31 protein-coding genes and 3 pseudogenes are annotated in these 40775 nt (G+C 48.2%); 8 read left to right on the top strand and 26 right to left on the bottom strand.

The genetic code is table 11. The annotated features are described in order from the left end of the window. The 3 genes from traJ to DWZ47_RS26955 form a co-directional block, all read right to left on the bottom strand. On the bottom strand, positions 1-974 hold a 974-nt coding region (gene traJ, locus DWZ47_RS26965; protein WP_117515304.1), incomplete at its 3' end, for a conjugative transposon protein TraJ. A 3-nt stretch (positions 975-977) separates the two neighbouring features. Beyond that, entirely contained in the window at positions 978-1607 is a 630-nt protein-coding gene (locus DWZ47_RS26960; RefSeq protein ID WP_004308927.1) for a DUF4141 domain-containing protein, read from the bottom strand. Between the two features lie 30 nt (positions 1608-1637). Beyond that, the gene (locus tag DWZ47_RS26955) at positions 1638-2021 is read right to left on the bottom strand and encodes a DUF3876 domain-containing protein (protein ID WP_008645944.1); all 384 of its coding nucleotides are present in this window, start codon (positions 2019-2021) and stop codon (positions 1638-1640) included. On the opposite strand from DWZ47_RS26955, the gene DWZ47_RS30485 reads away from it, so the two are divergent. Then, positions 2009-2191 carry a hypothetical protein gene (locus DWZ47_RS30485; protein WP_158570399.1) on the top strand — a complete coding sequence of 61 codons (183 nt, stop codon included), beginning with the start codon at positions 2009-2011 and terminating at the stop codon, positions 2189-2191. The genes DWZ47_RS26955 and DWZ47_RS30485 overlap by 13 nt on opposite strands. Before the next feature lie 94 nt (positions 2192-2285). Here the strand turns inward: DWZ47_RS30485 and DWZ47_RS26945 are convergent, their stop codons facing one another. The 5 genes and pseudogenes from DWZ47_RS26945 to ltrA all read right to left on the bottom strand — a co-directional run bounded on the left by DWZ47_RS26945 (position 2286) and on the right by ltrA (position 9311). Further along, positions 2286-4109, bottom strand: a complete 1824-nt coding sequence (locus DWZ47_RS26945; protein WP_005680466.1) for a reverse transcriptase/maturase family protein — start codon at positions 4107-4109, stop codon at positions 2286-2288. Between the two features lie 580 nt (positions 4110-4689). Next, positions 4690-7077: pseudogene (locus DWZ47_RS26940) on the bottom strand (TraG family conjugative transposon ATPase); the annotation flags it as partial. Next, positions 7074-7406: a DUF4133 domain-containing protein gene (locus DWZ47_RS26935; protein WP_004315126.1), complete on the bottom strand. Its 333-nt coding sequence runs from the start codon at positions 7404-7406 to the stop codon at positions 7074-7076. The pseudogene DWZ47_RS26940 and the gene DWZ47_RS26935, both read right to left, overlap by 4 nt. A 10-nt stretch (positions 7407-7416) precedes the next feature. Continuing rightward, positions 7417-7659, bottom strand: coding sequence for a DUF4134 family protein (locus tag DWZ47_RS26930; RefSeq protein WP_007845737.1), 243 nt, complete (start codon positions 7657-7659; stop codon positions 7417-7419). Beyond that, complete coding sequence (gene ltrA, locus DWZ47_RS26925; RefSeq protein WP_004316241.1) at positions 7656-9311, bottom strand: group II intron reverse transcriptase/maturase; 1656 nt, start codon at positions 9309-9311, stop codon at positions 7656-7658. The genes DWZ47_RS26930 and ltrA overlap by 4 nt, the downstream gene beginning before the upstream one ends. Before the next feature lie 349 nt (positions 9312-9660). Here ltrA and DWZ47_RS26920 point away from each other — a divergent pair, with 349 nt between their 5' ends. Next, a complete protein-coding gene (locus DWZ47_RS26920) occupies positions 9661-9906 on the top strand; it encodes a hypothetical protein (protein ID WP_229119331.1) in 246 nt (81 codons plus the stop codon). A 41-nt stretch (positions 9907-9947) separates the two neighbouring features. Here DWZ47_RS26920 and DWZ47_RS26915 read toward each other — a convergent pair. The 5 genes and pseudogenes from DWZ47_RS26915 to DWZ47_RS26895 form a co-directional block, all read right to left on the bottom strand. Continuing rightward, positions 9948-10157: pseudogene (locus DWZ47_RS26915) on the bottom strand (DUF4134 family protein); the annotation flags it as partial. Between the two features lie 201 nt (positions 10158-10358). Further along, entirely contained in the window at positions 10359-11099 is a 741-nt protein-coding gene (locus DWZ47_RS26910) for a hypothetical protein (protein ID WP_032567520.1), read from the bottom strand. Next, positions 11096-11458, bottom strand: coding sequence for a DUF3408 domain-containing protein (locus DWZ47_RS26905; protein ID WP_008781208.1), 363 nt, complete (start codon positions 11456-11458; stop codon positions 11096-11098). Before DWZ47_RS26905 ends, DWZ47_RS26910 begins: the two co-directional genes overlap by 4 nt. Before the next feature lie 24 nt (positions 11459-11482). Then, a complete protein-coding gene (locus tag DWZ47_RS26900) occupies positions 11483-11932 on the bottom strand; it encodes a DUF3408 domain-containing protein (RefSeq protein WP_008646091.1) in 450 nt (149 codons plus the stop codon). A gap of 5 nt (positions 11933-11937) precedes the next feature. Then, positions 11938-12693 (bottom strand): ParA family protein, encoded by a 756-nt coding sequence (locus DWZ47_RS26895; RefSeq protein WP_008646093.1) that lies wholly within the window; start codon positions 12691-12693, stop codon positions 11938-11940. A 146-nt stretch (positions 12694-12839) separates the two neighbouring features. On the opposite strand from DWZ47_RS26895, the gene DWZ47_RS30765 reads away from it, so the two are divergent. The 4 genes from DWZ47_RS30765 (at position 12840) to mobC (ending at position 17073) form a co-directional block, all read left to right on the top strand. Next, positions 12840-13061, top strand: a complete 222-nt coding sequence (locus tag DWZ47_RS30765; RefSeq protein ID WP_049100626.1) for a hypothetical protein — start codon at positions 12840-12842, stop codon at positions 13059-13061. Positions 13062-13376: 315 nt separating this feature from the next. Beyond that, a complete protein-coding gene (gene mobA / locus DWZ47_RS26880) occupies positions 13377-13802 on the top strand; it encodes a conjugal transfer protein MobA (protein ID WP_005944180.1) in 426 nt (141 codons plus the stop codon). Next, on the top strand, positions 13781-15031 hold the full coding sequence (gene mobB / locus DWZ47_RS26875) for a conjugal transfer protein MobB (protein ID WP_008645598.1): 1251 nt from the start codon (positions 13781-13783) through the stop codon (positions 15029-15031). Before mobA ends, mobB begins: the two co-directional genes overlap by 22 nt. Positions 15032-15063: 32 nt before the next feature. Continuing rightward, positions 15064-17073 (top strand): conjugal transfer protein MobC, encoded by a 2010-nt coding sequence (gene mobC / locus DWZ47_RS26870; RefSeq protein WP_008645597.1) that lies wholly within the window; start codon positions 15064-15066, stop codon positions 17071-17073. Positions 17074-17186: 113 nt separating this feature from the next. On the opposite strand, the gene DWZ47_RS26865 is transcribed toward mobC, so the two are convergent. The 8 genes from DWZ47_RS26865 to erm(F) form a co-directional block, all read right to left on the bottom strand. Next, positions 17187-19181, bottom strand: coding sequence for an ATP-binding protein (locus tag DWZ47_RS26865; RefSeq protein WP_008645594.1), 1995 nt, complete (start codon positions 19179-19181; stop codon positions 17187-17189). Positions 19182-19183: 2 nt separating this feature from the next. Continuing rightward, positions 19184-20641, bottom strand: a complete 1458-nt coding sequence (locus DWZ47_RS26860) for an ATP-binding protein (protein WP_008645592.1) — start codon at positions 20639-20641, stop codon at positions 19184-19186. Between the two features lie 149 nt (positions 20642-20790). Next, entirely contained in the window at positions 20791-21408 is a 618-nt protein-coding gene (locus DWZ47_RS26855; protein WP_008645591.1) for an RteC domain-containing protein, read from the bottom strand. Between the two features lie 210 nt (positions 21409-21618). Next, the gene (locus tag DWZ47_RS26850; protein WP_008655868.1) at positions 21619-22032 is read right to left on the bottom strand and encodes a dihydrofolate reductase family protein; all 414 of its coding nucleotides are present in this window, start codon (positions 22030-22032) and stop codon (positions 21619-21621) included. 279 nt (positions 22033-22311) lie between these two features. Beyond that, positions 22312-23634 (bottom strand): sigma-54-dependent transcriptional regulator, encoded by a 1323-nt coding sequence (locus DWZ47_RS26845; RefSeq protein WP_008645588.1) that lies wholly within the window; start codon positions 23632-23634, stop codon positions 22312-22314. Further along, positions 23627-25945: an ATP-binding protein gene (locus DWZ47_RS26840; RefSeq protein ID WP_008645587.1), complete on the bottom strand. Its 2319-nt coding sequence runs from the start codon at positions 25943-25945 to the stop codon at positions 23627-23629. The genes DWZ47_RS26845 and DWZ47_RS26840 overlap by 8 nt, the downstream gene beginning before the upstream one ends. After that, complete coding sequence (gene tet, locus DWZ47_RS26835; protein WP_008645586.1) at positions 25945-27870, bottom strand: tetracycline resistance ribosomal protection protein; 1926 nt, start codon at positions 27868-27870, stop codon at positions 25945-25947. The genes DWZ47_RS26840 and tet overlap by 1 nt, the downstream gene beginning before the upstream one ends. A gap of 286 nt (positions 27871-28156) precedes the next feature. Continuing rightward, positions 28157-28957, bottom strand: a complete 801-nt coding sequence (gene erm(F) / locus DWZ47_RS26830; protein WP_004295323.1) for a 23S rRNA (adenine(2058)-N(6))-methyltransferase Erm(F) — start codon at positions 28955-28957, stop codon at positions 28157-28159. Positions 28958-28996: 39 nt separating this feature from the next. Between erm(F) and DWZ47_RS26825 the strand changes: the two genes are divergently transcribed. Next, positions 28997-29977, top strand: coding sequence for an IS982-like element IS1187 family transposase (locus DWZ47_RS26825; protein ID WP_032536584.1), 981 nt, complete (start codon positions 28997-28999; stop codon positions 29975-29977). Positions 29978-30451: 474 nt separating this feature from the next. Here the strand turns inward: DWZ47_RS26825 and DWZ47_RS26820 are convergent, their stop codons facing one another. Further along, positions 30452-31309: a GNAT family N-acetyltransferase gene (locus DWZ47_RS26820; protein WP_007366527.1), complete on the bottom strand. Its 858-nt coding sequence runs from the start codon at positions 31307-31309 to the stop codon at positions 30452-30454. A gap of 11 nt (positions 31310-31320) precedes the next feature. Beyond that, entirely contained in the window at positions 31321-31698 is a 378-nt protein-coding gene (locus tag DWZ47_RS26815) for a nuclear transport factor 2 family protein (RefSeq protein WP_007366528.1), read from the bottom strand. 118 nt (positions 31699-31816) lie between these two features. Here DWZ47_RS26815 and DWZ47_RS26810 point away from each other — a divergent pair. After that, a pseudogene (locus tag DWZ47_RS26810) lies at positions 31817-32095 on the top strand (DUF418 domain-containing protein); the annotation flags it as partial. Positions 32096-32281: 186 nt separating this feature from the next. On the opposite strand, the gene DWZ47_RS26805 reads toward DWZ47_RS26810, so the two are convergent. The 3 genes from DWZ47_RS26805 to DWZ47_RS26795 form a co-directional block, all read right to left on the bottom strand. Beyond that, the gene (locus DWZ47_RS26805; RefSeq protein WP_008655861.1) at positions 32282-38122 is read right to left on the bottom strand and encodes an N-6 DNA methylase; all 5841 of its coding nucleotides are present in this window, start codon (positions 38120-38122) and stop codon (positions 32282-32284) included. Continuing rightward, a complete protein-coding gene (locus DWZ47_RS26800; RefSeq protein WP_008645575.1) occupies positions 38112-38564 on the bottom strand; it encodes a DUF1896 domain-containing protein in 453 nt (150 codons plus the stop codon). The genes DWZ47_RS26805 and DWZ47_RS26800 overlap by 11 nt, the downstream gene beginning before the upstream one ends. Before the next feature lie 163 nt (positions 38565-38727). Next, positions 38728-40775, bottom strand: a 2048-nt coding sequence (locus DWZ47_RS26795) for a type IA DNA topoisomerase (protein ID WP_147330797.1), incomplete at its 5' end; no start/stop codon positions are given.

The following is a 40775-nucleotide window of genomic DNA, read 5'->3' as shown; positions in this document are numbered from 1 at the left end:
ACGTTTCCTGCGGCTGCACCCGCCACGCTGCCCGCCATGCTTCCGGCTCGTCCTGCCGTCTGGTTCACGTTGCGACCGTAGCTTCCCATGCCTCCGGCTTGGATAATCCAGCCTGCCACCGTCGGGATGGTGAAGTAACCGATGATGCCGATTATCATGAAGACGATATACACCCCGTCGCTCGAATCCAGCGAAAAGTTCGGGTCAGCCTGCATCCGTTCGATGTCGCTTTGCAGCATCAGCACTTGGATTTTCGCCAGTATGGTGCTGAACATATCCGACACGGGCAGCCACAGATAGACCTGTATGTAGCGGCATATCCATTGCGTGAGCGTGCTTTGGAAGCCGTCCCATACCGATATGGCGAAGGCTATCGGACCGAGTATCGCCAGCACCACGAGGAAGAACGTGCGGATGGTGTCTATCACGAGTGCGGCGGCTTGGAACATCAGTTCCAATATCTCGCGGAAGAAGTCGCGGATGCCCTTCTTCATGTTGTACATCCCGCGCTCGATATACATCCCCGCCATCGTCACCATGTCGCCGGGCGACCAGCCCAGTTCCTCCAACTGTTTGTCAAACTCCTCGTTCGACACGAGGTAGGCGGTTTCGGGATTACGCATCATCGCCTCGTATTCCAGTTTATCCTTCTGCTCACGGTATCGGTTCATGTCCAGCGTTTCCGCCTCCAGCATCTTTGCCGTACCCTGCACGACGGGCGACATGATGCTGTTTATCGTACCTAATACCACCGTCGGAAAGAACATGATGCACAAGCCTATCGCAAAGGGGCGGAGCATAGGGAACACGTCTATCGGTTCGGCTCTCGCCAGCGACTGCCACACCCGGTAGGCGACGTAGAACAGCGCGCCCAGCCCGGCAATGCCTTTCGCCACACCCGCCATGTCCCCGCATAGCGGCATCATCTGCTCATAGAGCGAGCGCAGAATCTGGTGAAGGTTGTCGAAATTCATAGGCTACCAGTATCTTTCGTTCATGTTCCCGTACAGCCCCATGATGCGGTCGAGGTCGTTCTTCTTCTTCGCACGCAGGTAGCTCACGCTGATGTTCTTGTTGGTGTAGTAGCTCACGAGGTTGCGGTAACGCTTCATCTTGGAGTAACAGCGTTCCACCACATCCATGCGCTCCTTGTCCGTCATGGAGAGCGTGGTGATGTTCACCACGTTCTTCAGTTCCGTCAGCACGTCGTTGGATTCCTCCAACAGCTTGGTGTAGCCAAAGGCGATGGCTCCCAGTTCCTCCACCGTGAAGTTGTCGTCACGCATCATCTTCTGGAAGCTGGTCACATAGGTGTCGGTGATGTCACCCACCATCAGGATGGTCTGCTGCACCTTCCGGGCGTCCTTTACCAGATTGTTCACGGATTTGAGCGCGTCGTAATACTTCTTGCCCTGCTCGTAAATCTTCACCGTCTCTTGAAAATTTTTTATCATATTCTGGGCGGTCGTGGAAGTGTGTACCACGTTCTTCGAGGTGTTCACGATGCTCTGCGCGATGTTGGACGGGTCTATCACCGCCCACTGTGCGCTTGCCCTGCCGACTGCAAACAGGCACAGGCAGATAATAAGTGTTATTCTTGTTCTCATGTTACTTTGGATTTTAGTGGATTTCATTATTTATTGCTTGCCTATCGGATGGTCCGGTTTCGGGTTCACGCGCACATAGTCCCCGTTGGGCGAGAAGGTCAGGATGTCCGTTGCTTCGTTGTAGGACACGTCGATACGGAAGCCGGTGTTCATGAACAGGTTGCCGTTCTCTTCCTGCAAGAGATAGGTTTCCGGCTTCAGTTTGCGGCGCAGCCCGCTACGCTTGAACACCGTCACCTTATAGGCTTCGCCCTCCTTGTAGATAAGCACGTCGGGCTTGCCCTCTACGCTTTCCCAGTTTCCGCAAAGCAGGTCACGGCGGTTGTCCGCTACATCGCAGGATTGCAACACCATGACCGCCAGCCCGATTAAACACTTGCTGACTTGCAGCATTTTCGTTCTTGATATACTCATACGCATTTTCTTTTTTAGTTGATGAATCTGTTTTTACTTATTGCCTATTCCTTGTTTCTCCGTCTTTCGGCAAGCTGCCGGATGGCGGCTTCAATGTCGCCGCCCAGCTGCTCCGCCAGACGGTACACCTCTACTTTTTCCGTTTCTTCGGTGGTGTACGCGTAGGCTAAGCACCCAGCGCCTTGTCATATTTCTATGGTAGGTTTCCGAGTACTCGCCTCCGAACCGGACTTACAAGTCTCCCTGTATCCGGCTCTCCACTAATTAATTCAGTCTGATTCTTCGGTCGGGATCTATTTTTGCATGACACTTTGAGCAGACAGCCAAAGTTTTTCGTCTTCGAGCTATCATTTTCTTTTCCCAGTCGGATTTACCTTTCAGGTCTTTAAGTTTGCGAACGTGATGCATTTCGAGTTTATCGGTAGCACCGCATAATTCGCAAACTTGGAGCTTCAGCCTTTCCATAAGGCTGTTACGTCCACCTGTTATGGAAACTGTCCGTGGAATAGTGTCACAGTAAATATTCCCTGCAACCTTTTTGCGTTTGAAACCATCATGATAAAATGATTGGTAAAGTGTCTTACCCTTGCTATTTTCATATGCCACTTGGAAAACCTTGTTCTTTTTATATTTCAGAAGTATTTTCTTTACAGATGATTTGTATTTGTTCGCAAATACCTTATACATGCTGTATGACATAATGTGATAGAAAGAATTGATGACATAGCTGTTATTGGCTATTGAGTAGTAATTATAGAACCCTCGGATTTCGGCATTGAACTGACTGACTATTTCCAAGTCATCCAAGTTCAGCATGTACGTTCTGACGATGGATTTCCAAACCTCTTTGCCATTGACGACCGCGATTCTTGCGGCTTTATAATCAAAGAGTTTCTTCCGCATCGTTTCAAAATTCAGGTACAATACAGGCTTGTGTCCGAATGCACGAACCGTTTTACCGTACTTATCCTTACGTAAATCGTTACACCTACGTATAAATACGTCATATCCGAGAAATTTCGCTGGTTTCTGCGCATTGGTTATCAGTGTCTTTTCGTCTGACAGTTCCAGTTTAAGAGCTTCATTCAAATAATTCTTAATATCCTCTTTTACTGTTTTGCAGTCTTCAAGATTACCGGTAATTCCAATCAGAAAGTCATCTGCGTATCTCACGTATTTTAACCGTTTGATACTGCTGTCCATTTCATTACGTGCCGGATAGTTGTTCCGTTCTTCTCGTAGCCGCTTAATTTCGGCGGTCATCTGTTTCCTTACCTTTACATCTTTCTCATTCTTTAGTTTCTTTGCCAGTCGGTATCTTCGCTGTTCGTAGAGCTTGTATCGAGCGTCGCCTTTTCTTGTTACCCCTTTATTGAACCGATTGATGTATTCCTTGATGTACTTGTCGAACTTGTCAAGGTAGATGTTAGCCAGTATTGGGCTGATAATCCCGCCTTGCGGAGTTCCACTGTACGTTCTATGAAATACCCAGTCTTCCACATATCCGGCATTCAGGAATTTTCTGATAAGCCGCAAAAATCTCTCGTCGGCGATACGTTCCCGAAGAATATTAATCAGTACGTCATGATTGATATTGTCGAAGAATCCTTTAATATCGCCTTCAATAAACCATTTCACGGCAGTGAATGTCTTTTGTATATCTATAAGAGCAGTATGACAACTTCGTTTGGGACGAAACCCATGTGAAGTATGTTCAAAACTACCTTCATAGATTGCTTCAAGTATCATTCTGACTACTTCCTGTACCAGCTTATCATCAAAAGAGGGTATGCCAAGCGGACGTTTTTTCCCGTTTTTCTTAGGTATGTACGTCCTTTTGGACGGATTAGGCTGATAAGTCTCATTTTTAAGACTGCCAATCAGTTGTTCAACTCGGTCAATACTCATTCCGTCAATGGTTTTACCATCGGCTCCTGCCGTCATGTTGCCTGTCTTGCTGTAAATATTCTGATAGGCTACATAAAACATTTCCTCGTTAAACAGCACTCTATACAGCCGCTCAAACTTATAGTTCAAGTTACCGCTGTGTTTACTCAGACTGTTCAACACATTTTCTGGATTTCTCATGTCTCTCACATCTTCCTTTAAATTGTTAAACTTAATTAGCTGCTCCCCTTCGCCATGTACAGGGCGTTACCCTGCTCAGACTACTATGGAAGCTCCGTTGCCATGCCGGATATTCAGGGGCAGACCCCATAGCCCTACAACTGGCTTTCCGGTTTAGGCAATCCCCGTTTAGAAATTTGACGACTATTTGGCTCGATAGATTGTCGGATACGACTTTCGTCCTTTACTACTTATGGTAGTTGCCTTGCGGTAAGTTTATGCTACTCCTGCTACGTGTCATCAGTGTAGTACCGCAACATAACGGTATAATTCCGAAGAATTATTCAACTGTCTTCCGTCATTGCCCAAGGATACGACTGCTCGGACTATCGTTCAACCAATGCAGGCTTTATCCTCATATCTATCATTTTAACTTGCCATTCGGTCGCAGCCTGACAGTTGGCTGACTTATGGCTTTACCAACGTGCTATGTTCCCTTGTGGGGTTTTCCCCTCCGGTTAGCGGTTGTTAATGGGCATTTTAAACACTTGCCCAGTCGCTTGCCAAAGCGACATTCGTCAAATTCCCTTTACGGGCGCACCAGATACTCTTCAGCACTAACTTCGGTGGCATAGACCGCCGACTGCGTGCCGCCCAGTCCTATCCACACTTCCTTGTAGAGCCTTGACGGGTTGTTCGCCATGTTGATGGAGAGTATCTGCGACTTCTCCTTCTCCGTCAGACCCAACAGGGACTGTATGGCATCAAACTTGTTCATGTACTTCCGCTGGTCGAGAAGGATTTTGCAATCGGAGTTGTTGATGATGCTTTCCTTGACCACGGGCGAGGAAATGATGTCGTCCACCTCCTGCGTCACCACGATTGCCTCCCCGTAATACTTGCGCACGGTCTTGTACATATAGCGCAGGTATTCAGCCATGTTCGCCGAAGACAACGCCTTCCAAGCCTCTTCCACAATCAGTTGTTTCCTTACGCCTTTCAGACGGCGCATCTTGTTGATGAAGGCTTCCATGATGATGATGGTCACGACCGGGAAAAGCTCGCGATTCTCCTTAATACTGTCAATCTCGAAGACGATGAACCGCTTGCCGAGCAGGTCGATGTTCTCCGTGGAGTTGAGCAGGAAGTCGTAGCGTCCGCCCCGGTAATACTGCCGCATGGTGGTGAGCATATTGTCGATGTTGAAGTCTGACTTCTCCACCTTTATCTCACGTTCCGCCAGTTCGCGGCGGTAGTCGTCGCGCATATACTCGTAGAAGGTGTTGAACGAGGGAACGATGCTCCGGTCAGCCCTGATACGCTCGATGTAGGCGTTCACCGCACTGCCCAGTTCGCCGCTTTCCGTCTTCGTCACTTTGTCATCCTCCGACTTCCAGAGCGTCAGCAGCAATGTCTTGATGCTGTCCTTCTTCTCCACGTCGAACACGTAATCATCGGTGTAGAACGGGTTGAACGAAATCGGTTTCTCCTCCGTGTAGGTGAAATACACGCCATCCGCCCCGTTTGTCTTGCGCCGGATCATCTCGCACAAGCCCTGATAGGAGTTTCCCGTGTCCACTAATACCACGTGCGTACCTTGCTCGTAGTATTGCCTCACGAGGTGGTTCATGAAAAACGACTTGCCACTGCCCGAAGGACCCAACACGAACTTGTTGCGGTTGGTCGTGATGCCCCGCTTCATCGGCAGGTCGCTGATGTCGAGGTGCAACGGTTTTCCCGTAAGCCTGTCCACCATCTTGATGCCGAAGGGCGAGAGCGAACTGCGGTAGTTGGTTTCCTCCGTGAAGAGGCACACCGCCTGCTCAATGAAGGTGTGGAAACTCTCTTCCGCCGGGAAGTCCGCCGCGTTGCCGGGCATCGCCGCCCAGTAGAGCGTCGGGCAGTCGATAGTGTTGTGGCGGGGGACGCACTCCATGCTGGCAAGCTGGCTGCCCACATCGTTCTTGATATGCTTCAGTTCCTCCGCGTCATCGCTCCACGCCATGACGTTGAAGTGCGCCCGTACCGAGGTCAGCCCGTAGGAATGGGCTTCGTTCAGGTACTGGTCTATCCACTCGCGGTTGATGCTGTTGCTCCGGCTGTATCGGGAGAGCGACTGCATATTCCTCGCGGACTTCTCGAATTTCTGCAAATTTTCCTCGCTGTTGTCGATAATCACATACTGGTTGTAGATGTGGTTACAGGAAAGCAGCAGCCCCACGGGGGAGGCGAAGGAGAGGCGGCAGTCCGAACGGTCGGTGGAGAGTTTCTCGTAGCGGATGTCGGTAGCCACCTTTCCGGGCATATCCTCCGCGTTGGAGAGGGTGTGCAGGCACAGGCGGTTGTCACCGATGCGCATTTCCCTTGCCGAGAGGTCGATGTCCTGCAAGGCCGTGTCGCCTTCGGGCATGAGCGAGAAGTAACGCTCTATCAGCCCAGCGGACTTCTCCGTCCCGACAAGCTCGTCGGTGGAGAGGCGGCGCAGCCTGACAAAGCCGCTGTCGTTCATGATGCGCTCGAACTGTTCGGCGGCTTCCATGAACTTCCCGGCGGTTTCCCTGTCCAGCTCCTTCGGGATGATATGTCCCCGGCACAGCGTACTGAAGTTGCTCTGCATCCGGTTACGTTCCTTCGTCGTCTTGGTCAGGTAGAGGTAGCAGGTGTGTTTCAGGTACGGACGCTCGTTGAAGTGTCGTTCAAAGGAGCGGCTCAAAAAGCTCATGTCATCCTTTTGCAGTTCCGGCTTGTAGCGTTCCTTGATGAACCAGTCCTGCTTATGCACGACGCAGAAGTCCGGCAGCACCTTGATAGCCTTGCACCAGCAGCCGTGTATTGCCTCGTACTCCGCGCCTGTCACGGTATAAAGCTCCGGCAGTTCCACCTCGAAAGCCACCGTGATGTCGGCGTCTTTGGAAATGATGCAGCCATGCTCCACCGACAGCAGCGGGAACTTGTTTTCCAGTGTTGTCATTTTGGATGTATTTCTCATGTCGTTTCTTCCTTTCGTTGCCGTTTGAATAATCGGGTGATCCGCCGCCGGTTGATAAGGTATCGGGGATGGCTCCTTGCCGCTCCCAATTTCATCAGCCCGTGTTCGCCGTACCGGGCGTTCAGCGCGAAGGTCTGCCATACGAGGACGGAAGACGATGCCGCGCCGAAGCCGATACATACCCACTGGTCGATGCCGACCATGTAGAGGATGACGAACAGGACGAAGAGAGCCAGCAGACCTCCGCAGAAGATGAAGAGGTACTGAGCCTTTAGACCCTTGAACTCAACCGGACGGCCGATACCCTTGTTTATCGGGTATTCAGCCATACATTGTTTATTAAAGGAAGAATGAGCGCAGGATAGTCGCAGCGACAATCAGGAAGATACAAGCCCCGAACCATGAGGCGGCTGTCTTGCTCGTGTCGGGGTCGCCGGACGAGTCGAGTAGGTCAGCCCCCTTACGGGAGCTTTCCCCTCTAAGAACCGTACGTGCGAGTTTCCCCGCATACGGCTCAAGCAACATGACCGTTACCGACTTTGTTATCGGTAGAGCCATCTCATTTTCGACTTTCATATTCATAATCTACTTTGCATTTTACGTTTACAACTGGTATGTACAAGAGTTCTTACCTTTCGTCCACTGACTATTTGTTCAGTGATACTCCAAGGTCTTTCCCTGTCAATACGCTCTCCACATACAGGACATACTTTATTCTGTCGTTTCCAAATGTTTATTAGAGATTGCCTGCCTTTCAGCGTTTGCTTCATTCGGTAGGTTTCTCTCCATTCGTAGTACGATTTATCTGATGGGTCATACGGATTGGCATAATGCCGAACCTTGACGAATTTCTCATGGTGGATGGTTGGTAGATAGGTCAGTTCGAGATAATCAATCTTATCTTTCTTGCCCATATCTGCCGCAAATCTCCACGAGTGCCCATTTAGTGTTCTGAAATACTTATCCTTTACCCATCCTTTACATTTCTGCGGATGTCTGCGTCTTGCCCATTGCCATATTTTCTTGAAGATTTCCCAATCCATTCGGTGGAATACATTCGCAGAAGTACCATATTTATAATAATTACCCCAACCTTTTATGATTGGATTCAGCATCATAATAAGTGACTTCTGTTTTACACACTTGTTGGCTTCTATCGTCTTGCGGATTTTTTCGCAAAACCTCTTTTGCGCATCTTTGGATGGAGTTGTCAGCAGCGTATTATTGCGGAACTTTCGGATATTGAAACCGAGAAAGTCAAATCCCTCATTTATATGTGTGATTTTTGTCTTTTCTTCTGATAGTGTCAGACCTCTTTCCGCAAGGAACTTACGTACTAATGGAAGTATAACCTGTTCTATCGTTTCCTTATCCTTTGCCGTTACAATGAAATCATCTGCATATCGTACAAGATGTATCTTAGGAACTATCTTTTTGTAGTTCACCTGATATTTCTTGACACTCTTTTCCAACAAATCTTGCAGTCCGTCAAGTGCCATGTTTGCAAGAGTTGGGGATATTATGCCACCTTGTGGGGTTCCCTCTTCCGTAGGAAAGAGTTCTCCATTGAACACATATCCGCATTCGAGCCATTTGCGTAGTATCTCCTTATCCATAGGGATATTGTTGATTAACCACGCATGGCTGATATGGTCGAAGCATCCTTTGATGTCCCCCTCAAGAATCCATTCGGGAGCGACCGAACGAGAAAGAACGATGTAGCATTGCTCGATGGCATCATGTGTACAGCGATGTCTGCGGAATCCGTAGGAATGGCTGTCGCCAGTGGTTTCCGCTATCGGGTCAAGTGCCATTAGGTACAATGCCTGCATCGCACGGTCTTTCATCGTTGGTATTCCGAGTGGGCGTAATTTCCCGTTCTTCTTTTTGATATTTACACGTTTTAAAGGTTGTGGCTTGTAGCCATGTCTTTTCAGAGTGAATATGGCTTTGGCTTTCGCCAATGGAGAAGACCATGTAATCTTGTCAACGCCGGAAGTAGATTTTCCTTTGTTAGTCGTAACTCGTTTTACCGCCAATGCTTTGGCGTAGAACGAGTGGGTAAGCATCCATTGCAGGGCTTTCACCTTGTTATTTCTGCCTTCCCTTTGAGCCTTTACAATACGTGCTTGCAGCTTTTGGACAAAACGCTCACATTTGTCCCAGTCGATTTTCGACCAGAGTTCGTGAATGTCTATGTCTTCGGGCGCACACGCCAATTTCTTTGCGTTCATTTGCTTTCCTTTCTTTAAAAGTTCTGTAAACTATCTTGTAAAGTGTCACCATAGGCGGAAGTCTGCCCACTTTCGTGTCGGATGATGTTACCTTTACCAACCCGTGATATTGGCTCAATCCGTATCCTCCCCATTACAGGGAGGCATTCGCTTTTTCCGCTATCCTATACCCACACCCCATGTAGGCTTGCCTTGCGGCTTGCTTACCAGCTCTGATGAACTGGAGAGATACGGGCTTACCGTGTTTTACATAAGTGATAAATAAGCGGGTTAGGTCCTGTCTATTCCACCGGCAGTGCTAATGTCCGTGTGCCCCCAAAGTTCAAGAGGACAGCCGACTGCTTACCTTTTGGTCCGAGCCTGTCAACAGCCTTTGGCTCGTTATACCTTACGATGTTTATCGGACAGTTCACTTTCGTTGACCATACCGCTAAGCCAAGCTCCTCGTGCTGAATGGTGTTATCAGCCGTTGATTTCCCCTCACGGTTCAATCTTCTCCTTTTGGAAAGGCTACCTTGTCGGGACAGCTCCGTACAAAAGGATTACTCCCAATGCACGTGTCCGTAGGCTACTCCAGACGGAACTGGAGGTGTAATCTTGATGTTACACAATCACTTACGCAACTTCACGTCGCACGAACTTGCCATAGACTTTCACGCCTCCGATAAGACCGACCACCGCGCCGATGGCGTAGATTAATTTCGTGCCGGGGTCGAAATACGAACTCACCATAGAGGTGGCTTCGTTAATACCTGCCAGACCGTTTCCTTGCGCAAATACGGAGGCGGTTGCGGCAATCATGAGTGCCGCAGAGATGATGAACTTTTGTCTGATGTTCTTGTTCATAAACAGTTCTTGTTTTGTGCCGTCCAAAGGGTGGATAGTCCTTTTTCGGGCGGTTGATACTTGATTACTTTACTTTGGTTTAGTGGTTGCCCGTTTGTTTCTACGGACTTGGGTGTGTCCGTTGCGGATTGGCTGTACCTTGTACCGCCGTGCGCATGGGTGTCGTCATTTTACGTTTTCATTTCCATTCTTTTTTAGCTGTTATACATAGTTTCGGAAGTCGAACTCCTCGATGTTGTCGGGAATCACGAACACCTTTTCCTTTTGTTGTGTCACGGTCATGTTCACCGTGTCCACGAAAACTGCCATCGCCTTTGCAAGCCTCTCGCTCATTGTATCATCGGTCAGGCGTTCCGTTATTCTTGTGAAAAGCTCTGTCCCGTCCAGTTCCGTCATGACCTTTCCGGCGTGTCGCATTTCCTCATCGGATGGTGATTCCTTCCGTATGGTGCGTACTGCCATGTCAATATCCTCGAAGCTGCTTCCCGAAGCCTGCTTTTTGTCTGGTTCTTCATCCTCCGGTTCATCTTCTCCGTACTCCAGTTCCGAGGGCGGGATGCTCGTGAAGGTTTCATCGAGTTTGTCCTCCGGTACTTGTGTCGGGCGTGAGACGGTTTCCGTGTTTCCGTCGTCAAAAGTAGCCTCTTCCTCCGACAGCTCAATGCCTTTATCCGAAGTGGCGGCTTCTTGCGCCAGTATGGCAGCGGTTGTCCGGGTCGATGCCATCTTGAAACGGCTCTTGCCAATGATGTCCGAGGTGTCTGCGTGAGGTATTTCCTTATCCTTTCCTTGCTCTGCCACTGTACTGTCCAATGATCGCCACAACCCGGCAATATGTCTGAAGAAACGGATGAGCTTCGTGTCCATGATGCGGTCATAAAACAGCAGGAACAGGAACCACACGTTGCAAGCAACCGATACGATTAAAAACGCCTTTGTCATAATCTTACTTTTTGGGCGTTTTCAATCTGTTCCATGTACTGCTGCCCGTATTGCCGGAAATGGTCGCGGAGGATGTTGTCCACGAACTTGCCGATGCTCAAACCGTTTCCCATCCGACTGGCAACGATAGCGACTTTCTCATGAATTTCTCGGCTGATGTATATACATTGCCGCGTTTTGATTTCCGATGCTTCCAAGAAAACAGAGAGCGGCTTGCCCCTGCCTTCATCCTTGCGGAAGTCGCTGCCGGTCTTTTCCTGACCGTATCCGTTTGCACACTTTGCTGCATTGGCAGCGGTTCTTTCACTCTTTCCTGTTTGCAGGCACTCAGCCTGACGGTTCTTCTTTGTTCTTTTCATACTTCTTTGTTGTTTTTGGGGTATTTATAAATTATAGGATTCCATGTGCCGTTTGAACGATTCGGCTATCTCGTCTTGGAACAGCGTGAAATGGTGTGTCAGCACGTTGTCAAGAAAAGCCGCGATAGTCACCTCGTTGCCACCGATTACATGAAGCATCTTCTGTATGCGGTCGTGGTACTCCTTGCGGATATAGACCTGCTTGCCGAGTCTTGCCGTGACGTTGGACCCGCATATGAATACGGTGTCATAATCCAATTTTTCCGGCTTGCTGTTCCTGCGCCTGCGTTCCGGCTCCTCTTTGGAGTGCGAGGCAGGTGGAGAAACGGCTTCCTGTATCGCTTCTTTCGGAGGTGGAGAAGTAGCGTTTCCGTCCGTGCTTCTCGCTTCCGGCGGAATGCTTGTATCGTCCAGTCGAAACGAGTTGATTACGGCTTCGCTGTCGATGTCCTCGATTCTTGTTTTCTTTGCCATGCCATTCAGTTTTTGATGATGCCGAGAATCTCATCGACGAGTTTGTCGAGGTTGCTGCCGCGTACCAGTATTTTGTCCGCCGGAAACGCCGTGGAGCGGAATACTGCCTTGCGTTCTGCCGCCGTCTCCTTGCGGAAACGCTTGCTGTCCGGCAGATGTGTTTCCAGAATGGACAGGGCGAACTCGGCACAGACCTTGTCGTATGCTTTGTAAAGTTCCGTCTTTTCGCGCCCGTCCACCATGTTCCACACGAGGTAAATCCCTTTGATACCGGACTTGCCCGTGCTTATCATCTGTTCGTTGATAACGGTGGCGAACTTAATGGAACTCTCCATCACCACACGGTCGGCGATGATGGGCGTGAAGATGTAGTCCATTTTGGAAATGGTCTGCACCACATCGGCATTGTTGATGGTTCCCGGCAAGTCGAAGAACACGAAATCAAGGTCGGGCTGCGCTGCCACCAGATTTTCGGCAGTCTTTACCGCATCTTCCGCACGGCTGCATCTGATGGTGTACGGGTTCTTCTTCAGCCGTTTGAGCTGCTCATACGCCATCACCTTGTAATGCCCGTCCTCCATGACAGCTTTCATGTCGCGCTTGCGCATGTCATGGATACTGTACTGTGGAAAATCGCAGTCCACCACGGCTACGTTGTAGCCTTTCACATAGTGCAGGTAGCTTGCTACAAGCACCGTCAGGGTTGTCTTACCCGCTCCACCTTTCTGCGTGGAGATTGCCACATAAGTTGCTTCTTTCATTTTTTTGATAATTTATTTGGTTATACATCTGTCCGGTGGCGGTAGCGTATTGTCATTAGTACGTACGCACGCACTCCCATTCATTTATTTATTCACTCCTTAATCCGGCTGTGCCTGCGGGTATTCATCGGTTTGTCCAACCGTCCATGCTTTTATCCGTCCGCACGGACGTGTGCTTGGAAAACTATCTGAATACATACACCTGTTTTCAACCGTTTGGATTGATGCCCGGATTGCTGTCCGAACATCTGGCGGAAGGAGTGTATTTTCAGTCCCACATCCGAATCACACTGCAAATAAACAAGGATATTTTGGAACTTGTATCACTTCTCCGGCAAGTGGCAGCACGTTGCGCCGGTTGGCACTGATTGTCCGGGTCAAGCCTCTGTCGGACATCGCCTTAAGGGCGTAACTTTGCACCCGAACGGCAGGGTACGCCGCAGGTAGCGCAGCCCGGAGTTTGAAAGGAATCATCCCCAATCCGTCCCCGACGGATTTTTATGTTCACCTGAACATAGCAAGATGTCTTTTCAGCCGCTCAAAACGTTTTGAGCAGCCACGAAAAGCACTTGCCCTTGCAGGGGGCGGGCTTCCTCTCCGAAGTCGGGAAGCCTTTCAAACCTGCGGTGTCTGTGCCAAGAAGCGGCGGCTTATGCCGTCCATCCGCTAAATCCAAAGTTTATATGAAAGAGAAAAGAAACAAGACCGGGAGAAATCCCAAACTTGACCCGGCGGTGTTCCGTTACACCGTCCGTTTCAACGAGGAGGAACACAACCGTTTCCTCGCCATGTTCGAGAAGTCGGGCGTTTACGCCAAGTCGGTTTTCATCAAGGCGCACTTCTTCGGGCAACCGTTCAGGGTGCTGAAAGTGGACAGGACGCTGGTGGATTACTACACCAGACTGTCCGATTTCCATGCGCAGTTCCGCGCGGTAGGCACGAACTACAACCAAGTCGTGAAGGAACTCAGGCTGCATTTTTCCGAGAAAAAGGCGATGGCGTTGCTCTACAAGCTGGAGCAACAGACCGTCGAACTCGTGAAACTGAGCCGTCAGATTGTGGAACTTTCAAGGGAAATGGAGGCGAAATGGTCGCAAAAATCAGTGTAGGAAAGTCGTTGTACGGCGCGCTTGCCTACAACGGGGAAAAGATCAACGGGGCGAAAGGGCGGCTGCTCACCACCAACCGCATCTACAATGACGGCACGGGGACGGTGGACATACGCAAGGCGATGGAAGGTTTTCTCGCCTGTATGCCGGAGCATACGAGGGTGGAGAAACCGGTACTCCATATCTCGCTCAACCCGCATCCCGACGACGTGCTGACAGATACGGAATTGCAGGACATCGCACGCGAGTATCTGGAGAAACTCGGCTACGGGAACCAGCCGTACCTTGTTGTCAAGCACGAGGACATAGACCGTCACCACCTGCACATCGTGACAATCAATGTGGACGAGAAAGGCAGGCGGCTCAATCAGGATTTCCTCTTCCGCCGCAGCGACCGCATCCGCAGGGAACTGGAACGGAAGTACGGGCTGCACCCGGCGGAGCGTAAGAACCTACGGCTGGAAAATCCGCTGCGCAAGGTGGACGCTTCGGCGGGCGACGTGAAGAGGCAGGTCGGAAATACCGTCAAGGCTCTGAGTGGACAGTACCGTTTCCGGACGATGGGCGAATATCGCGCCCTCCTATCCTTATATAATATGACGGTGGAGGAAGCGCGGGGAAACGTGCGCGGGCGTGAGTATCACGGGCTGGTCTATTCCGTCACCGATGATGCCGGGAACAAGACTGGCAACCCGTTCAAGTCCTCGCTTTTCGGGAAGTCCGCAGGCTATGAAGCCGTGCAGAAGAAGTTTGCCCGTTCCAAACAGGAGATTAAGGACCGGAAACTCGCCGACATGACGAAACGCACCGTGCTTTCCGTGCTTGAAGGCACGTATGACAAGGAGAAGTTCGTTTCGCGGCTCAAGGAAAAGGGCATCGACACCGTACTGCGCTACACGGAGGAAGGGCGCATCTACGGAGCCACGTTCATAGACCACCGAACGGGCTGCGTGCTGAACGGCTCGCGCATGGGCAAGGAACTTTCCGCCAACGCCTTGCAGGAACACTTTACGCTGCCTTATGCCGGACAGCCGCCGATTCCGCTGTCCGTTCCGGTGGAAACAGAAGAGGATATGCGCGGACAGACCGCATCCGACCACGAGAACACGGCGGGCGGTGTCGGTCTGCTCACTCCCGAAGGTCCGGCTGTGGATGCCGAGGAGGAAGCCTTTATCCGGGCGATGCAGCGCAAGAGGAAAAAGAAGAGGCGCAAGGGCTTGGGAATGTAACCGTAAGTATCAACATCAAAATTTTTCAATCTATGTCACAACAAGAAGACGATTTGAGGGCATTGGCGAAAATCATGGATTTTCTGCGTGCCGTGAGTATTATTTTAGTGGTCATGAACGTGTACTGGTTCTGCTATGAAGCCATACGGCTCTGGGGCGTGGACATCGGCGTAGTGGACAGAATCCTGATGAACTTCAACCGCACGGCGGGGCTGTTCCATTCCATCCTCTACACGAAACTGTTCGCCGTCCTCCTGCTTGCCCTGTCCTGTCTGGGGACGAAGGGCGTCAAGGGAGAGAAAATCACTTGGGGAAGGATCTGGACGGCACTTGCCGCAGGGTTCGTGTTGTTCTTCCTCAACTGGTGGATACTGGCATTGCCGCTGCCGGTTGAAGCGGTGACGGGACTTTACGCGCTGACCGTAGGCACGGGCTATGTCTGCCTGCTGATGGGCGGTCTGTGGATGAGCCGCCTGTTGAAACACAACCTTATGGATGACGTGTTCAACAACGAGAACGAGAGCTTCATGCAGGAAACACGGCTCATCGAAAGCGAGTATTCGGTCAATCTGCCCACCCGCTTTTATTATAGGAAACGTTGGAACAACGGCTGGATCAACGTGGTGAACCCATTCCGCGCCTCCATCGTGCTGGGTACGCCGGGCAGCGGAAAGTCATACGCGGTGGTAAACAGTTTCATCAAGCAGCAGATTGAGAAGGGCTTCTCGATGTATGTCTATGATTTCAAATTCAGTGACTTGTCCACGATAGCCTATAATCATCTGCTCAACCACCCGGAGGGATACAAGGTGAAGCCGAAGTTCTACGTGATAAACTTCGACGACCCGCGACGCAGCCACCGTTGCAATCCCATTCACCCAGATTTCATGGAGGACATTACGGACGCTTACGAGAGCGCGTACACCATCATGCTCAATTTAAACAAGAGTTGGGTGCAGAAGCAGGGCGACTTCTTTGTGGAATCGCCCATCATCCTTTTCGCGGCTATCATCTGGTATCTTAAAATTTTTCAGAACGGCAAGTATTGCACGTTCCCCCATGCCATCGAGTTCCTGAACCGCCGTTACGAGGATATTTTCCCGATTCTGACCTCTTATCCCGAACTGGAGAACTATCTCTCGCCATTCATGGACGCGTGGCTCGGAGGGGCTGCGGAGCAGTTAATGGGGCAGATTGCTTCGGCGAAAATTCCGCTGTCACGCATGATTTCCCCGCAGCTCTATTGGGTAATGTCGGACAGCGAGTTCACGCTGGACATCAACAATCCCGAAGAACCGAAAATTCTCTGCGTGGGCAACAATCCCGACCGACAGAACATATACGGGGCGGCTCTCGGTCTGTATAATTCCCGTATCGTTAAACTTATCAACAAGAAAGGGATGCTGAAGTCGTCGGTCATCATAGACGAGCTGCCGACGATATACTTCAAGGGGCTGGACAACCTTATCGCCACCGCGCGAAGCAACAAGGTTGCCGTGTGTCTGGGTTTTCAGGATTTCAGCCAGTTGGTGCGTGACTATGGGGACCGCGAGGCGAAAGTGGTGATGAACACGGTCGGCAATATCTTCTCCGGGCAGGTGGTGGGCGAAACAGCCAAGACGCTCTCGGAGCGGTTCGGAAAGGTGCTTCAAAAGCGGCAGTCCATCTCCATCAACCGGCAGGATGTTTCCACCTCCATCAACACGCAGATGGACGCGCTTATCCCGCCGAGCAAAATTTCCGGCTTGACGCAGGGGATGTTCGTCGGTTCGGTGTCCGACAACTTCAACGAGCGTATCAAGCAGAAGATTTTCCACTGTGAGATTGTCGTGGATGCCGAGAAAATGAAGCGCGAGGAGAAAGCCTACAAGCCGATACCCGTCATTACCGACTTCGCGGACGCGAACGGCAACGACTGCATGAAGGAAATGGTGAAGGCGAATTACAGGCGCATCAAGGAGGAGGTGAAACAGATTGTCGCCGACGAGTTGGAGCGCATCGCTGGTGACGAGAATCTGAAACATCTGTTGCAACAGAAATAATATATAACAACAAGATGTATCAGACTCCCGTTTTGAGAATTACTCCTGCTACAGCTATCTGTGACAGGAGTAATTTGTAATTCTTTATATTGAGCATTATGACTATATTAAGTTCAACTAACCATTGCGGCCGTGTTATTTGAAACTTCATTCATTACCTCATTTAATGATTGGGATTTAGATAAAGTGGCTCTTTCTATTTTGAGCTTATCAAGCAAATATTTCAGCCTACGTTCCACCTCATTTGTTATTTCACTCCATTTTTTTACATAGAGGCTATAATTACTGTCATTTTGGACTAAACCAGTAAGCTTATTTATGACCCTTCGACCTACAATATCATCATAGTCTTGTCCTATCAAAATGAAAGTCCAGAACTCATTAGCATCATTAAAACAATCTTGTTTTAGAATAACATCCATATATTGTTCTAATTGATTTAACTGTTCTGATTTTAATTGTTTTATAGTTGTCGGATTTTTGATTTCCACAACTATATTATGAGGTCTCCCATCCCTAAAATCAGTACCAGTAAGAAATAAATCCATTTCTTTGTATTTATTAGGGTGAGCAATATATTTTTTCTCGCTAACTCCACGCAGAATATAAATGTATTTTCTTAAAGCCTCTTCAAATTTGACCTCTTCCGCACATACCATTCTATATTCTTCGCCAAAAATCCAATAGTGTTTTTCTATGAACGACTGCAAATCACGAACTTCATTGGCTTGTAAAGTATGATTAAAAACAATCTTTTTTAGATTCTCCAGTGTCAGCAATCTGTCTGAAATAAGCTTAATCGTGGAAACGACTTGTTTTAACCTCGTTATTTCTAATATTTTTGCAAATTCTTTCCTATCGTTCGAGTCTAATTCAACAACTGCATCTAAAATCTTAAACAGACTATCGCGCTCACCGCTATCCATCACCAAATTTAGAAGTTCTAAGAAAACTCTTTTTTGTTCTTTGTTCAACTTCATGAAAACAGCAGGTTCTACTTCGTATAGTTCCTTTACGAAGTTTTCCAAACCTTCTCTACGCACTATATCCCAATCTTCAGTACCAAATTTAGGGAAAACATCTTCATTCTTATATTTGGTTACCATAACTTCTGCTTGCTCCTTTAGGAATGGGCGTCTTTTCTTTTTGAGAAACTCATTGAGTTGCGTAATTAGTTCCTTAAATAATTTTCTATCAGCAGAATTATCAAACAATTTAGGTTGAATAGCATTATCGTCTAATTCGTTATCACAATTGATTTCATTGAAGAAATCATCAATCACAATTACAGAATGCCAAAAATTATCTCCTTTTTTATTTAATAATGTCGTTTTGGTAAATTTTAACTCCAAGTCATTATTCAAGAAGTAAAATCGAGAATATTCATCATTCATCTTTACATTCCATCGGATATACTTGCATTGAAAGTTGATGTTATTTTTCTGGTTATGTGATAATATCGGTGATATTGATTCTTGTTCTGCTATTATAGAAGAATAATCTAATTCTTGCCCATTGATGTATATTTGATATTCGGATTTCAATTCTAAAAACCACGCAAATTCAGCCTTTAGATAAGGGATAAGAGTCTTCGTTATAAACAAACTGGAAATATCAGAAGAAATCTCATTAAAAACGACACAAGTACCTGTTGTTGTGTCATCAGATACAAGTGGCTCTGTTGTAGTGTAGTCTTTTAAAGTATCGCTATCAATTCTAATGTCATAAGACATTATTTGTGCATCTTTACTATAGCGTGTTTCCCAATTAGCAAATCTCGCAAATTTATAGAAAGTAAAACGACCATAACCGTTTTTTCCTCTTGTAAATTCAGTATTATTCTCGTTGGCTATTCTCTTTTGAGACTCATAGAATTTTTTGAATTTTATAGGTAATTCTTCATAGCAGATGCCTGTACCATTGTCTGTTATTCTAATATTTTTGATTGTGTCCAATTCTGCATTGTCAATTTCAAAATCAATATTTACAACGGTTGCTTTTGCATCAAATCCATTCCATACATATTCGGCAATAGCTCGCTCTGGAGTATATTTATTCAATATTTTCCTAATGCCAGCAGATGTTATTTCTACAGTTTGCGAGTTCATGACTATTTATTTTTAATTAAATCCAGACCTTTCTCCGTAAGACGGTATTTCTGTCGCGGGTGTTTCGGCTTTTCCGGATAAATCGGTTCTACTAAATCCAACCTTATTGCAGGATACAGATAAAGCTCCAGAAAATTGCTTTTGTCCTTCAATCCTATCATTTCCATAACATCTTTTGTCGATAGTGTCTGATTCCCGATTGCAGACAGAACTTTTCCCACTTGCGGGGTAACTGTCGGGTAACTATCGGGCGACTGTGGGGTGACTGTCGGGTATGACCCGACTGCTTTCCGGGTATAGCGGAAAACGACCCATACGCTGTTTCCGTCCGTGTGAAATTCGGGGTCCGGAATGCCGACACGCCGGCACTCGCTTATCATAAGCCCGATGCCCCGTCCCCAACTTTCCAAGACCTCGCTTTTATACAGCACGTTTGCTATGATTAGATTTTGCGGTTCTGAATTATGCCCGCTTAACAGTTTTTCCATTGTTATATCCGGCGGAAATGTCCCGCTGTTCTCTATTTCCACACGGTCGTCATAGATGGCGATTCCCACCGAACTGCCGGGACGGTGGTACAGGCGGTGGCACAACGCATTTGTGCAGCACTCTCTCAATGCCTTGTACGGGATTTCCAGTTCTTCCTCACGGTACAGCCCTTCTATCTTACCGGAAAGTGACAGATGTTTGAAAAAGAACGCCATTGCAGCATCCAGCAGCGCGTAGATATTCCCAGTGACACGTTGATTGTCTATAAACTCGTCTTTCGTCGTGCCTTTGAAACGCGCCAGACGGAGCAGGCATTGGGGATAATAATAAAAATCATGACCGAACAGCACTGCTGAAGCATTGTTAAGTTTCCCGTCATGCAACAGACTGAATTTTTCGAGAATGGTCGGCAAGTCTTCCCTTATGGTTGCTTCAGGTAAACGACCGCTTCTGATTCCCCCGCGAACAGCACTAATGACGGCATGTTCGTCAAGGTCGGATATTTTAAGGTCAGGATTTGCTATTGCCTCCCAAGCGTATTTCCCGCCCCGCTGTATCAGATATTGGTTATATATCTCCTGCGGCATGATGGATGTCGCGCTTTCCACCCGCAGGTAAGCCCGTCCTTTGTAAGAGAACGGACGCATATATCTTTGTTCTTCCGCAGACAGTGCGATGACACTTTTGCCAGTGTCTGGTATTTCAGTATAAGAAACTTCAACTGTGGCAAACGGCTCGATACGCCGGATCGCGTCCGCTATATCCCGCTTGGTTTTGTCGCTCACGTCTTGTCCGATGATTTTTCCCTTGTCGGTGACACCGAACAATACCGTGCCGCCTTCGCCGTTAAGGAAGGCGCAAAGCGTTTCCATGCCGCGCTCCAACTGTCCGGTGGTTTCCTTGAACTCCACCCGTCCGCATTCTTTTTCGGCTATCAACCGTTTTATTATGTCGAGGTTGTCTATGCTCATATACAATTCTGTAACGTGGGTACAAAGATAGTGCTTTTCGCTGGTTTTCGGGCGAATAGATAACGAAATGTATCTACACAGCAGGACAAAACCTACAAAAAATCAGAGAATGACATAACGTCACCCCCTGATTCATCATTGGTACAGGATTATTTTCTCAAACGTTCCATTTCCTCGTCGCGGAGCATCCTCTCGTTCAGTTTCTCCTGCATCCTGTCAAGGAAGTAAGTGCGGCTTTCGTTTTTCCGGCGTTTGATGTCGATATAGAAACGGTAGCAGTCCTTTGATTCGATACCGAAAATCTTGTAGAGGAGCGGGGCGAGCTGTTTGAGCGGCATGTTGCCGTTGTTGATGCAGCCCATCTCGTTGATGCCGTAGATAAGTTCCACGAGGTCGATGGCGTTGCCCGTCCATTGCAGGGGTGAGGCGGGATTTTCGGTTGTGTTGTCGGAGGATGTACGGATGGGGATTAGTGGTGGCACTTGGGGAGCGGCAAGGAACTTCTGCATCTTCCTCACTAAAGAGAGTGCCTTGCTGATATAGGCTGCAACCTCCCTCTTTTCTTCGGGAAGATTGCGCATGGGATGGTGCTGCAACTCGATTTCGATGTAAGCCAGTGCGATGATGGTGCGGTTGGTGTCCACATTGCCGCTGCATAGCTCGATTACTTGCGTGGCGAAAGCCGTATATGCCGTTTCCATATTGCAGTCCCCGGCTTCGTTTATACGGCGGAAGAACTCGGTTTCCGCCAATAAGAAATAATTCATATCCTGTCAATTTTGAAATTTTACACTCTGTTTTTCGGTATGCGCACATGAATATGATTGGCAAAAAGCGTGTTCATAAAATAAAAAATCCGGCACACTCTCTGCAAGGTGCTGGATTTCAGTGTGATAATTTTGCAATTTATTTGTCTGTCAGGAATTATTTTCGACTTAAAGTGTTCATTTCCTGAACATTCGTCCATTTTCCGGACATCAAACGCACGCTTTATAGATATGGCGGACCACTCCGTTGCGGTACACCTTCTGCGAGGTCAGCGTCCATTGTTCCTGTGGCAAGGCGGACTGGAAGAAACGCTTTCCCGTTCCGGCAATGAAAGGAAGCGTATAAAGTATGATTTCATCCACCACACGCATACGTAACAGCCCATTGATGTAGTCCGCCTTTTCAGGAGTGACTTCCGCCAGATAGCAGATGTCTGTTGCGGATTTCCGCCATTCGTCGAGCATAGAGATGGAATAGTCGGGTGTGATATGATAAAGGGCGTTTTCCCTTATCTCGTTGATACCGCAATCTTCAAGGCGCAGTTCCTTATACGCTTTGCAATATAACTCGGAGCTTTGACAACCGTCCATCGTGAGGACGGCAAGAATCTGTACTTTACCCATTAGCGTTTCCTTTCGTTGGGCAAGGGCAAAAAAGTAGCGTGCAATCCACGCTATCACTAATGGAGGCTCTGGAATGCCCTTAACAGGAATAGGTGAATGCACGCTATGCGTAGGCATAGCATAAGCAATCACGCAATAGTTCCTGTTAATGTTAATTTTCCAGATTCCCATTAGGACGCCTTGCGGTCTTATGTTATATATAGGCGGCAAAAGGCTCTGCCAATCGCCGTTACCTTCTGATATGTCATGCAAAGATAGCCATTTTCAGCGAATTGCGGGCTATGGTTGCTCAAATTTATACTTCAATCCATATTCTTCCAGTTTATTATAGAGTGTTGTCCTGCCTATTCCAAGCAATTCGGCAGCGACCTTCCGGTTCCCGTCAGCCTGCTTCAAAGCACGCAGAATCCGCTCTTTATCTTCCTCGTCGTTGCGTAGGGAGAAGCCGGTAACAGAGGTTGTTTCGGTTATCCCAAGTTCCAGATGCTCTTTTGTGACAAGTCCCGTCTGAGCCTGCAACACCGCACCCATGATTTTCTGTCGAAGTTCGCGCACGTTGCCCGGCCATGAATGGGTCAGCAACGCTTTCCGTGCTTCGGAACTGAAACCGCTAACCTTGCACTCCAATTCCTTATTGGCAATCTCACGGAAGAACTCCGCCAGCGGCATGATGTCCTCCTGACAGTCACGTAAGGGCAGAACGGTTATTTCAAAGTCATGTAGGCGGTATAACAAATCCTGCCGGAAACGCTTTTCATTGACCGCCTTTTCCAGATTCTCGTTGGTGGCGGCGATGATGCGGACGTTGAAACTGCGGTCGGACTTGTCGCCAACGGGACGGAACCGCCGTTCCTGTATGGCACGGAGTAACATCTGTTGAGTTTCTGGTGCGAGATTACCCACTTCGTCTAAAAACAATGTGCCGCCTTCCGCCTCGTGGAAATAGCCTTTCTTTGTGTTTTCAGCACCAGTGAACGCTCCTTTGACGTGTCCGAAGAACGCCGATGGTGCAAGCTCTTTGGTGAGTGAGCCGCAGTCCACCGCCACGAAAGGCTTGCCTGAACGCTTGCTTTTATCGTGCAGTAGATGGGCAATATGCTCTTTGCCAGTACCGTTCTCCCCGAATATCAGTACGCTCATGTCGGTAGGAGCTACCAGCCTTATCCGGTGCATGATTTTCTGAAAGGCTGAACCGTCACGGGCAAATACGGGCATGCGGCTTCGCCCGATATTCCGCTCTTTCAGTATGGTGCGGAGCAAAGGCACGAGTTTGTCCTCCACGAGTTGCTTGGGTATGTAGTCCAGCGAACCGAGTTTCATGCTTTCAACCGCCGTATGTACTTCGGCATAGTCGGTCATGATGATGAACGGCTGCGTCATGCCTTCTTTGCGCATCCAGCGCAATAGGTCGATGCCGTCACCGTCAGGCAAACGCAAATCAGAAACTACTATATCATTGTCAGTGGCTTGTTGCAGAAGTTTCTTCGCTGTCGAGAGGTGGAAAGCCTGCACGGTACGGAATTTCTCCCGTGCCAGCAGGTTGCAGACAAACTCGCAATATACGATGTTGTCCTCCACCACGATGATTTTTGTTTTATCCATTTTCGTATTTTCTCCTTTCTTCTTTTGCCAGCCGGATTATCTCCGAACCCTTATCCAATACGGCAGTCACGGCGTTGTTCAATGCTTCATAATCGGGAACGGCACTCCCATGAAGCTGTTTATAAAGTTCCCTTAATGGTTGGTCGGCACGCAGTATCTCCCACGAACTATGTAGGTGGTGTGTCAGGGCGTCCAGTTCTTGAAAGTCTTTCCGTTGTTCCGCATCCCTGACCGACTGCATTTCCTTTTCGGTTTCCGCTATCAGTTTATCCAACATGACGGATTCATTGCCGTAAGACAGTAGGGAGGAGAAATCAGGCTTTTCATTTTGTTTACCTTTCATGGCGCACTTGTCGGAAACTTCCATCAGCTCCGATATGGAAAACGGCTTGAGAAGGCAATCGGAAAATCCACGTTCTAAAAGTTCCTCTCTGTTGCAACTGCCCGAAGCGGTTGTTACAATAATCGGAATGATCCTTGAATTGCCCACATTGGAGGTGCGTAGCAGTTCCAACAGCTCGAAGCCGTTTATATCCGGCATATTCAAATCGGTCAGAAGCAGACTGTATTCTTTCCGGCGTATCATTTCCATCAGTTCCGCAACATCGGTGCAAGTGTCGCAATGTATCCCTTCTTGTGCATACATTTCTTTCAGCATTAGGAGAAGTACCTTGTCATTGTCGATGGCAACAATATCATGGAGTGTTCGGTTATGATGAATCTGTGTTTTATTTATCCGTTCCGGCAATTCCTCGGCTGACTGCATGGGTATCTCCACCGTGAAACGGCTGCCCTTGCCTTTCTCGCTCTTCAGCTGGATTGTGCCGCCGAGCATTGTCACAATGCGCTGAACAATGGAAAGACCTAATCCGAAGCCGTCCTTTGCGGCAGCGTTTGACAAACGTTCAAACGCACCGAACACACGTTGCTGTTCCTCTTCGGTCATACCCGAACCCGTATCTTTGACGATAAGTTTCAGCATACCGTTATCATACCCCATTGTCAGAGAAACGGCACCGTTCTCAGTGAACTTGATGGCGTTTGACAGCAGGTTATTTCCAATTTGTAGAATGCGTTCCTTATCGGTCAGTACAACAGCATCCGTGTGATTCGTCACAGTAAGAGCAAGTCCCTTGTTTATGGCAATTGGCATAAACTCTGATTCGAGCGTATGCGCTATTGATGAAATCCTACACGTGGAGAAATTAGGCTGTTCCTTGCCGTCGTCCAGCCGGAAGAAACTCAGAAGAGTATTAAGCATTTCACGCATACGGTCGGAGGATTGCTGAATATTTCGGATATACATCCCGGTTTTATCCGCATTGAAGTTTTTTTGTATCAGTCCGGCATAGCCCGTTATTGCAGTCAGCGGTGTGCGTAATTCATGGGTAATGGTATGTACGGCTTTCTTGCGGGAGGTTATCAGTGCCTCGTTTCGCTTTGCCATTTGTTGCAGTCGCTCGATTAAATCTGCGGTTTCCTGTTTATATCGCTTGATGCGGTTGGCATTTCGGTGTATGATGATATATGATATGACCAGTAGCAGTATAACGAACCCTGTCAAGCCCCCAATCTGAATGAACGACCGTTCCCGCATGGCTGTTATCTCGGCTTCCCGCTTTTGTAGGTCAGTTTGTACTTTCCCGTCTATTTGAACAACCAGTCCTTGCAGTTGCCTGTTAAGTTCCGCATTTCGTGCGGCAAGGCTATCGGCATGAACCGATAAGCGGCGGCTTTGTGCCTGTTGTTCGGTTCTCATATTCCGGTTAAAGGAACGGTGCATCGTGGTAGTCACAGTTGGTTTCGCTTCTTCCTTTTTGCCGAAGATGCCCAAGAAACCTTTGCGCTTGGACTTCTTGGGCTGTTCCTGTACACTCTTCTGCACGATTACAGGTACTTGACTGGTTATCTTATCGTTGATGGCTTGTTGTTGTTCAAGTATTTGAACGATTTGGCACATCTGCCGTTCCTTATCTTCGAGAAGATGGCGTACGCTGTCTATACGCTCTGCCGGATAGGTAGCTTTGAAACGGCAGAGCATACTATCCATTGCCATACGCTGTGCATGGTAATGTTCGATATCTTTATCGTTCCATTCCAGTATTGTTTCACCAAATAGAGAAAATTTTATCATTTGAATATTGATATTGTTTATCTCTTTTCGGAACTCGTCTATTTTTTTATTGTCAAGTTCTAATGCTTCTATCTCCTGCCATTCATAGAAGCTATTATATGCTATACATCCGATAAGAACGGAGATAAGTATATACCCCAACCGTATTGTCTTATAGAAATTCCTGGATCGTTCCATTATTTTGATGATACTGATTTTTCAAACATGAATAAAAGTTTATCCTTTTCTTCCATACGGGTATTATCAGAATAACCGCCTTTTGTTATTTGATACCCACACGGCTTAACCATAAAAGTGCCTAAGCCTTTAGTGTATGAACTTACTTCTGAAGCATAGTCTTTACTTGTATTTAATGGAACTTTCCCTTCAATAAGACACCACTCTTTATTACAACTGATACCTTTAATCTCAGACATCATTTTTTGCAGATCTGTAATAGCTTTGGAACTTGCTACTTGTGGTATCTGTAACTCAAAATAGAGCATCGGTTCGAGAATATCCACTCCTGATTGTTGCAAAGCCAACCTGAAGACATAAGGAGACAATTGTCTAAAATCGGCAGGGGTACTTATCGGACTATAATAAAGGGCATAAGTAAAGGTTACTTTCAAATCCGTCACTTCCCATCCATGCAATCCCGATTGGCAAGACATACGGATTCCTTCAAAAACGGCATTTTGAAAAGAATGGTTCAGATAACCAAAGGAGATTTCACTTTCGATTTGCACCCCTGACCCTATCGGTAAAGGTTCCAGAGTCAGTCCTATTGAGGCCCAGTAAGGGTTGGGAGGGACTTCGATATGGATAATCTTATTCACCTTCTTTTTAGGTCGTTCTTTGTAGATAGTCTTGATTTCATCAAAATGGGTCTTTACGGAGAATCGTTCTTCCAGCAATGTTTGTATGATTTCTTTTTGGGTTAAACCATATAACGAGATTTCCAATTCATCACTATATGAATTTATGGAAAAGGACAGAGACGGGTCTTCAATAAACAATACATTTAGAGCGGATATCAACTTGCTTCTCTCTTCGGGCTTGTCTGGTCGGACAGAAGATTTGAGGGCGGGATGCTGATGAGATAATCCTTGAATCAGACAAGGTTTAACACCTAAATAATCTCCGATTCTTAATTCTTCTATATCTTCTATAATTGCGATATCATTAGCAACCACTTCATCAACATTTATCTCTTTGCCCTGATAAATGGTTTTTAGATTTTTAATCTTGATGAATTTTTCCGAATCATTGACTTTTATAACGGTTCGAAGTCTCAGACTTCCGTCAATAATTTTTAGAAAACTTCTTTTATGCCCTTTGGGGGCATGTTCTATTTTATAAAGATAAGCTGAAAGTCTATTTGGGACTGATGCCGGAGGAAATATAAAAGAAATGATGGCGTCTAACAACTCATTGATGCCAATATTGCACATTGCTGATCCATGCAAGACCGGATAGGCTTTGGCTTTTGCCACAAGAGCGATTATCGCATTCCAATAATCTGCCGGTAAGATTTCTTTATCCGCCAAATATAGTTCTAATATATCGTCGTCATGGTTGCATACAAATTCTTTGTGTTCTGCCCTTATATCTGTTGAGGTGCAAATCGGGTAAACTACTCCATCGACAACCGTTTGCATAAACAAGACGTCTTGCGACAGATTTGTTTTTATGTCCAGATATAAACGCTCAAGATTTACGCCGGCACGATCAATCTTATTGATAAATATAATTGTCGGGATTTGCAGTTTTTGCAAAGTCTTGAACAGCAACTTTGTTTGTGCTTGTATGCCTTCCTTTGCCGATAATATGAGGACTGCTCCATCAAGCATTTTGAATGTCCGCTCCACCTCTGCAATAAAATCCATGTGTCCCGGAGTGTCAATGATATTGCATTTCACACCATTCCAAACAATAGATGTCGTAGAAGCCCGAATAGTAATTCCTCTACGTTTTTCTATATCCATAGAGTCTGTTATGGTGTCACCTTTATCAACACTGCCGCGCTTTTCCGTTGCTCCGCAGGCAAATAGCAGATTTTCGGTTACGGAAGTTTTTCCTGCATCAATGTGAGCAAGAATTCCTAAATTTATAATGTTCATTTGATTAAGCAATAATATACTACAATAGATGCATTGCCGAAACGCACCTTTTAATACCTCCTCGTAGCATGTGGAAAACTACAGGATTCTTAACTCGTATTAATATGTATATTATTACTGCCGCATAATTGAACGCAAATTTACGAAAAAAAAGTTCCCTGACAAAAGCACAAAGAACTTTTTTAATCTATACGTATTTTTATTTGGTATTATTAATTTGTTATGCGGCAGCTTAAAAGACGACACCAAACCAGAAAAATCATCTTGACAACCACCCGACTTTGAACTACGAAGGATGAAATTTTTCAGGGACAACTTCCAGCATTTCCAAAAAACAGTTTACCCATTGACTTGGAGACAAACAAACAATTTGAGCATTAAGGTTTAAACCGAATTTTTCCGAAATTGACCTGACCTGACTTTTCCTGAAAATCGACTTTAAAGCTGTTTTTACAGATAAATCAGGTTTCTCTAACAGACAGGAAATAAATGCTAAGTATTTGGCTTTAAACTTAAAATCAAAAAATAACTGTTTTCTTTTAATGTTTAACAGGGCTGATTTGACAGTTGGCGGTGGAAAGAAACTTTCAGGACCTACCTCATAGACAAGTTTCAAATCAAAAAAAGTATGATAGAAAACGGTATATGGATTGTAAAGCTTCCTCGAAAATAACTTTTGTGTAGGTTCTAACTGAAGGACAATGGAACCTCCCAGAAAATTTCCAAGACTCTCAAACATCAGGATTTTGAAAATATCGGAAGTAATGCCATAAGGAATATTTGACACCACTTTGAAAGGAAATTTCGGAACTGCAAAATTCCTAAAATCACAACCGACAACTTGAACATTTCGGGCATCAGAAAATAATTTTCGTAAATGTTCAACCAAAGCTGTGTCGTTTTCAATAGCAACAACATTGTTGGCGATTTTTAATAAATGAACAGTAAGAAACCCCTTGCCTGCCCCAATATCTAAAACCGTATCCTGATTACTTATATTTGCTTGTCTTATTGCATCTTTTATTAGCACTTTATCAATAGTAAAGTGCTGACCCGTAAAACGAACGGGCAATTTCTTTTTTGTCATTAGTAAACCCGTTGGCGGAATTAATTTAAGTTGATAAATATGAGTAAAAAGTTGTACATGTCGCTGATTTTTAGTAACTTAGTGGTGATTAAAACATTAAGTTCAAACCATCGTATGTACAACCTTTATGCAAAATTCGTCAAAATACTTGAGATATGCAAGCAATTCTCTGAAAATCTCGTCAATGATTCGGGTAATGTTCCACGTCGTGGTCCTGTTCCCAAGTTTTCGGATTTGGAAGTGGTGGCGCTATCCCTGACGGCAGAGACCGAGAGCATTGATAGTGAGAAGTGGTTGTTCGACTATAAATTGCAAGAATACAAGGACAGCATTCCCAATCTCATATCAAGGAGACAGTTCAATGACCGCAGGAAGAAAACGTCAGGCCTGTGTGAGGAACTGCGCAAGCGGATTGCCATGGAAATGGATGGCGGAGAGGAACAATTCTTTGTTGACTCCAAGCCGATAGAGGTCTGTAGGGTTGCAAGAGGAAAACGTTGCAAGATGGGGCGTGCCGGCAATTTCTCGCAAGCTCCCGACTTCGGCTTCTGTGCTTCGCAGAACACGTATTATTTTGGTTATAAGTTACACGCTCTCTGTGGGTTAAGTGGAGTTATCCATTCCTATGATCTGTCAAAGGCAAGTGTGGCTGACCTCCATTATATGAAGGATGTAAAACATACTTATCACGACTGTAGCATCTATGGTGACAAAGGGTATATTGGAGCTGACGTACAGCTTGACTTGTTCGAAACCGCACACATAAGACTGGAGTGTCCGTATCGGCTCAACCAAAAGGATTGGAAACCGACATTCATTCCGTTTGCAAAGGCAAGAAAGAGGATTGAGACAATATTCTCACAACTTACAGACCAGTTCTTGGTCATCAGGAACTACGCGAAAATAACGAATGGTTTGTTTGCCAGAATCATTGGCAAAATTAGTGCACTTACCATTCTGCAATACGTAAACTTCATTAACGACAAGCCCATTGGCAGAATTAAGTATGCACTAAATTAATTCCGCCAACAGGTTTAGTAACTTCTTACAGGTGAATACTTGAATTCAAATCGTGGAGAAGTGAATAGACAGTATTACCCGACAGAGCAACTATGACAACGTAACGCCTTTACAAAAAAGTCGGTACACGAAACCCATAGACTAATTGTCTTGACCTAAAAGAGATTGGAATTTTCAGGACTGCCTATCACTTAGATAGAAGTCCAAGGTCTGCTGAAATACATAATTCAAAAATTGAAATTGCTTGACTGCAAATTTAGTAACTTTGCTTGACAAATTAACGAGAAAGAAGAGAAAATGAAAACCGACCGCATAACATCACCTATACGCAAGCAGGGCTTTCGTGCTTCGTAGGACAGTTAAGTGGTAAATTTAAAGTTCAGTTCTTCGTAGGAAGTTCAGTGGTTAAAATCCCTGCCTGCGTATAGCTGAGAACCGTTATTTGATGATGAGGGCTATTCATATAAATGTAGGTTAAATTTTTCTGACCATTTCAAACTGTTGTCCTTTTGGGGTAAGTCCTAATGATGACAAGAAACCAGTGACTGATTCACAATCGCAATCAACATTAGTAAATTTGAGTACATCGCTTTGAAAATGACTGACAGCACTTTTAAGCAAGGACTTACCTATTCCTTTACGCCGGTAATCTTTTGCAACTGCGAGGGATGAAATATCGCCTGATGCCGGTTCAAAGATAACAAATCCGACAAGTTCTTCTCTTTCATAAGCTCCCAATATGTCCAAATTGTCGATTCCGCGTTCCAGTGAAGCCCTGTCATTTTGCCATGAAGGATGAAAATCGAACCAGGCCGTTTGGTTAAGGCAGTTTTTTAAATCCGATGGGAGTATGCGACATGCGGTATGGTTTACTTGCAATACAGGAACAATATCGCTCAGTTTGGCAGAGTAGTAGTTGAAATTTCTCTGTGTTTCAAAGCCTAATTTGCGATATATTTTTATTGCTTTGTGATTGTGTTGCAAAACTTCCAGTACATATTGCCGAACTCCTTGTTGATATATCAATTCGAGGCTGAAAGTGAATATTTTTTGGGTTAGGTGTAATCCCCGGAATGAAGGTACGGTTCCCGTCCCTGTGTCATAGGCCGTCAAGATGTTGTTGTACATGCCTGTTCCGTTAAACACAAAAGAAATCAGCCGTCCTTCGAAAAATGCTCCGAAAGATAGTTGTGGATTGTATCCTCGTCGGTCGAGCATGCGTCGCAATTCATCCGCATTCAAAGAGAAATCATAATCTTTGAATGCGGATGAGAATGCCGCATACAAATCTTTGAAAGAAACGGACTCTAAAGAATGAATGATGATTCCCATATCGGACGGTGTTATGTGTTTGGATTTTTATCACTATTCTCTACGGTTAAACCGTGCTGTTTGAGAAAGCTGAGCTTATCCCAATAACCTCTTTGGAAAACGATTTTATCGTTTTGCACATGGAAGAATCCGCATCCTCGCAACCCGAGCGGATCTTTCCATTCCATGATAGCCCATTCTCCATCCTCGAATATATGCTCAACAATACAAACCATTTTTGAGGTTGCAAATTCATTTACAAACATTTTATGGATAGCTGTTTTTCCTATAACCGGGGTGTTTGCGACTTGATGGTTTATGGCATCCTGAGCGTATAAGTTTGCCAAAGCGACTGCATCGGCGGCGTTGAAGCAGTCAATCCATTCTTGTAGTATCTCTTTTGGCGTCATATTTTTCGTATCTTTTATTCTTTAATATTTAATTGTTGCTTTTTCCTCTATAAGTTAGAATTAGACATTTTTTCTAATTCCTTTTGAAATGATCATCAAAAACAAAATTAGTATTTTTTTCTGTTTTACTGATGATTCTGTAGAAATATTCTCGTTCATATTATTGTGTCATAAGGAACGTGTCAAAAAAGCGGTTTCCACATTACAGCTTTATGGTAAAATGAGTTTAACCAACTACATAACGCAATCTGTTGTCGGTACTGTTATCTATTTCCCATTCGTATTCTATTTAGCCCCTTATTGTGGGTATGCAGCAAGTTATCTTATCGAATTCACTCTCTTTGGGAGTCAAATATGGTTGTGCAAATGGTGGCTGACAAAACATAAACAAGGTTAGTTGGAATGTTTTTGGTATAATGTTTATAAACATAAATCAAGAAAGAATAAATAAATTTAATAGAGGCTGCCCAAAAAGAAAGAAATTCTTGCAATCACTCTTCTACAGATACTTGCAGAGGGGATAAGATTTACTTTTAGACCTTTTGGATAGCCCCTATTAATATTTTATATAAAATTCATAATTTTAAATTTTTATCCCTTTCGATCGGTTTTCATCCTTAAACTGAAAACCCGGACGCCCGATAATGATATGATTGGCAATGAAATTGCCAGACGGACTTCGTTTATCCATCGGGCTGCGAATCTGCGGGACATCATCGGTTTGTTGTGGCGATATGCTCCGTACACCTTCCGCATCTGGCTTGATCTCCTGCCCGTTCTTTTCTTTTTCGGTGACTTCCTGCGCGGGCGGCGCAAGCTCCAACTGTATCTTGCGGTCAAGCGCGGCAAGTTCGGACTTCAACTGTTTCAGTTCGTCCTCTTTCTTCCACACCTTGCCCGCTATCTCCTGCAACTGCGGAACCTCCTTTTCCAGCACCTCGTTCTTCGCCTTATACTGGTCGATGATGGACGGAATCCTCTCCAATGCATTCAGGAAATTACGTGCGGCGGCTACCGGGTCAGCCATCGCCAGATGCCCGTTGTTATAGGTGTATTTGTAATTCCCTTCCACCACGAAGCGATTGTCGGTAAATTCCAGCCCCTCTTTGAGTATCCTCTCGCTGACCACCATTATCGGGAAACCGTAAATCTCCCCGACAGGCTTGTACAAACCGCCCGTCGTGGCGTTCTTGGCTATCTCCTGCAAACGCTTTCCAATAACTTTTTCGTCGGTTGAATCCACGCCGTCCACCTTGACAATATTAAGGCGACTACCTTCCTTATCAGTCTGCACAACGGAAAGAAAACGGTTCCAGTCCTCCGTCATGGCTTCGATGACAGCCGTGTTGTTGCGCAGTTCCCCCGTCTTGGCTTCCAGCTTGAACTCCGAATCGCGCTTGCCCTTGTTGAACGACTTGCGTTCCCCTTCAAGCGATGCGATACGCTTCTCCAGTTTCGCCTTGTCCAAAAGGTCGGTATTGCCGGAGAGCAACGCCATGTACTCCGAGAAGTTCATGCCCGATTTCTCGTCCATAGCCCCCTCATCGATGGTACGTGCGCCCATCGCCCCGCTTTTGAGCTGCGAGATGAACGTCTGCTTGCAGTGCAGCAGGTTGAACTTGTAGCTGTCCAACGACTTTTCCACCGCGTAGATGATGACATCCACATTGTTCCCGGCAAAACGCTTGGCAATCTCGTTGCCCGCCCTAACTCCGCGTCCGTCACGCTGTTGCAGGTCGGATGGACGCCACGGCGTATCCAAATGATGGATTGCGACACACCGTTTCTGCGCGTTCACACCCGTTCCGAGCATGGAAGTGGAACCGAACAGCACGCGCACCGTTCCGGCGTTCATGGCGTCTATCACCCCCTTGCGTGCCTTGTCGGTCTTGCACTCCTGAATGAAGCGCACCTCGCTTGCCGGGATGCCGTAGTCCTCCGTCAGCTTCCGCTTTATCTCGCTGTACACGTTCCATCCGTCGCCCGGCTGGTATGTTCCCAGATCCGAGAACACGAACTGCGTGCCTTTCTGCGCGTCGTATTTGTGGTAATACTCCGCAATCGTCTTGGCGCAGTGGGAAGCCTTGTTGTCGGGGTGGTCCTCATAATGCGGGTCTATCATGCGCATGTCGAGAGCCATCTTCCGCGCGTAATCGGTGGCGATAAGCATCTTCGCCTTCTCCTCCGTTTCCGACAGGGGCGGTCTGCCCAGCAGCGTGGCGTCACCCGTCTTGGCGAACTGCATCAGCTGTTTGATGAAATACTCTTGGTCGGGCGTGGGAGGTATGTGATGCAGTATCTCGTTCTTACGCGGACGATCCACACCCACGTCCTCCGCCGTGCGGTAATCGGTAATCTCGTTGTAGAAGGCGGCAAGCTCCGGCACTTTGATGAAATATCGGAAACGCTCCTTCTGAACCACATTGTTCGTCACGTTGAACTCGAAGTCGGTTGTCTTTTTGGCGAAAATTGCCGCCCATGCGTCGAAGCATCGGATATCCTGCCTTTCCAATTCCTTCGGACGCAGATACTTGAAGAGCAGGTACAATTCCGTCAGACTGTTGGAAATGGTTGTGCCGGACAGGAACGTAGCCCCCAAGTCCTTGTCCGTGCGCTCCTGTATAGTTCGTATGGCAAAAAGCATATTCAGGGCTTTCTGGCTTCCTTCCGAGTTTCCCAACCCCGCCACACGGTCATGCCGGGTGTTGAAAGTCAAGTTCTTGAATTGGTGGCTCTCGTCAATGAAGATGTGGTCGATGCCCATCTGCTTGAAGTCCACTACGTCATCCGTGCGGGATTTGATGGCGTGTTCCACTTTCTCCAACTTCGCCACAAGGTTGTGCTTGCGTTTCTCCAATCCTTTCAGCATCGCCCGCGACACGTTCTTGCCCTGCTGCCGCAGCACTTCAAGGTTTTCCTCCACCGTGTCAAGCTCCGCTTGCAGGATGCGCTGTTGCAACTCCGGCGACTGTGGTATCTTGCCGAACTGGTCGTGCGACATGATGACGCAATCGTAGTCGTTGTTCTTGATGTTGTTGAAAAAACGCACGCGGTTGGCAGTCGAGAAATCCTTTTCCGAAGCGTAGAGAATCCTCGCATTAGGATATGCCGCCTGATAAGTGGCTACTATCTCCGCCACGTTCGCCTTCAAGCCGATAATCATCGGCTTGTGCGCCAAGTTCAGACGCTTCATTTCATGCGCTGCAATACACATTATCAGTGTTTTACCTGTTCCAACTTCGTGGTCACAGATCCCGCCTCCGTTCTGTTTTATCATCCAGACGCAATCCTTCTGCGACGGATAAACGCTTTGAATACCCCGGCTTGCCAATCCTTTCAGATTGAGGTCGGGAAACGTCTGGTGCGAACCGTCATACTTCGGTCGCACGAAACAGTTGAACTTGCGGTTGTACATTGTCGTCAGCCGTTCCTTGAACTGCGGCGACTGCTCTTCCAGCCATTCCGAGAACCCGTTACGGATTTCGTCAATCTTGGCGTTGGCGAGCTGTATGCCCTCGCTGTCGCGCACCTTGATGTCATTGCCATGCTCATCCTTGCCGATGGACTTCATCATGTCGGGGCAGGTGTTGTGCAGGGCGTGTTTCAACAGGTGCATACCGTCATAGTTCCGGTAATAGCCCTTCACTAAAAACTCGTCCGTGATTTTCATGGTGCGGTAGCCGCACGCCACCGAATACTCGTCCATGCTTGCGGAGTAGGCGATTTTCACGTCCGTGTCGAAAAGATGGCTCATGTAGGCGGCGTACACGCCCGTCGGAATCCAGCGTTCCCCGAAATTGAAGTCGAGGTCCTCGAAGGCGATGCGCGGCGGCTCGGCTTCTTTCAGAGCCAACAACGCCTGCTTCACTTCCGGCATACGCCCGTTTTCTGGGTTGTCACCCATCCATGCCTTGATGCGCTCCGCCTTCTCTATCACGTTCCCGGCGATGAACCTGTCCTTTATCTCGTAACCGGTTACGAGCGGGTTGTAGAAGATGCGTCCTTTGAGGGCGTCAAGCAATCCCTCTTCCGTGCTGTCGGTTATCTCCCGCATATAGTCGAGATTGACCGTGCCGAACTTGTTGAGCGATGCGGAGAGTGCCTCTTCGGGAGAGCTTACGTTGGCATGGCTCTCCACCGAGAAGGAAACGGGACGCTCGAAGATGTCCGCCTTGACGAACCTGCCGTCTTCCGCACGTTCCAACGAAAGGATGTCGCGCCCGGCGGCATCCATCATCAACAGTTTCACGTTCTGCTTGGCATTGAGGTTGCCGTAGCGCATGACAAACTCATCGTAGCAGGTGTTCAACGCTATGCGTTGTGCAGACCCTTCATCGTGATACTCCGCCTCGTAGCGGTAAAGCCGCTCGTATGAATCACGGAGTGACACATACAACATCGCTTTCTCCTTCTGGTAGCCAGTCAGGTCAAGCGGTTGGAATGTCGCGCCGTAAGGCGTGAGGTCTTTCAAATAACCGAGATTGCGTGAAGCATCCAGTACCATAGAGCCGTCACGATAGTGCGGCTCCAGCATGCCGTTGAACGGACGGGGAGAAAGGTCGAGAGGTTCCTCCTCCGGTTTTTCCGCTTCCATTTCGGGGAAAAGGGAGGTTGCAGCCGTTTCCGTTGCGTGAGCGGCAGGAGTGGCGGCAACTTCCGGCTGCGTTTCGGGTTGCCGTGTTTCCTGCTCCGGTGCGGCTTTCACGTCCGGGACATGCTGCCGTTTCTCCTGATGCTGTGCCGCCAGCCTGCGAAGCTCCTTGCGTCGCTCCGGCGTGAGGTCCATCATCATTTCATAGAAGCCGTTGATGGGCGGGTTGGTATCCCAATCCAAAGTGGCGTAAATATCATCCGGATCGGCTTTGGCTGCGACACTCACCGGCTTTGTTTCTTGGCTGTCCCTGTTCTCCGTCGGTGGTGCGGCAGACGGCTGTGGCGGTGCGGTCGTAACCTTCGGCGTAACCTGCGCCTGCGGTTTGGGAGGCATACGTCTTGCCGGGCTTTCCTTTTTCGCCGTCTTTTTCTTCTTGGAGGGTGCTTCCTGCTTGCGTACCTCCTCGGTCATGCCCCAGAGGTCGAGCAGGGAGAGCTGCACGCCCTCCGAATAATCGGGACGGTGCGGCTCTATCTCCGGCTTTTCTTCCTCCGGCTGCGGTGTTACCGCTTCGGGCTTGGCTGCCATTTCATTACGTGGCTGTATCTCAGGAGTGACAACTGGTATGGAAATGGTTTCCGTAACCGTGCTTTTCCCCTGTGCCGGATGCAGGCTGTACATTTCATACAGTTCTTTGTCAAACTGATGCAACTCGATTTTCAGATGTTCCCGCAAGTCCTCCGCCATTTGCCCGATGCCGCCCCGGTGCAGGAGTTGATAGGCAGGTTTCCCGTAAGGGTCTGTGCCTCTGATTAAATCCGTATTGGAAAGAGAGCTGATGCTCCATACATACCCGTTCACCGAAGTGCCGATGGGCGTCTGTTCGGTCTGCATGAAAAGTTTCTCGTTGTAGTACAGTTCCCCGTTCTTTCCGCTGTTCTTTTGCAGGATAATCAGGTCGCTGCCCACCTCCGTACCCGCGTTGTCCGTGAAGAGATTGTTCGGCAGGCGTGCGACACCCACCAGATTGGCATTACGCATCATATACTCGCGTATGGGTGCGTTGGACGGTGCGTCCAGCACCCCCTGCGAGGTGATGAACGCCACGATGCCGCCCTCACGCACAGCGTCAAGGCTTTTCAGGAAGAAGTAGTTGTGTATTGCCTTCGGTGCGGAACGCCTTGCCGGGTCTTGGCTTCCTGTAAACTCCGGGTCGAACACAGCCACGTCGCCGAACGGGATGTTCGAGATGGCAAGGTCGAAATAATCCGTGAAGGGCTTCTCTATCTTCTCGAATCCCTGCACCCTTACCTTTTGGTCGGGATGCAGGTGTCCCAATATCTTGCCCGTCATCAGGTCTTTCTCGAAAGCCATGATGTCCGCGTCCGGCTTGTTTTCCAGCACGGCATCCACGAATGCGCCCACGCCCGCCGACGGCTCCAACACACGGTCGGGACGTATGCCGTGTTCATGCAGAGCCTCCGCAATCGTGCCGGTTATCTCCGGCGGTGTGTAGAATGCGGTCAGCACGGACTGCTTCATGGCATCCGCGTACCGCTTGTACTCCGTATCGTCCTTGCTGTTTTCACGCACCAGCCTGTGCAGTTCCACCGTAGGGGCAAACAGTTCGAGGTCCGATTTCGCCCAATGCACGGCATCCGTCAGTTCCTTTGCCGGGTTCAGTATGCACTTCAACCCGCCGAAACCGCAATACTTCCGAAGTATGGCTTGTTCCTCGGCGGTTGCCGTCCTCCGTTCCCTGTCAAGGATGAATGCCGTCCGTATCGCCTCGATGTTGTCCCGCAGCCGTTGTTTGCGGTTAAACGCCATATTCCCCGATATAAAGGACGACGGCTCCCGTCAGCTCCGTGTAGAGCAGGTCGTATTCGGGCGACAGGGCGAAGTTGTCGTCCGAAAGATCATAGGCGGAGAATACGTTGCCGACAGGCGGCAGCAGCTTTCGGATGAAGGCTTCGCGTTTCTTTTCCGGCACTTCGTCGGCAAACTCGTTTTCCACGACTTCGCGGAGGATGGCGTACTTGGAATAGCGAAGACCACGCAGGAGCGTGTCCATCGCCAACTCCTGCGCCCCCTCGGACGGATAGCCTTCGAGCCGCGCACGCTCATACGTTTCGGCGGCACGGTCGGCACGTTCCCGGATGAAGGCATCGTCGGAAGCCTGTTCAAACCTGTTCGTGCGGAGATAGTCCAGCAGGTACAGACCGTAATAGGAAAAGTCGGTCTGACCTTCGTTTTTCTTCTTGTTGTTCATTACTTTGGAATTTAGTGGGTTGATAATGATGGGGATAATCGTCTGAAAAGGAGAATGAAAAGGCACTCGGTATCCCTCCGAGTGCCACCACTAAATCCAAAGTATGAGTGTAATCCGGTATCGAAGAACAATTCATTACTCTGAACAAGTGGCAAAGTTAATACTATTTCTTCCGTCCTGAAAATTTCCTGCTCGTTTTCCTTTCGGGGAACACGAAAGTCGTGTTATAGTCCCCGTCAAAGGCGACTATGGCGTCGAAGCTCTTGCCCTGCTTGCTCTTGAAGCCTTTGAGCGGCTTCGTATGCCCATCGGTGAGCAGCTCTTTGATCTCGTCATCGGAAAGGGTGCGGTTCGCCTTCAGGCGGAACACGGGTAGCCCGCAGTCCGCGTTGTCGCAGCGGACGACCTTGCCGTAGAACTGCATACTGCCCGTTCCGCACTTGGGACACTTGCAGCCGGAATCCCTGCGGGCGAACAGCTTGTCGCACGAGAGCAGTTCGGAGGTAATCTCCTTTGTGTACGCCTCTATCTCCTTGCAGAAGGTGTCGGCGGGCAGCTCCCCGCGCTCGATGCGTGCCAGATTCTTCTCCCATTCGCCCGTCATGGCGACGTCGGCGATGCGCATCGTCTTCACGACAGAGTAAAGGGCAAGCCCTTTTTCTGTCGGCACAAGCGATTTCTTGCAGCGTTCCATGTAGCCGCGCTTGAAGAGCGTTTCGATGATGGCGGCACGGGTGGCGGGCGTGCCGATGCCGCAGTCCTTCAAAGCCTGACGGAGTGCGTCGTCCTCTATGTCCTTGCCCGCCGTTTCCATAGCCGAGAGCAAGGTTGCTTCGGTATGCAACGGCTTGGGTTTGGTCTTTCCCTCCGTGATGGAACAGCCTTTCAACGTCAGCGTGTCGCCTTCCCGCCAGCCGGGGATGGCGGTTTCTTCCTTGTCCTCCTCACCATATACGGCACGCCATCCGGCTTGCCTGATGACGCTGCCTTTCACCGTGAACTCCACTCCGGCACACTCCGCCGTGACGGTAGCGGTGTCCTTGACGCATTTCTCGGAGAACGCCTCGATCATGCGCCCGGCAACCATCTGATAGACGGTGTTGTCTTCTTTGGAGAGGAACAGCGGTTTCTCTCCCGTGACGAGCAGGGCGTGGTGGTCCGTCACCTTGCTACCGTCCACGCTTCTGCGTGTCGGGACGGCTTTCGGCTGCACCTTGCCTTTCCATTCGGGCAAAGCCCCGATGAAGGCGAGCAGCTTGGGGATTTCGGCGAACACGTCTTCGGGGATGTAGCGGCTTCCGGTTCTCGGATAGGTGATGAGCTTCTTCTCGTAGAGCTTCTGCGCGATTTCAAGCGTCTGTTCCGCCGTGAAGCCATGCTTGGCGTTGGCTTCCTTCTGGAGCGTGGTCAGGTCGTACAGGAGCGGTGTTTCCTCCGTCTTCTCCTTGCGTTCGGCTTTCGTGACGGTGGCTGTGCCTGCCGACTTCACCTTATTATACAGTTCCGTCGCGGGCTCTTTCTCTTTCCATTTTTCGGAAGAGGAAAACTTCACAGTTCCTTCGTCGCAGCCGTCCGTTGCGATATGGAGCTGCCAGAAGGCTTCGGGCGTGAAGCGGCGGTTCTCCCAGTAGCGTGCGCACACCATCGCCAATGTAGGTGTCTGCACCCGCCCGACGGAGTAAGTGCCGTGTCCGGCGGCGATGGAGAGTGCCTGCGTGCCGTTGATGCCCACGAGCCAGTCCGATTCGCTCCGCGCTTTGGCGGCAAGATAGAGGTCGTCGTATTTGCCGCCCGCTTCAAGGTTGCGCAGTCCCTCGCGGATAGCCTTGTCGGTAAGCGAGCTTATCCAGAGGCGGACGAACGGGGTGGCGCATCCGGTGTAATGGTAGAGGTAGCGGAAAATAAGCTCACCCTCGCGTCCGGCATCGGTCGCCACGATGATCTGTTCACTTTCCTTGAATAGCCGGGTGACGGTCTTGATCTGCGTCACCACGCCGCTGTCGGGCTTGTAGCCCTTCTCCGTCTTTACCTGACGGGGGACGAGCGTGAAGGTGTCGGGGATGACGGGCAGGTTGTCACGGACGAAGCCGCGTATGCCGTAGCCGTCGGGCATGGCAAGCTGTACGAGATGTCCGAACGCCCAAGTCACGGCGTAGCCGCCTCCCTCGAAATATCCTTCCTCTCTCTTTGTCGCGCCCACGATACGGGCGA

This window comes from Bacteroides sp. AF32-8BH (assembly GCF_003435205.1).
Taxonomy (GTDB): Bacteria; Bacteroidota; Bacteroidia; order Bacteroidales; family Bacteroidaceae; genus Bacteroides; species Bacteroides ovatus.
This window is presented reverse-complemented; position numbering and strand designations above follow the sequence as displayed.

Coding starts and splice junctions, on each gene's coding strand:
- tet (WP_008645586.1), bottom strand. CDS start 27,870: ATGAACATTATAAATTTAGGAATTCTTGCTCACATTGATGCAGGAAAA.
- DWZ47_RS26930 (WP_007845737.1), bottom strand. CDS start 7,659: ATGAATATGAAAGTCGAAAATGAGATGGCTCTACCGATAACAAAGTCG.
- DWZ47_RS26850 (WP_008655868.1), bottom strand. CDS start 22,032: ATGGGTAAAGTACAGATTCTTGCCGTCCTCACGATGGACGGTTGTCAA.
- DWZ47_RS26910 (WP_032567520.1), bottom strand. CDS start 11,099: ATGACAAAGGCGTTTTTAATCGTATCGGTTGCTTGCAACGTGTGGTTC.
- DWZ47_RS26960 (WP_004308927.1), bottom strand. CDS start 1,607: ATGAGAACAAGAATAACACTTATTATCTGCCTGTGCCTGTTTGCAGTC.
- DWZ47_RS26900 (WP_008646091.1), bottom strand. CDS start 11,932: ATGGCAAAGAAAACAAGAATCGAGGACATCGACAGCGAAGCCGTAATC.
- DWZ47_RS26935 (WP_004315126.1), bottom strand. CDS start 7,406: ATGGCTGAATACCCGATAAACAAGGGTATCGGCCGTCCGGTTGAGTTC.
- DWZ47_RS26855 (WP_008645591.1), bottom strand. CDS start 21,408: ATGAATTATTTCTTATTGGCGGAAACCGAGTTCTTCCGCCGTATAAAC.
- DWZ47_RS26905 (WP_008781208.1), bottom strand. CDS start 11,458: ATGAAAAGAACAAAGAAGAACCGTCAGGCTGAGTGCCTGCAAACAGGA.
- mobA (WP_005944180.1), top strand. CDS start 13,377: ATGAAAGAGAAAAGAAACAAGACCGGGAGAAATCCCAAACTTGACCCG.
- DWZ47_RS26825 (WP_032536584.1), top strand. CDS start 28,997: ATGAGTAAAAAGTTGTACATGTCGCTGATTTTTAGTAACTTAGTGGTG.
- mobB (WP_008645598.1), top strand. CDS start 13,781: ATGGTCGCAAAAATCAGTGTAGGAAAGTCGTTGTACGGCGCGCTTGCC.
- DWZ47_RS26955 (WP_008645944.1), bottom strand. CDS start 2,021: ATGAGTATATCAAGAACGAAAATGCTGCAAGTCAGCAAGTGTTTAATC.
- DWZ47_RS26800 (WP_008645575.1), bottom strand. CDS start 38,564: ATGAACAACAAGAAGAAAAACGAAGGTCAGACCGACTTTTCCTATTAC.
- DWZ47_RS26895 (WP_008646093.1), bottom strand. CDS start 12,693: ATGAAAGAAGCAACTTATGTGGCAATCTCCACGCAGAAAGGTGGAGCG.
- mobC (WP_008645597.1), top strand. CDS start 15,064: ATGTCACAACAAGAAGACGATTTGAGGGCATTGGCGAAAATCATGGAT.
- DWZ47_RS30765 (WP_049100626.1), top strand. CDS start 12,840: ATGCTTTTATCCGTCCGCACGGACGTGTGCTTGGAAAACTATCTGAAT.
- DWZ47_RS26860 (WP_008645592.1), bottom strand. CDS start 20,641: ATGAGCATAGACAACCTCGACATAATAAAACGGTTGATAGCCGAAAAA.
- DWZ47_RS26815 (WP_007366528.1), bottom strand. CDS start 31,698: ATGACGCCAAAAGAGATACTACAAGAATGGATTGACTGCTTCAACGCC.
- DWZ47_RS26865 (WP_008645594.1), bottom strand. CDS start 19,181: ATGAACTCGCAAACTGTAGAAATAACATCTGCTGGCATTAGGAAAATA.
- DWZ47_RS26845 (WP_008645588.1), bottom strand. CDS start 23,634: ATGGATAAAACAAAAATCATCGTGGTGGAGGACAACATCGTATATTGC.
- DWZ47_RS26840 (WP_008645587.1), bottom strand. CDS start 25,945: ATGGAACGATCCAGGAATTTCTATAAGACAATACGGTTGGGGTATATA.
- DWZ47_RS26820 (WP_007366527.1), bottom strand. CDS start 31,309: ATGGGAATCATCATTCATTCTTTAGAGTCCGTTTCTTTCAAAGATTTG.
- DWZ47_RS26805 (WP_008655861.1), bottom strand. CDS start 38,122: ATGGCGTTTAACCGCAAACAACGGCTGCGGGACAACATCGAGGCGATA.
- DWZ47_RS26945 (WP_005680466.1), bottom strand. CDS start 4,109: ATGAGAAATCCAGAAAATGTGTTGAACAGTCTGAGTAAACACAGCGGT.
- ltrA (WP_004316241.1), bottom strand. CDS start 9,311: ATGAACGCAAAGAAATTGGCGTGTGCGCCCGAAGACATAGACATTCAC.